General features: G+C 71.6%; 50 protein-coding genes and 1 tRNA gene (1 of these 51 running past the window's edge). 19 read left to right on the forward strand and 32 right to left on the reverse strand.

Features of this window, described 5'->3' with window-relative positions:
- Positions 1-149 precede the first annotated feature (149 nt).
- Positions 150-1,352, reverse strand: coding sequence for an ROK family transcriptional regulator (locus tag ACWEQG_RS35980; protein ID WP_363469732.1), 1,203 nt, complete (start codon positions 1,350-1,352; stop codon positions 150-152).
- Positions 1,353-1,507: 155 nt separating this feature from the next.
- Here ACWEQG_RS35980 and ACWEQG_RS35985 point away from each other — a divergent pair, with 155 nt between their 5' ends.
- Both ACWEQG_RS35985 and ACWEQG_RS35990 read left to right on the forward strand, forming a co-directional pair.
- Positions 1,508-2,251, forward strand: coding sequence for a beta-phosphoglucomutase family hydrolase (locus ACWEQG_RS35985; protein WP_363469734.1), 744 nt, complete (start codon positions 1,508-1,510; stop codon positions 2,249-2,251).
- Positions 2,248-4,653, forward strand: a complete 2,406-nt coding sequence (locus ACWEQG_RS35990) for a glycoside hydrolase family 65 protein (RefSeq protein ID WP_452291756.1) — start codon at positions 2,248-2,250, stop codon at positions 4,651-4,653. The genes ACWEQG_RS35985 and ACWEQG_RS35990 overlap by 4 nt, the downstream gene beginning before the upstream one ends.
- A gap of 2 nt (positions 4,654-4,655) precedes the next feature.
- Here the strand turns inward: ACWEQG_RS35990 and ACWEQG_RS35995 are convergent, their stop codons facing one another.
- Together ACWEQG_RS35995 and ACWEQG_RS36000 are read right to left on the reverse strand one after the other, a co-directional pair.
- The gene (locus ACWEQG_RS35995; RefSeq protein WP_363469738.1) at positions 4,656-5,558 is read right to left on the reverse strand and encodes an SDR family oxidoreductase; all 903 of its coding nucleotides are present in this window, start codon (positions 5,556-5,558) and stop codon (positions 4,656-4,658) included.
- 166 nt (positions 5,559-5,724) lie between these two features.
- Complete coding sequence (locus ACWEQG_RS36000) at positions 5,725-6,204, reverse strand: MarR family winged helix-turn-helix transcriptional regulator (protein WP_452291758.1); 480 nt, start codon at positions 6,202-6,204, stop codon at positions 5,725-5,727.
- A gap of 389 nt (positions 6,205-6,593) precedes the next feature.
- Between ACWEQG_RS36000 and ACWEQG_RS36005 the strand changes: the two genes are divergently transcribed.
- Positions 6,594-8,123 (forward strand): FAD-dependent oxidoreductase, encoded by a 1,530-nt coding sequence (locus tag ACWEQG_RS36005; protein ID WP_452291760.1) that lies wholly within the window; start codon positions 6,594-6,596, stop codon positions 8,121-8,123.
- Between the two features lie 22 nt (positions 8,124-8,145).
- On the opposite strand, the gene ACWEQG_RS36010 is transcribed toward ACWEQG_RS36005, so the two are convergent.
- From ACWEQG_RS36010 to ACWEQG_RS36020, 3 genes are all read right to left on the reverse strand, one after another.
- Positions 8,146-9,210 carry an MBL fold metallo-hydrolase gene (locus tag ACWEQG_RS36010; RefSeq protein ID WP_452291762.1) on the reverse strand — a complete coding sequence of 355 codons (1,065 nt, stop codon included), beginning with the start codon at positions 9,208-9,210 and terminating at the stop codon, positions 8,146-8,148.
- 61 nt (positions 9,211-9,271) lie between these two features.
- Entirely contained in the window at positions 9,272-10,573 is a 1,302-nt protein-coding gene (locus ACWEQG_RS36015; protein ID WP_452291764.1) for an MFS transporter, read from the reverse strand.
- A complete protein-coding gene (locus ACWEQG_RS36020; protein WP_363469748.1) occupies positions 10,566-11,150 on the reverse strand; it encodes an ArsR/SmtB family transcription factor in 585 nt (194 codons plus the stop codon). The genes ACWEQG_RS36015 and ACWEQG_RS36020 overlap by 8 nt, the downstream gene beginning before the upstream one ends.
- Before the next feature lie 196 nt (positions 11,151-11,346).
- Between ACWEQG_RS36020 and ACWEQG_RS36025 the strand changes: the two genes are divergently transcribed.
- Positions 11,347-13,887 carry a glycoside hydrolase family 9 protein gene (locus tag ACWEQG_RS36025; protein WP_452291766.1) on the forward strand — a complete coding sequence of 847 codons (2,541 nt, stop codon included), beginning with the start codon at positions 11,347-11,349 and terminating at the stop codon, positions 13,885-13,887.
- A gap of 200 nt (positions 13,888-14,087) precedes the next feature.
- Here the strand turns inward: ACWEQG_RS36025 and ACWEQG_RS36030 are convergent, their stop codons facing one another.
- The 3 genes from ACWEQG_RS36030 to ACWEQG_RS36040 are packed head-to-tail and all read right to left on the reverse strand — an operon-like array spanning position 14,088 to position 15,755.
- On the reverse strand, positions 14,088-14,390 hold the full coding sequence (locus ACWEQG_RS36030; protein WP_452291768.1) for a DUF2283 domain-containing protein: 303 nt from the start codon (positions 14,388-14,390) through the stop codon (positions 14,088-14,090).
- Between the two features lie 35 nt (positions 14,391-14,425).
- Positions 14,426-15,409 carry a hypothetical protein gene (locus ACWEQG_RS36035; RefSeq protein WP_452291770.1) on the reverse strand — a complete coding sequence of 328 codons (984 nt, stop codon included), beginning with the start codon at positions 15,407-15,409 and terminating at the stop codon, positions 14,426-14,428.
- Between the two features lie 19 nt (positions 15,410-15,428).
- Positions 15,429-15,755 carry a hypothetical protein gene (locus ACWEQG_RS36040; protein ID WP_363469756.1) on the reverse strand — a complete coding sequence of 109 codons (327 nt, stop codon included), beginning with the start codon at positions 15,753-15,755 and terminating at the stop codon, positions 15,429-15,431.
- Between the two features lie 81 nt (positions 15,756-15,836).
- Here ACWEQG_RS36040 and ACWEQG_RS36045 point away from each other — a divergent pair, with 81 nt between their 5' ends.
- A complete protein-coding gene (locus ACWEQG_RS36045) occupies positions 15,837-16,226 on the forward strand; it encodes a YbaB/EbfC family nucleoid-associated protein (protein ID WP_452291772.1) in 390 nt (129 codons plus the stop codon).
- 26 nt (positions 16,227-16,252) lie between these two features.
- Positions 16,253-16,633, forward strand: a complete 381-nt coding sequence (locus tag ACWEQG_RS36050) for a YbaB/EbfC family nucleoid-associated protein (RefSeq protein WP_452291774.1) — start codon at positions 16,253-16,255, stop codon at positions 16,631-16,633.
- A gap of 34 nt (positions 16,634-16,667) precedes the next feature.
- Here ACWEQG_RS36050 and ACWEQG_RS36055 read toward each other — a convergent pair whose 3' ends face one another.
- On the reverse strand, positions 16,668-17,426 hold the full coding sequence (locus ACWEQG_RS36055) for an SDR family oxidoreductase (RefSeq protein WP_452291776.1): 759 nt from the start codon (positions 17,424-17,426) through the stop codon (positions 16,668-16,670).
- Positions 17,427-17,494: 68 nt separating this feature from the next.
- Between ACWEQG_RS36055 and ACWEQG_RS36060 the strand changes: the two genes are divergently transcribed.
- The 6 genes from ACWEQG_RS36060 (at position 17,495) to ACWEQG_RS36085 (ending at position 24,642) form a co-directional block, all read left to right on the forward strand.
- Positions 17,495-18,070 carry a TetR/AcrR family transcriptional regulator gene (locus ACWEQG_RS36060; protein WP_452291778.1) on the forward strand — a complete coding sequence of 192 codons (576 nt, stop codon included), beginning with the start codon at positions 17,495-17,497 and terminating at the stop codon, positions 18,068-18,070.
- Between the two features lie 10 nt (positions 18,071-18,080).
- Complete coding sequence (locus ACWEQG_RS36065; protein ID WP_452291780.1) at positions 18,081-18,722, forward strand: B3/B4 domain-containing protein; 642 nt, start codon at positions 18,081-18,083, stop codon at positions 18,720-18,722.
- Between the two features lie 197 nt (positions 18,723-18,919).
- Positions 18,920-22,621 (forward strand): multifunctional oxoglutarate decarboxylase/oxoglutarate dehydrogenase thiamine pyrophosphate-binding subunit/dihydrolipoyllysine-residue succinyltransferase subunit, encoded by a 3,702-nt coding sequence (locus tag ACWEQG_RS36070; RefSeq protein WP_452291781.1) that lies wholly within the window; start codon positions 18,920-18,922, stop codon positions 22,619-22,621.
- Between the two features lie 84 nt (positions 22,622-22,705).
- Positions 22,706-22,882, forward strand: coding sequence for a DUF6104 family protein (locus tag ACWEQG_RS36075; protein WP_346229599.1), 177 nt, complete (start codon positions 22,706-22,708; stop codon positions 22,880-22,882).
- Between the two features lie 201 nt (positions 22,883-23,083).
- On the forward strand, positions 23,084-23,905 hold the full coding sequence (locus ACWEQG_RS36080; RefSeq protein WP_452291783.1) for a DUF4097 family beta strand repeat-containing protein: 822 nt from the start codon (positions 23,084-23,086) through the stop codon (positions 23,903-23,905).
- Positions 23,902-24,642, forward strand: a complete 741-nt coding sequence (locus ACWEQG_RS36085) for a helix-turn-helix transcriptional regulator (protein WP_452291785.1) — start codon at positions 23,902-23,904, stop codon at positions 24,640-24,642. The genes ACWEQG_RS36080 and ACWEQG_RS36085 overlap by 4 nt, the downstream gene beginning before the upstream one ends.
- Positions 24,643-24,693: 51 nt before the next feature.
- Here the strand turns inward: ACWEQG_RS36085 and ACWEQG_RS36090 are convergent, their stop codons facing one another.
- The 6 genes from ACWEQG_RS36090 to ACWEQG_RS36115 all read right to left on the reverse strand — a co-directional run bounded on the left by ACWEQG_RS36090 (position 24,694) and on the right by ACWEQG_RS36115 (position 29,972).
- Complete coding sequence (locus ACWEQG_RS36090) at positions 24,694-25,656, reverse strand: zinc-binding dehydrogenase (protein ID WP_452291787.1); 963 nt, start codon at positions 25,654-25,656, stop codon at positions 24,694-24,696.
- 119 nt (positions 25,657-25,775) lie between these two features.
- The gene (locus tag ACWEQG_RS36095) at positions 25,776-26,690 is read right to left on the reverse strand and encodes a glycosyltransferase (RefSeq protein WP_452291789.1); all 915 of its coding nucleotides are present in this window, start codon (positions 26,688-26,690) and stop codon (positions 25,776-25,778) included.
- Positions 26,691-26,704: 14 nt separating this feature from the next.
- Positions 26,705-27,454, reverse strand: a complete 750-nt coding sequence (locus tag ACWEQG_RS36100) for a hypothetical protein (protein ID WP_452291791.1) — start codon at positions 27,452-27,454, stop codon at positions 26,705-26,707.
- 13 nt (positions 27,455-27,467) lie between these two features.
- A complete protein-coding gene (locus ACWEQG_RS36105; protein WP_452291793.1) occupies positions 27,468-28,235 on the reverse strand; it encodes a hypothetical protein in 768 nt (255 codons plus the stop codon).
- Between the two features lie 31 nt (positions 28,236-28,266).
- Positions 28,267-28,911: a 2OG-Fe(II) oxygenase gene (locus ACWEQG_RS36110; protein WP_452291795.1), complete on the reverse strand. Its 645-nt coding sequence runs from the start codon at positions 28,909-28,911 to the stop codon at positions 28,267-28,269.
- 281 nt (positions 28,912-29,192) lie between these two features.
- Positions 29,193-29,972, reverse strand: coding sequence for an AfsR/SARP family transcriptional regulator (locus ACWEQG_RS36115; RefSeq protein ID WP_452291797.1), 780 nt, complete (start codon positions 29,970-29,972; stop codon positions 29,193-29,195).
- Positions 29,973-30,404: 432 nt separating this feature from the next.
- Between ACWEQG_RS36115 and ACWEQG_RS36120 the strand changes: the two genes are divergently transcribed.
- The gene (locus tag ACWEQG_RS36120) at positions 30,405-31,076 is read left to right on the forward strand and encodes a TetR/AcrR family transcriptional regulator (protein ID WP_452291798.1); all 672 of its coding nucleotides are present in this window, start codon (positions 30,405-30,407) and stop codon (positions 31,074-31,076) included.
- A gap of 82 nt (positions 31,077-31,158) precedes the next feature.
- Here the strand turns inward: ACWEQG_RS36120 and ACWEQG_RS36125 are convergent, their stop codons facing one another.
- The 3 genes from ACWEQG_RS36125 to ACWEQG_RS36135 all read right to left on the reverse strand — a co-directional run bounded on the left by ACWEQG_RS36125 (position 31,159) and on the right by ACWEQG_RS36135 (position 35,179).
- Positions 31,159-32,613, reverse strand: a complete 1,455-nt coding sequence (locus ACWEQG_RS36125) for an MFS transporter (protein WP_363471929.1) — start codon at positions 32,611-32,613, stop codon at positions 31,159-31,161.
- 214 nt (positions 32,614-32,827) lie between these two features.
- Entirely contained in the window at positions 32,828-33,541 is a 714-nt protein-coding gene (locus ACWEQG_RS36130; RefSeq protein ID WP_452291800.1) for an SGNH/GDSL hydrolase family protein, read from the reverse strand.
- 93 nt (positions 33,542-33,634) lie between these two features.
- Positions 33,635-35,179, reverse strand: coding sequence for a flavin-containing monooxygenase (locus ACWEQG_RS36135; RefSeq protein ID WP_452291802.1), 1,545 nt, complete (start codon positions 35,177-35,179; stop codon positions 33,635-33,637).
- 203 nt (positions 35,180-35,382) lie between these two features.
- On the opposite strand from ACWEQG_RS36135, the gene ACWEQG_RS36140 reads away from it, so the two are divergent.
- The 3 genes from ACWEQG_RS36140 to ACWEQG_RS36150 are packed head-to-tail and all read left to right on the forward strand — an operon-like array spanning position 35,383 to position 38,713.
- Entirely contained in the window at positions 35,383-36,930 is a 1,548-nt protein-coding gene (locus ACWEQG_RS36140) for a flavin-containing monooxygenase (protein WP_452291804.1), read from the forward strand.
- Positions 36,927-37,790: an SDR family NAD(P)-dependent oxidoreductase gene (locus ACWEQG_RS36145; RefSeq protein ID WP_452291806.1), complete on the forward strand. Its 864-nt coding sequence runs from the start codon at positions 36,927-36,929 to the stop codon at positions 37,788-37,790. The genes ACWEQG_RS36140 and ACWEQG_RS36145 overlap by 4 nt, the downstream gene beginning before the upstream one ends.
- A gap of 5 nt (positions 37,791-37,795) precedes the next feature.
- A complete protein-coding gene (locus ACWEQG_RS36150) occupies positions 37,796-38,713 on the forward strand; it encodes an alpha/beta hydrolase fold domain-containing protein (protein ID WP_452291886.1) in 918 nt (305 codons plus the stop codon).
- Between the two features lie 39 nt (positions 38,714-38,752).
- Here ACWEQG_RS36150 and ACWEQG_RS36155 read toward each other — a convergent pair whose 3' ends face one another.
- The 11 genes from ACWEQG_RS36155 to ACWEQG_RS36205 are packed head-to-tail and all read right to left on the reverse strand — an operon-like array spanning position 38,753 to position 50,745.
- Positions 38,753-40,306, reverse strand: a complete 1,554-nt coding sequence (locus ACWEQG_RS36155; RefSeq protein ID WP_452291808.1) for an MmgE/PrpD family protein — start codon at positions 40,304-40,306, stop codon at positions 38,753-38,755.
- Positions 40,303-40,857 carry a flavin reductase family protein gene (locus tag ACWEQG_RS36160; protein ID WP_452291810.1) on the reverse strand — a complete coding sequence of 185 codons (555 nt, stop codon included), beginning with the start codon at positions 40,855-40,857 and terminating at the stop codon, positions 40,303-40,305. Before ACWEQG_RS36160 ends, ACWEQG_RS36155 begins: the two co-directional genes overlap by 4 nt.
- A gap of 4 nt (positions 40,858-40,861) precedes the next feature.
- Positions 40,862-41,806 (reverse strand): diacylglycerol/lipid kinase family protein, encoded by a 945-nt coding sequence (locus tag ACWEQG_RS36165; RefSeq protein WP_363471917.1) that lies wholly within the window; start codon positions 41,804-41,806, stop codon positions 40,862-40,864.
- Positions 41,807-41,833: 27 nt separating this feature from the next.
- On the reverse strand, positions 41,834-43,204 hold the full coding sequence (locus ACWEQG_RS36170; protein ID WP_452291812.1) for a cytochrome P450: 1,371 nt from the start codon (positions 43,202-43,204) through the stop codon (positions 41,834-41,836).
- Between the two features lie 28 nt (positions 43,205-43,232).
- A complete protein-coding gene (locus tag ACWEQG_RS36175; RefSeq protein ID WP_452291814.1) occupies positions 43,233-44,552 on the reverse strand; it encodes an FAD-dependent oxidoreductase in 1,320 nt (439 codons plus the stop codon).
- Positions 44,546-45,715, reverse strand: coding sequence for a flavin-containing monooxygenase (locus tag ACWEQG_RS36180; RefSeq protein WP_363474126.1), 1,170 nt, complete (start codon positions 45,713-45,715; stop codon positions 44,546-44,548). Before ACWEQG_RS36180 ends, ACWEQG_RS36175 begins: the two co-directional genes overlap by 7 nt.
- A gap of 15 nt (positions 45,716-45,730) precedes the next feature.
- Positions 45,731-46,207, reverse strand: coding sequence for a hypothetical protein (locus ACWEQG_RS36185; protein ID WP_363474124.1), 477 nt, complete (start codon positions 46,205-46,207; stop codon positions 45,731-45,733).
- 16 nt (positions 46,208-46,223) lie between these two features.
- Positions 46,224-46,730 carry a type II toxin-antitoxin system RatA family toxin gene (locus tag ACWEQG_RS36190; RefSeq protein WP_452291816.1) on the reverse strand — a complete coding sequence of 169 codons (507 nt, stop codon included), beginning with the start codon at positions 46,728-46,730 and terminating at the stop codon, positions 46,224-46,226.
- Positions 46,723-48,015, reverse strand: coding sequence for an aspartate aminotransferase family protein (locus tag ACWEQG_RS36195; RefSeq protein WP_452291818.1), 1,293 nt, complete (start codon positions 48,013-48,015; stop codon positions 46,723-46,725). The genes ACWEQG_RS36190 and ACWEQG_RS36195 overlap by 8 nt, the downstream gene beginning before the upstream one ends.
- A 10-nt stretch (positions 48,016-48,025) precedes the next feature.
- The gene (locus tag ACWEQG_RS36200; RefSeq protein ID WP_452291820.1) at positions 48,026-49,162 is read right to left on the reverse strand and encodes a hypothetical protein; all 1,137 of its coding nucleotides are present in this window, start codon (positions 49,160-49,162) and stop codon (positions 48,026-48,028) included.
- A gap of 14 nt (positions 49,163-49,176) precedes the next feature.
- Entirely contained in the window at positions 49,177-50,745 is a 1,569-nt protein-coding gene (locus tag ACWEQG_RS36205; protein WP_452291822.1) for an aldehyde dehydrogenase family protein, read from the reverse strand.
- A gap of 238 nt (positions 50,746-50,983) precedes the next feature.
- On the opposite strand from ACWEQG_RS36205, the gene ACWEQG_RS36210 reads away from it, so the two are divergent.
- Together ACWEQG_RS36210 and ACWEQG_RS36215 are read left to right on the forward strand one after the other, a co-directional pair.
- Positions 50,984-51,988, forward strand: coding sequence for a bifunctional lysylphosphatidylglycerol flippase/synthetase MprF (locus tag ACWEQG_RS36210; RefSeq protein ID WP_452291824.1), 1,005 nt, complete (start codon positions 50,984-50,986; stop codon positions 51,986-51,988).
- Between the two features lie 29 nt (positions 51,989-52,017).
- A tRNA-Arg gene (locus ACWEQG_RS36215) sits at positions 52,018-52,102 on the forward strand.
- Between the two features lie 44 nt (positions 52,103-52,146).
- Here the strand turns inward: ACWEQG_RS36215 and ACWEQG_RS36220 are convergent.
- Positions 52,147-53,637, reverse strand: a complete 1,491-nt coding sequence (locus ACWEQG_RS36220) for a helix-turn-helix transcriptional regulator (protein WP_452291826.1) — start codon at positions 53,635-53,637, stop codon at positions 52,147-52,149.
- Positions 53,628-54,635, reverse strand: coding sequence for a ParB/RepB/Spo0J family partition protein (locus ACWEQG_RS36225; protein ID WP_452291828.1), 1,008 nt, complete (start codon positions 54,633-54,635; stop codon positions 53,628-53,630). The genes ACWEQG_RS36220 and ACWEQG_RS36225 overlap by 10 nt, the downstream gene beginning before the upstream one ends.
- A gap of 1,355 nt (positions 54,636-55,990) precedes the next feature.
- Here ACWEQG_RS36225 and ACWEQG_RS36230 point away from each other — a divergent pair.
- Positions 55,991-56,540, forward strand: the 5' end (the start) of a protein-coding gene (locus ACWEQG_RS36230; protein ID WP_452291830.1) for a condensation domain-containing protein. The gene runs 902 nt beyond the window's last position; 550 of the gene's 1,452 nt are visible here — the first part of the coding sequence; it begins with the start codon at positions 55,991-55,993; the stop codon falls past the right edge of the window.

Consider the following 56,540-nt stretch of genomic DNA (forward strand, 5'->3'; position numbering starts at 1 on the left):
GCACCGTTCTGGCCGAGCAGGCAGTGCACTTCCCCGGCCCTGACCTCAAGGTCCACGCCGTCCAGCGCACGCACGCCGGGGAACTGCTTGACGATCCCCCTCATCTGAAGCAGGGGGTGTTCGTCTCCCATGGGGATCTCCCAACGATGTCAGTTGCCGGAATAGACGTGGTCGGAGTAGACGTGATCGCTGATCAGGCGGGTGGCGCCGATGACACCCGCGGTGTCGCCCAGTTCGGACAGCACGATCGGCAGATTTCCGGTGGCGAGCGGCAGCGACCGGCGATAGACGACGCTTCTGATCTCCGCGAGCAGCACGTGGCCGAGCTTGGCCACGCCGCCCGCGATGATCACGAGACCGGGGTTGAAGAAGCTCACCAGGCTCGCCAGGACCTGGCCCACCCGGCGCCCGCCGTCGCGGATCAGCCCGATTGCGCCCGCGTCGCCCTGCGCCGCCGCGGCGGCGACGTCCTCGGCCGTCAGCGTGCCCGCGACCGCGAGCCGCTCGGCCAGGTACGGCGAGCCGCCCGAGCGCGCCACCGCGACGGCCTCCCGCGCCAGCGCGGAACCGCCGAAGTACGCCTCCAGACAGCCGGAGTTGCCGCAGGAGCAGACCGGCCCGAGGTCGTCCACCCGGATGTGGCCGATGTCGCCGGCGCTGCCTGACACACCGCGGTAGATCTTGCCGTCCACCACGATGCCGCAGCCGATACCGGTGCCGATCTTGACGAGCAGGAAGTCCTCGACGTGCCGTGCGAGGCCCGCGTGCAGCTCCCCGAGAGCCATGATGTTGACGTCGTTGTCGACCACCGTGGGGCAGCACAGTGCCTGCCCGACCGTCTCCCTGACCGGGTAGCGGTCCCATCCCGGCATGATCGGCGGCACCACCGGGACGCCTTCGGCGAAGCTCACCGGCCCGGGGACGCCGATGCCGGCGCCGCTGAGGTCGGTGAACAGCCCGTCCCTGCTCAGCTTGCCGAGCAGTTCGATGGCCCGGTCCAGCACGACGCCGGGTCCCTCTTTGATGTCGCAGGGCTCGCTCAGGTGACCGAGCACCTCGAGCTCTCCGTTGGTCACCGCGACGTCGATCGAGGTGGCGCCGATGTCGATCCCGGCGAACCGGATGTCACGCGCGATGCGCACCCGGCCCGAGCGCCTGCCGCCGCGCGAGGCGGCCAGCCCGTCGGGCTCGGCGAGCCCGAGCTCGATCAGCCGGTCCAGCTCGACGTTGAGCTTCGACCGGGACAAGTCCACCACGTCGCCGAGTTCGGCGCGCGAACGCCCGCCGTCCCTCAGCAGTCGCAGGAGCGCGGCCTGGTGCACGTTCTCCGGCCTGATGGTCGTCCTCTTCACCCACGCCTCCGCGTCCCAGTGATTGGCTGGAAACGTACCCCTTTTCTGCTGATCTGGGAAGAGCTTTTATCGATCTGATGCAACCTTTCGTTGGAATCAGCAAAAGTCGCTTCCGACGTACGGGGTAGAAGAGCAGGAGAACGGTTGGAGGGCGCATGCTGGGGTTGCCGGACGAGGTGCGCGGCTGCCTGTTCGACATGGACGGGGTGCTCACGCGCACGGCGCGGGTCCACGCGGCGGCGTGGAAGGAGATGTTCGACGAGTTCCTGCGCGAGCGGGCGGCCGGAAGCGGCACTCCGTTCGTGCCCTTCGACGAGACCGGCGACTACGAGCGGTACGTCGACGGCAGGAAACGCCTGGACGGCACCCGGACCTTCCTGCGGTCCAGGGACATCGACCTGCCCGAGGGCAAGCCGGACGACCCGCCGGGTATGCCCACGGTCAACGGCCTGAGCAACCGCAAGAACGAACTGGTGCAGGCGATCCTCGACCGGCAGGGCGTGGAGGTCTTCGAGGGGTCGGTGCGCTACCTGCGGGCCGTCCGCGACGCCGGGCTGCGCCGCGCGGTCGTCTCCAGCAGCGCCAACACCGCACGCGTGCTCGCCGCGGCCGGGCTGGACGACATGTTCGACGCGCGGGTCGACGGCGAGGTGGCCAGGCGGCGCGGTCTGGCCGGCAAGCCCGCCCCCGACATGTTCCTCGCCGCCGCCGACGCGCTCGGCCTCGCCCCGGCCGAGGCCGCGGTGTTCGAGGACGCGCTGGCCGGGGTCGCCGCCGGACGCGCGGGCGGCTTCGCCGTCGTGGTGGGCGTGGACCGCGGGCATCAGGCCGACGCCCTGCGGGACAACGGCGCCGACGTGGTGGTGTCCGACCTCTCCGACCTGCTGGACGAGAAATGATCAAACATCCCGCCTTCGTGGTCGAGCCGTGGTCGGTGCGGGAGTGCCACCTGCACACCGACGTGCTCGCCCAGACCGAGTCGGTCTTCGCCCTGTCGAACGGGCACATCGGGCTGCGCGGCAACCTCGACGAGGGCGAGCCGTACGGGCTGCCCGGCACCTACCTCAACTCCTTCTACGAGCTGCGCCCACTGCCGTACGCCGAGGCGGGCTACGGCTACCCCGAGTCCGGGCAGACGGTCGTCAACGTCACCAACGGCAAGCTGATCCGGTTGCTGGTGGACGACGAGCCGTTCGACGTCCGGTACGGCACGCTGCACTCACACGAACGGGTCCTCGACCTGCGGGCGGGGACGCTCACCCGGAAGGTGTGCTGGAGCTCCCCGACCGGGGCGGAGGTGCGGATCACCTCGACCCGGCTCGTGTCGTTCACCCACCGGGCCGTGGCCGCGGTCCGCTACGAGGTGGAGCCGGTGGACCAGCCGCTCAGTGTGGTCGTCCAGTCGGAGCTGGTGGCCAACGAGACCGTGCCGTCGCCGACCGCCGACCCTCGCGCCGCCGCCGCGCTGGAGGCGCCGCTCGTCCTGGAGGAGAACGTCACCGCGCGCAACGGCGTGTGCGTCATGGTCCACTCCACCAGGGCCAGCCGGCTGCGGGTCGCGGCGGGGATGCGCCACGAGATCGACGGCCCGGACGGCACCCACGCGGAGTGCGACGGCGGCGGCAACGTCAGCCGGGTGACGGTCGCCACCCGGCTGAGACCCGGCGAGCGGCTGCGGCTGGACAAGTTCTTCGCCTACGGCTGGTCGGCCAAGCGCTCCAGGCCCGCGATGCACGACCAGGTCGTGGCGGCGCTGGCGGCGGCCCGGCTCACCGGATGGGACGGGCTGTGCGACGAGCAGCGCGCCTTCCTCGACGACTTCTGGGCGGGCGCGGACGTCGAGGTGGAGGGCGACGCCGAGGTGCAGCAGGCCGTGCGCTTCGGGCTGTTCCACCTGCTCCAGGCGGGTGCCCGGCTGGAGCGGCGGCCCATTCCCGGCAAGGGTCTGACCGGCTCGGGCTACGACGGCCACGCGTTCTGGGACACCGAGAGCTTCGTGCTGCCGGTGGCTATCTACACCTATCCCCGGGCCGCCGCCGACGCCCTGATGTGGCGGCAGTCGATCCTCCCCCTCGCGCAGGCGCGCGCCGAACAGCTCGGGCTGCGCGGGGCCGCCTTTCCGTGGCGGACGATCAACGGCGAGGAGTGCTCGGGCTACTGGCCCGCGGGCACGGCGGCCTTCCACGTCAGCGCCGACATCGCCGCCGCGGTCACGCGGTACGTCGACGCGACCGAGGACACCGCCTTCGAGCGGGACATCGGCCTGCCGCTGCTCGTCGCGACCGCCCGGCTGTGGTGCGCGCTCGGCCACCACGACGCCGAAGGCCGCTACCGCATCGACGGCGTGACCGGCCCCGACGAGTACAGCGCCGTCGCGGACAACAACGTCTACACGAACCTCATGGCGCAGCGGAACCTGCGCGCCGCCGCCGCCGTGGCCGTACGTCACCTCGACCGCGCGCAGGAGCTCGGGGTCACGCTGGAGGAGACGGCGACGTGGCGCGACGCCGCCGCGGCCATGTACCTGCCGTACAACGAACGGCTGGGGGTCCACGAGCAGAGCGAGGGGTTCACCGGGCACGCGGTGTGGGACTTCGCGGGCACCCGGCCCGAGCAGTATCCGCTGCTGCTCCACTTCCCCTACTTCGACCTGTACCGCAAGCAGGTCGTCAAGCAGGCCGACCTCGTGCTGGCCATGCACCTGTGCGGCGAGGCGTTCACCCCCGAGCAGAAGGCGCGGGACTTCGCCTACTACGAGGCGCTGACCGTCAGGGACTCCTCGCTGTCGGCCGCCACCCAGGCCGTGCTCGCCGCCGAGGTGGGGCAGCTGGACCTCGCCTACGCCTACCTCGGCGAGGCCGCGCTGATGGACCTGCGCGACCTGGAGCACAACACCCGCGACGGGGTCCACATGGCCTCGCTCGCCGGGGCGTGGATCGCGCTGGTGGCGGGGTTCGGCGGCATGCGGGCACGGGAGGGACGCGTCCGCTTCGCCCCCCGCCTGCCCTCGGGCATCACCCGGCTCGCCTTCCGCGTGCGCTACCGGGGCCGGCTGCTGCGGGTCGACGTCACGTCGGACGGCACGACGTACCGGCTGCTGCACGGCACCCCCATCACGCTGACCCACCACGGTGAGGAGCTCACGCTCGGCGCGCAGCCGCAGTCCCGGCGCAACCCGACGCCGCCGTTCCCCGATCTGCGGGTCAGGCAGCCCCCCGGCCGCGCGCCCGTTCCGCGGCGGCCCGGGGACCTTTTCACCGACCTCGCCTGCCCGCCGGAGCAGCCGGGCGAGGAGCCCTGAGGTCAGAGCATGGCCTGCAGGGAGGCGCCGGCCTGCTCGCCCAGCTTGGTCGGCAGATAGGGCTGCTCGGCCATGACGGCCTCCCAGTTGTCGCGGAGCGCCTCGACGGTGAGGTCGTCGGTCCGCCAGCCCGGCCCCTCGGCCACGAACACCCGCGCGACCCGGCCCGCGCCGACCGAGAACACCTCGCCGCTGGTCTCGCAGCTCTCGTGCGCCAGGTAGGCCACCAGCGGGCTGACCCGCTCGGGGGTGAACTTCTCCTCGAACTCCGCGGGCAGCAGCGACTCGGTCATCCGCGTCCACGCCACGGGGGCGATCGCGTTGGCCTTGATGTTCGCCCGCGCCCCCTCGATGCCGAGCGTCTTGGTGAGGCCCACCAGGCCCATCTTGGCCGTGGAGTAGTTGGCCTGGCCGAAGTTGCCGAACAGCCCGGCCGGCGAGGAGGTGTTCACGATCCGCCCGTACGCCTGCTCCTTCATGTGCGGGAACGCCGCCCGGCTGACCAGGAACGACCCGCGCACGTGCACGGCGATCACGGCGTCGAACTCCTCGACCGTCATCTTCCCGAACGACCGGTCGCGCAGGATGCCGGCGTTGTTGACGACGACGTCCACGCGGCCGAACGCGTCGAGCGCCGTCCGCACGATCGCCTCCGCGCCCTCCGGGGTGGCGACGTTGTCGGTGCTGGCCACCGCCTCGCCGCCGTTCTTCACGATGAGCTCGGCGACCTCCGCCGCCGGGCCCGCGGACGCGCCGGAGCCGTCGAGGGCGCCGCCCAGGTCGTTGACGACGACCTTCGCCCCCCGCTGGGCGAGCAGCAGCGCGTGCGACCGGCCGAGCCCGTGCCCGGCTCCGGTGACGATCGCCACTCTCCCGTCGAACCTGAGCTCGGACCCCTCAGACATGGCGCCACCCTTCCCTCGCAGGACCAGAAGAGAACATCGTTCTAGTACTTCCCGAACGATATCCCGAACCGTTCAGCCCGAGGAAGCCGTCCGGTGCCCGTGGGTAGCCCCGGATGGCAAGCCGTAGGCGCGCCTGAAGGCGTGGGCGAAGCCGGTCCGGGCTCTTCTAGTCTCCGTCGGTGGCCTTCGCCGTCGCCGCGAGCATGTCGTCGACGTAGCGGCGCATGAGGCGTTCGAGTTCCATGAGGTCCCGGTCGCTCCACTGCGCGAGAACGGGACCGGCGAGGCGGTGGCGGGCCGCGTCGAGAGCGTCGGTGACGCGGCGGCCCTCGGCGGTGATGATGGCCTCTTTCACCCGGGCGTCGGCAGGGCTGGGGCGCCGCTCGACGAGCCCGAGGGCCGCGAGCTTCGCGACCTGGCGGCTGATGGTGGTGTGGTCGCGTCCGGCTCGCTCGGCCAGCTCGCCCACCCCGATCGGCCCGAACCGCTCGACGCCGACGAGCACGTGGAACAGGGCGCGGTCGAGGGAGACGCCGGCCTCGGCCAGCAGGACGTCGTCGCGGCTGGGCAGGTTCATCAGCACGACCAGGTCGACGATGGCCCCGTGGAGACGGCGCAACGTCGTCTGGCGTCGCCGTGCGGTCAAGGCGGCTGCACCGTCCTTTCCTGGCTCTCCGGCCCTTCCTGGATCTCCGGAGGATCGGTCTCTCCAGAGGATCGGATGCGAAGGGCATTTTAGGACGTCTGCGTGCGGCGCCGCCGACGACCGGGAGGCGGATCTCGCCACGGTGGCGGGCCCGCCGTACGGACGCGGGCCTCGGTGCGCCGGTCTCGCGAGGACTGCGCGAGCCCGCGCGACATCGGGCACACCATCACAGACTCAGTGTATCGAGCACATATATTTTGCTCCCACAACCAGATGACCCCACCTTGAATCCGCTTTTTCTCAGCTGTTTCTCAGGCACGCGATTGACGGACCCTCTCCACCCTTCTTAAGATGCGTGCGTTTTACACGTAATTTCAAGAGGAGCGGACATGACCGAGACCGATGTCGATGTGATCATCTGCGGATCCGGGGCGGCCGGGGAGACCCTCGCGATCGATCTGGCCCGCCGGGGCGTGAGCTTCCTGTTGATCGACAAGGCCGCGCACCCGTTCGTCGGATCACGAGGCAAGGGCATCCAGCCACGCACCCAGGAGGTGTTCGAGGACCTCGGAGTGATCGACAAGATCGTCGCCTCCGGCGGCGAGTATCCGCTCCAGCGCGTCTACACCGACGACGGCCCGGTCGACACCACGATGGCCATGGGCGGCCCGACACCGGCCGAGCCCTACCGGATGGCGCTGCTGGTCCCGCAGTTCCTCACGGAGCGCAGGCTGCGCGAGCGGCTGGCCGAGCTCGGTCACGCCCCGCACTACGACCACGAGCTCGTCGGCTTCGCCCAGGACGAGGACTCGGTGAGCGCGCGCGTTCTCACACCCGACGGTGCGCGCACCGTGCGCGCGCGGTACCTGGTGGGCGCCGACGGAGGGTCCAGTTTCGTGCGCAAGTCCCTGGGAGTGGCCTTCGACGGCGTCACCCTCGGGGTGCGCGCCGTGGTGGCCGACGTGGTCGCCGAGGGGGTCTCATTCGACGCATGGCACCGCTGGGGGCGGGGATCGGACCAGATCATGCTGTGCCCGCTCTACGGCACCGAGATGTTCCAGCTCCAGGCTCCGGTCCCGTTCGACGTGGACGTCGACCTGTCCGCGCGAGGGCTGACCGAGCTGGTGCGCGAGCGCACCGGCCGCGACGACGTGCTGATCCGCTCGGTCTCGTGGGCCTCGGCGTACGAGATGAACGCCCGCCTGGCCGGGACCTACCAGGCCGGACGCGTGTTCCTGACCGGGGACGCGGCGCATGTCCACCCGCCGACCGGCGGGCAGGGACTGAACACCAGCGTGCAGGACGCCTACAACCTCGGCTGGAAGCTCGCCGCCGTGCTCGCCGGTGCCCCGGACCGGCTGCTGGCGTCCTACGAAAGGGAGCGCCGCCCGATCGCGGAGGCGGTGCTCGGCCTGTCGAAGCGGCTGCTGGAGGGGGCCAAGAACGGCGACACCAGGCGTGACCGGGACGTCTCCCAGCTCGACCTCGGCTACCGCGACTCGCCGCTCAGCCACACCGACCCCCGGCGCGCCACGGGCGTGCTCGCCGGCGACCGCGCCCCCGACGCGCCCGTCACCGGTGCCGGCGGCCTGCCCACCCGCCTGTTCTCCCTCTTCACGGGCACCCACTGGACACTGATCGGCTACGACGTGCCCGCCGGCGACGCCCCCGCCGCCCGGCGCGGCGTGCGTGTCCACACCATCGGCGAACGCGGGGACATCGTCGACACCGGCCGGCACGTCCGCGACGGCTACGGGCTCGCCTCCGGACAGTGGGTCCTGGTCCGCCCCGACGGCTACGTCGCCGCCGTGACCGCCGACCTGGACGTCGTCGACGCCTACCTCGAAACCCACCTGAACATCGGCGCTCCCGCGAGCCCGCGGCGGGACACGACCCCCACCGCGGCGATGACCGCCTGACCGCGGCCCGCGCCCGGCGGCTTCAGGCGGACGGCGTGTGCCAGAGGTCGGGCTCGCCGGGCACGCGGGTCACCATGCCCCGCTGCTCCAGCCACACCAGGTGGGCGAGCGTCTCGTTGTTGGCCGCCCGCCGCATGTGCGCGGGGATCTCCTCCCAGCCGCGCGACCAGGTGAGCCGGGTGGCGATGTCCCAGCAGGTGGACCCGTCGCCCTCGGCCACGACGCGGCGCACCTCGTCCAGCCGCTCCTCGTGGTGCGCGATCACGTAGTCCACCCGGTCGGCCAGCTCAAGGAAGCGGTACTCGTGGGCGGGCAGCACCTCCTCGACGTCGAGCTTGCCCACCGTCCGCAGCGCGTCGAGGTAGTCGGCCAGCGGGTTGGCCGCCGACTGCGGGTGCACGGCGACCATCGACGTGATGCGGGCGAGCACGTGGTCGCCGGAGAACAGCAGCCTGCGCTCCGGCTCCGCGAAGCACAGATGACCGGGCGAGTGACCCGGGGTCCACACCGCCCGCAGGTCCCAGCCGGGCAGGTCGAGCCGGTCGCCGTCCTCGATGAGCCGGTCGGGGGTCGCCATCGTGACGAACTGGCGCAGCATGACCGACGCCCCGGCGAGCTCCTCGGCCGTCATGTCCGGCACGCCGCACCTGACCAGCAGGGCCCGTTCCCGCTGCACGAGCGACTCGATCGCCGACTCGTCGTAGCGGTCGTGCACGATGCGGGCGTCGGCCGGGTGCAGCCCGATCCACGCGCCGGAGACCTCGCGGATCCGCCCGGCCAGGCCGTAGTGGTCCGGGTGGATGTGCGTGACCAGCACGGCCTTGACGTCGGTGATCTCGTACCCGGCCGTGGCGAGCCCCGCGACGAGCGCGCCGTACGCCTCCTCGGTGTTCCATCCGGCGTCGATGATCACCACCCCGTCGGGGACCTCCAGGGCGTAGACCAGCACGTAGCGCAGCGGGTTGATCGGGATCGGGACGGGGATCGACCACAGCCCCGGCCGCACCCGCTCGACCTCGGGCAGTCTCCCGCCCAGCCACGCCGCGCGCTGCGCCTCGTTCGCCGCGGTCACACTCACCTTGTTCATCGGCTCCCCGCCCCTCTCGCAGCCCTGCCGAATCGATTGTGCCGCCTTACCGAATATCGTTCTACCGGAGGTGCCCCAGGGCGGGACCGGCGGGGAGGCGTACGTACAGGAGGGCGGAGGCGAGGACGACCACGGCGGTGAGGGCCCAGACCGGACCGGCGCCGGCGACCCCCGCCAGCGGCACCAGGCAGAGCGAGGAGAGCATGCCGCCGAACTGGAGCTGCAGGGAGTCCACCGACATCACGGTCGCCCGGCGGTCCGCGGCCACCCGCCGGTGCACCAGTTCGGCCCTGAGCAGGGAGGCGACCGCGAGCGCGGTGAACAGCACGACGTAGGCGGCCGCCGCGGCGGCGATCGCGGCCCAGCCGCGCAGCGCCACCGAGGCGGCCAGCGCGGCGACCGCCGCCGCCACCACGACCGTCGCGAGCACCGCCGCCCGGACGGAGCCCCGGGCCAGCCGGGCCGCCCCCGGCGCGAGCGAGCTGCCGAGCGCGTTGGCGGCGAACCCGGCGAAGGTCACGAAGGCGTAGGCGGCGCCGCCGGTCTCGGCCCGCCCGGTGATCTCCGCGAGCCGGCCGGGGGTCAGCATCTCGATCGTGTTGAGCAGCACGCCGCCGGCCGCGGCCACCAGCAGCAGCCGGCCGAGACCGCGGTCGGTCAGCCCCATCCGCACTCCGCCCGCGATCGTGACCGGCACGTCGCGGACCGCCGCGGCCAGCCGGGCCGCCCGGCCCGGGCCCCGCGCCGTACGGCCCGGTTCGCGCATCAGCACGAGCACGGCCACGAGGAGGACGACCGCGGCGCCCGCCGCCGCCCAGACCGGCGCGGCCAGCGGGTCCCGGCGTACGGCCAGCGGGAGCAGGCCCCCGGCGAGGGTGCCGATGGCCAGAGCGGCCGAGCCCGCGACGTTGCCCGCCGCCAGCCCAGGCTTGAGGTCGGCGTCCGGGCCGTGCCGCTCGTGCAGCGTGTCGACGTACCAGGCCTGCGCCGGTCCGCTGGACAGCGCGCGGGAGACGCCTTTGAGCACGGACGCGACCAGGAACGCCCATGCGGAGTGCGCCAGCGCCATCACGGTCAGCGCCGCCGCGCCGACGACGGCCGAGGCGGCGAGCACCGACCGCCTGCCGAGCACGTCGGCGAGCCCGCCGGTCGGCAGTTCCAGGACGACGACGGTGACCGAGTAGGCGGCCGTGACGAGGCCGATCTCGGCGATGTCCAGCCCGCGCCCGGCCATCAGCAGCACCATCGGCGCCATCATCAGGCCGGTCGGCAGCCAGGTGAGGAACTCGATCGCGGCGTACCGCCCGTGGTCACGCATGCCCGGCCGCGGGGTCTCGGCGAGCGACCGTCCGCGCTCACTCACGCCCGGCCGCCGGGTCGTCCCGGCGCGGATGGGCCGCCAGCAGCACCGCGACAGTGCGGGCGTCGGGATCGTCCCGGTCCCGCTCGGCGGCCTCCAGGAACATGGCCGACACCCGCTCGTACAGGGCCGCCACCGTCGCCGGCGAAAGCCGTACCACCAGGTCGGACATGCCGGCGGCCTCGACCCACGCCTCGCTCCACAGGTCACGCTCGCGCTCGAAGTTCTCCACGTCGGCGGTGAGCTTCTCGAGCTGGCGCCGCCGCAGGAACGCCGCGGCCTCCCGGCCCTCGGCGGTCGCGGCCATCTCCACGTCGCTCCAGGAGGTGAAGCGGTGGATCGCGCGCCACCGGCGCTCGCGCCGGTCGCGCCGGCCGGGATCGGCCTCCACGAAGCCGAACCTGGCGAGCTGACGCAGGTGATAGCTGGTGGAGCCCGAGCTCTCGTCGAGGCGCCCGGCCAGCTCGGTCGCGGTCGCCGGGCCGTTCGTACGCAGCTCCCCCAGCAGCCGCACCCGCAGCGGGTGGGCGACCGCCTTCAGAGTCCGGGAATCGCGGACGTGGAAGACCTCCTGATCCATGTCTCGGACACTACTTTGCAAAGGAAATTTTGCAAAGATATTTCTGCGGAAATGAAAGTTTCAGTTGCGCGGCTTCACAATGGCCGGTCAACGGCGTCTTCACGCCCGCATCGTTGACGCCCGTTGAAACCCGAAGGAAACATGCCATTCGCTCACCGGCTTGGGAGCGCTCCCACACCACCCCCCGAGGACGACTGTGCTCAGACGAATCGGCATCCTCACCGTGGCGGCACTGGCCACGGCATGCCTGACCGGCACACCTCCCGCCACGGCGGAGGAGGGCCCGGAACAGATCCCCAACGGCACGTTCGACACCACCACGGAACCGTGGTGGCACACCGCGAACCTGAACTTCGAGCTGACCGACGGCCGGCTCTGCACCGACGTCCCGGCGGGGACGACCAACCCCTGGGACGCGATCGTCGGCGTCAACGACATCCCGCTGGTGAAGGACGAGACGTACGCGTTCAGCTTCTTCGCCACCGCGACCCCCGGAAAGGTCGCCAGGGCGTTCGTCCAGCTCCCGACCGACCCCTACACGCAGTACGTGGCGGCGGCCCCCGAGCTCAGCGTCTCGGGCAACACCTACAGCTACACGTTCACCTCGCCGGTCGACCTGCCCAACGCGCAGGTCGTCTTCCAGATCGGCGGCAGCGCGACGGCGTGGCGGTTCTGCGTGGACAACGTCTCGCTCAAGGGCGGCGCGCCGCCGGACGTCTACACGCCCGACACCGGCCCCCGGGTCCGCGTGAACCAGGTGGCCTACCTGCCCAAGGGCCCCAAGAACGCCACCGTGGTCACCGACGCCACCGCGGCGCTGCCGTGGCAGCTCAAGAACTCCGCCGGGACCGTGGTCGCGCACGGCACGACCACCCCGCGCGGCGTCGACGCGAGCTCCGGGCAGAACGTCCACTCCGTCGACTTCGGCTCGTACGTGAAGGCCGGGACCGGCTACACGCTGACCGCCGACGGCGAGACCAGCCGGCCGTTCGACATCAAGCCCGACGCGTACGCCGACCTCAAGCTCGACGCGCTGAAGTTCTACTACACCCAGCGCAGCGGCATCGCGATCGACGACGCCCTGCGTCCCGGGTACGGCCGGCCCGCCGGTCACGTGGGCGTCGCCCCCAACCAGGGCGACAAGAACGTGCCCTGCCAGCCGGGCGTCTGCGACTACACCCTGGACGTGTCCGGCGGCTGGTACGACGCGGGCGACCACGGCAAGTACGTCGTCAACGGCGGCATCTCGGTCGCCCAGCTGATGAGCGAGTTCGAGCGCACCAAGAACGCCGCGACCGCCAAGCCGATCGGGAGCCTGAACATCCCCGAGAGCGGCGACGACGTCCCCGACGTGCTCGACGAGGCCCGCTGGGAGCAGGAGTTCCTGCTGAAGATGCAGCGGCCCGACGGCATGGCCCACCACAAGATCCACGACGAGAACTGGACCGGCCTGCCGCTGCTGCCGCATCTGGACGCGCAGAAGCGCGAGCTGCACCCCGTCACCACGGCCGCGACGCTCAACCTCGCCGCCACGGCCGCCCAGGCGGCCCGGATCTTCGCGCCGTACGACGCGGCGTTCGCGGCGAAGAACCTCGCCGCGGCGAAGAAGGCGTGGGCGGCGGCCAAGGCGAACCCGAACATCCTGGCCTCCACCGCCGACGGAGTCGGCGGCGGCACCTACGACGACGCCAACGTCAGCGACGAGTTCTACTGGGCGGCGGCCGAGCTCTACATCACCACCGGTGACAAGGAGTACAAGGACTACGTCCTCGCCTCGCCGGTCCACACGGCCGACATCTGGAAGACGGGCGCCATGGACTGGGGCAACGTCGCGGCGCTCGGCCGTCTCGACCTGGCGACCGTGCCCAACGCCCTGCCCGGCCGCGACGAGGTGCGCGCCTCGGTGGTGGCCGGCGCGGACAAGTACCTCGCCGCGCTGAAGGCCCACCCGTACGGCCTGCCGTACGACACGACGAACTACGACTGGGGATCGAACAGCATCATCGTCAACAACCTGGTGGTCCTGGCCACGGCCTTCGACCTCACCGGCGACGTGAAGTACCGCGACGGCGTGCTGCAGGGCGTGGACTACATCTTCGGCCGCAACGCGCTCAACCAGTCGTACGTGACCGGCTACGGCGAGGTGGCGTCGAAGAACCAGCACAGCAGGTGGTACGCCCACGCGCTGGACACCTCGCTGCCGAACCCGCCGCGCGGCACGCTCGCGGGCGGCGCCAACTCCAGCATCCAGGACCCGGTGGCCCAGGCGAAGCTGAAGGGCTGCGTGGCGCAGTTCTGCTACATCGACGACATCAACTCGTGGGCGACCAACGAGCTGACGATCAACTGGAACTCGCCGCTGTCGTGGATCTCGGCCTTCATCGCCGACCAGGGCGACGGCACGGTCAAGGCTCCGGCCTCGTGCAAGGTCACCTACACCACGCATGGCTCCTGGCCGACGGGCTTCACCACCCAGATCACCCTCAAGAACACCGGCACGAAGGCGATCGACGGCTGGGCGCTGAAGTGGTCGTTCCTGGGCGGCCAGAAGGTCGACCTCAGCTGGAACGCCAAGTTCTCGCAGCAGGCGGCGACCGTGACCGCCGCGAACGAGTCGTACAACAAGACCATCAGGCCGGGCCAGTCGGTCACCTTCGGCTTCAACGGCCAGGGTGCGCCGGGGGCCAACCCCACGCCCGACCTGTTCACCCTGAACGGCGCCGCCTGCTCCGTCTGACGGGCCGCCGCTTCTGAAGACCCCGGCCGCCGCCTCTGCAGAGGCGGCGGCCGGTTCCATCTCCTCGGGGACTCAGCACAGGGAGAGCCCAGCGCAAGGAGAGCCCAGCGCAAGGAGAGCCCAGCGCAAGGAGAGCCCAGCGCAGGCGGAGCCCAACGCAGGGGAAGCTCAGCGCAAGGAAAGCTCAGCGCAAGGAAAGCTCAGCGCAGATGCGGCTCGTAGGGCGGCAGGCCGACGCCGCCGCCCTGTCCGCCCTCGTCTCCCTCGTCCCCGTCGTCGTCCGCTTCGTCGCCGGCCAGGGCGAGGACCTCCGGCCGCAGGATGCGCGACGCGCCGAGAACCTCGATGCCCAGGAGCCGCCCCTCCCGGTCCAGGTCCAGCACGATCTCCCCGCGCAGTTCGTCGTCCTCGACCTCGATCTGGGTGACCGCCTCTCCCTCGCCGATCTCGTCGACCAGGTAGATGTAGGCGACGTTGTTCTCTCTGTCGTGATCGATGCGCACGTCAGACTCCCACCCTCGCCCGGCGCCCAGGTCGCCTAGTTCCTTCTCTTCTTCTTGCGGATGACCGTGATCACGTTACCGGTCCTGTCGTTCACGACGACCTTCAGCTTGTCCGTCTCGTAGACGGAGGTGCCGGGATCGTGCCCACGGCTCCTCCGGCCGTTCGCCTTGACGTCGTCGATCATGTCGTCGCTGAAGCCACGCTGGCTCTGGCGTTGCTCACTGTGGACGGTCCGGCCGTCCTCGCCGGCACGGGCGCCGCCCCCTCCTCCGCCCCCGCCTCCACCGCCGCCACGGCGCCCGCCCCCGCCGCGGCGCCCGTTGCCGCCGCTCCTGGCGTTCTTGTTGCTGCGCCCCATGAGCGCCAGGCCGTCGTGCGGGAACCGGCCGGCGGCCGCGCGGGGACCCACCGTCCCCCGGGCCGGGATGCGGTGACCGGCGCCGGCGAACGCGGGGACCGGCCCCCCGCCGCCCGGGCGGCGCAGGCCTTCGAGGATCCGGCGGAACTGCTCGGTGACCCGGCGGTCGAGCGCGGGGGCCAGCACCCGTCCGGCGCCCTCGGCGCCCTCCCGCTGGATCTGCCCGATGGCGGCGCGGGAGCGGAACATCTCCGCCGCGGCCAGGGCCGCGCCGAGCGGACCGCCCGCCAGGTACGCCCTGGCCACCCGCACGGTCGTGTAGACGGCGGTCGAGGCCACCGCGACCTTCACGCCGGTCGTCAGCCAGGCCGCGTTGTCGAGCACGGCCGGGGCCATCCGCGCGGCGGCCGCCGCCCGGCTCAGGTGCCCGCCCTCGCCGCCCGTCTCGCTCCAGTAGCCGGCCAGCGCCGTCGCCGACCTGCCGCGGTAGACCTCACCTGTCCCCGCGATCGTGGCGTTCGCCGCCGTACCAGACCTGTCGGTGCCCGCGAGCACGGTCCGCCAGGCGGCGGCGTCCTTGCGGATCTCGTCCTCGTCGACGTTCGGCCAGGGCACGCCGAGCAGGGTCAGCATCATCTCCACCTGCGGGGGAACCGTCACACCCACCGTCGGGCCCCCGTCACGCCCACTGCTCGCCGTACAGGTCGCGGGACCGCGACAGGCTCGCGCCCTCGGCCTCGCCGACGCGGGCGCTCACCCTGCCCAGCCCGTCGCCGGTGTCGCCCATCGCCGCGGACAGGCCGGTCAGCGCCTCCACCCCCAGAAGCGTGCACTCGGCGTACGGCCCGGCCAGCATGCCGAGCAGGCCGTCGTCCTGCCACGCCGCGCCCCCGAGCCCGCGTTCCCTGAGCCGGCGAAGCGCGGCGGCGTAGTCCTCACCGTGCACCTGCATCCGGGAGGCGTCCTGCCTCATCCGGTCGTGGATGATCTCCAGTCCCGACTCCATGCCGCAGACTCAACTCCCCCACTTCCCGTTTCGTACGGATCACAGTAAACACTGATCTACCTTTCGATAACCTTCTTTCTCATGACGACCCCCTCACCGGACGGCGACGCGGAGCTGCTGGAGCGCGTGCTGCTGGAGGGCCGGGCGATGATGCGGCGGCTGCAGGACGCGCGGGCCCTGGTCCGCGACGTGACGGGACGGGCGGAAAGCCCCGGCCGGACGATGAGGGCGGTGGCCGACGGCCGGGGCGAGATCGTGGAGCTGCACTTCGACCCGCGCGTCATGCGGCTCGACCGCGAGGCGCTCGGCCGGCAGGTGACGGCCGTGCTGCGCGCGGCCCAGCGGGACGCCGAGGCCAGGACCAGGCAGATCATGGACGCCGCCCTCGCCGAGACCGCGGACGTCCCCGCGCCCCTGGACGACAGGTTCGTCCGCGATCGCGTGGAGCGCATCGCCCGCGACCTGCTGTGACCCTTCACGACCCGACTGGAGGCGCCGTGTACGGCTCTCGCATGAACCCGGCCGACATCCGCGAGGAGGATCTCGTCCGGGCCGAGGAGCAGGCGGAGCGTGTCCAGGCCTGGGCCGAGCGGGCCCGGGCCGACCTCGAGGAGATCACCGGCACGGGCGAGGCGGCCTCCGGTCAGGTGACGGCCACCGTGTCGGCGGAGGGCCTGGTGCTGGACGTGGCGTTCGGGCCGCGCGCGATGCGCCTGGACAGCCGGACGCTGGCGGAGGAGGTGCGCGCCGCCGTCTCCCGGGCGCGGCTCGACGCGGCGCGCCGGACCCGGGAGCTGATCCGGGACGGCCTTCCCGGGTTCGACCCCGACGAGGCCGCCGCCCAGTTCGAGCGGCTGCTCGACGTCCCCTGGGACTGAGACCTCCCCTGAAACCGGGAGCCCGGGGAGGGCGTCACAGGTCGCTGCCGCCGGTGGCGTCCACGGTGGCGCCGGTGACCCAGCCCGCGTCGTCGGAGGCGAGGAACGCGACCACCCCGGCCACGTCCCGCGGCGTGCCCACCCGGCCCAGCGCCGCGCGGCCGGCCGACGCCGCCCAGGCCGCCTCGTCGCCGCGCAGCCATTCCGCGTTCATGTCGGTGTCGACGATCCCCGGCGCCACGTTGTTGACCGTGATCCCCCTTGGCCCGAGGTGCTTGGCCAGCGCCAGTGTGAAGGTCTCCAGCGCGCCCTTGGTCATCGCGTACGCGATCGCCTCGGGGAACGCGATCCGGGTCACCCCCGAGGTGACGGTCACGATCCGGCCGCCGTCGGGGATGCGCGGCAGCGCCCGGCGCGTGACGAAGAAGGCCGCCCGCGTGTTGACGGCGAACGCCCTGTCGTAATCCTCCGGCGTGACCTCCTCGATCGTGCCCCGCACGGTGATCCCCGTGTTGTTGACCAGGATGTCGATCGGCGCCTCCGGTCCCAGCTCCCGGTCCAGCCCGGCGAACAGCTCGTCCACGGCGCCCGGCACGCCCAGTTCGGCCCGCACCGCGAAGGCCCGGCCGCCCCGGGCCTCGATGGCCGCCACCGTGTCCTTCGCCGCCGCCTCGTCCCTGGCGTAGTTCACCGCCACCAGCGCCCCGTCGGCCGCCAGCCGTTCGGCGATCGCCCGGCCGATCCCCCTGCCCGCGCCCGTCACCAGCGCCGTCTTGCCGTGCAGTGCGGTCATGACCGCTCCTTTCTTTAGCGTTCGCTACAAAATAACACGACTTGTAGCGATCGCTATAAAATCGACGCATGGGAAGGTCCAGGGCGTTCGATCGGGACGTCGCACTGAACCGGGCGCTGGAGGAGTTCTGGCGGCACGGCTACGAGGCGACCTCGGTCGCCGGACTGACGGCCGCGATGGGCATCAACCCGCCCAGCCTCTACGCCGCCTTCGGCGACAAGCGCCGGCTGTTCGGCGAGGCCGTGCGGCGCTACCAGGAGACCCACGGCGCGTTCGCCGCCCGGGCCCTGGCCGGGGAGCCGGCCGCGCGGGCGGCCGTCGAGCGCCTGCTCCGCGAGGCGGCGGAGGTCTACACCGATCCCGCGCACCCGCCCGGGTGCATGGTCATCTCGGCGGGGGTGAACACGAGCGATCCCGGCGTGATCGAGGAGCTGCGGGCGCACCGCGAGGCCGGCAAGGCCGCCATCCGCCGCCGTGTCGAGCGGGACGTCGAGGCCGGCCTCCTCGCGCCCGAGACCGACGCCCCCGGGCTGGCGACCTTCTACGCCGCCGTCATCCAGGGCATGTCCACCCAGGCCAGGGATGGCGCGAGCCGGGAGGACCTGCAGGTGGTGGCGACACTCGCCATGCGGGCGTGGCCGTAGGCTGTCGGGCGTGATCGACGACATCTGGGTGGACGACGCCGTCACGGCGCTGCGTCCGGACTTCGCCGTCCTGGTGATCTGCGCGTACGGCCTGCGCAACGGGCCGTCCGACGACCGCTCGCGGGCCTGGCTCGCCGGTGCCGCCGCGGACGCCGTGCCGCTGGACGATCCCAGGATCGAGTCCTGGCGGACGGCCTACCGCGCCTTCGGCGCCAAGCCCCAGCGCACCCGGCCGTCGGTCGACGCGCTGGTCCGCCGGATGCCGCTCCCCGAGATCAACCTGGTGGTGGACGCCTACAACACCGTGTCCGTACGGCACGGCCTGCCGATCGGCGGCGAGGACCTGCGCCGCTACCAGGGCGCCGCGCGGCTGGTGCGGGCCGCGGGCGACGAGCCGTCGGAGGAGGCGCTGGGCGACCCGGAGATCGGCGAGGTGGTGTGGCGCGACGACGCCGGGGTCACCTGCCGGCGGTGGAACTGGCGGCAGTGCGTCAGGACGAGGATCACCGAGGACACCGTGGACGCGCTCTTCCTCCTGGAGCGTCTCGAACCGCTCTCCCCGGACGCGCTGCGTGCGGCGGGCGACGACCTCACGGGTATGCTGTCCGATATAAGTCCCAATATCCGGATCGAGTCGCGGCTCATCGGCTGACCCAGTCGATGTGACCAGAGGGTAAGGACTACCTCACCACCCAGACGGGCTATCCGCGCGTGACCTGTTTTATCGATCCTGGGAGGATGGGCCGGGGCCTGCGACCCGCCGGGGCGCACCTCGGTGTGCGAGGCGAGTAGCCTTGGACAGGTTCACCAAACATCAACGCCGATCTGCGGAAGAGGGCGATTTCCGCCGTGTCGTCTGAGTCGTCGCGGACAAACCCGCTGGCAAGCTTCGGGCAAAATGAGTGGCTTGTCGACGAGTTGTACCAGAAGTATCTCGAAGATCCCGAGTCTGTTGACCAGGCCTGGTGGCACTTCTTCGCTGACTACAACGGGACGGCCAAGCCCGCTCCGTCCAAGTCCGCAGGCGCCGCGAACGGTGCGACCGCGACTGCCGCACCGGAGGCTCCCGCGCCGGTGACCCCGGCGCCGCAGACGGCCCCGCCGAAGCCCGCCCCGAAGCCCGCGCCGCAGGCCAAGCCCGAGGCGAAGGCGCCCGCGCCCGCCAAGCAGCAGGCCCCGGTGCCGGCCGGCGCGGTCGAGGAGAAGCTGCGCGGCGCCGCCGCGCGCACGGCCGCCAACATGGAGGCCTCGCTGGTCGTCCCCACGGCCACCAGCGTCCGCGCGGTCCCCGCGAAGCTGCTGATCGACAACCGCATCGTCATCAACAACCACCTGTCCCGCGGCCGCGGCGGCAAGATCTCCTTCACCCACCTCATCGGCTACGCGATCGTCCAGGCGCTCAAGTCCATGCCTGAGATGAACCACTCGTACGCCGAGGTGGACGGCAAGCCCGTCCTCGTCAAGCCGGAGCACGTCGGGCTCGGCCTCGCCATCGACGTGCAGAAGAGCGACGGCACCCGCCAGCTGCTGGTGCCCTCGATCAAGCAGGCCGAGACGATGGACTTCCGCCAGTTCTGGACGGCGTACGAGGAGATCGTGCGCAAGGCCCGCGGGGGCAAGCTGGGCGTGGAGGACTTCCAGGGCACCACGATCTCCCTTACGAACCCCGGCACGATCGGCACGGTCCACTCGGTGCCGCGGCTGATGCCCGGCCAGGGCACGATCATCGGCGTCGGCGCGATGGAGTACCCGGCGGAGTACCAGGGCGCCTCCGGGGAGACGCTGTCCCGCCTGGCCATCAGCAAGGTGATGACGCTCACCTCCACCTACGACCACCGGATCATCCAGGGCGCCCAGTCGGGCGACTTCCTGCGCCGCATCCACCAGCTCCTGCTCGGTGCCGAGGGCTTCTACGACGAGATCTTCGAGTCGCTGCGCATCCCGTACGAGCCGGTCCGCTGGGTGCAGGACATCTCGGCCACCCACGACGACGACGTGGCCAAGTCGGCCCGCGTGCTGGAGCTCATCCACGCCTACCGGGTCCGCGGCCACCTCATGGCCGACACCGACCCGCTGGAGTACCGCCAGCGCAAGCACCCCGACCTCGACATCCAGTCGCACGGCCTGACGCTGTGGGACCTGGAGCGCGAGTTCCCGACGGGCGGCTTCGGCGGCAAGCCGCTGATGAAGCTGCGCGACATCCTCGGCGTGCTGCGCGACTCGTACGTCCGCACGGTCGGCATCGAGTACATGCACATCCAGAACCCCGAGGAGCGGGCCTGGATCCAGGCGCGGGTGGAGCGGCCGCACGCCAAGCCCGACCGTGAGGAGCAGCTGCACATCCTGCGCAGGCTCAACACCGCCGAGGCGTTCGAGACGTTCCTGCAGACCAAGTACGTCGGCCAGAAGCGGTTCTCGCTCGAGGGCGGCGAGTCGCTGATCCCGCTGCTCGACTCGGTGATCAGCTCGGCGGCCGAGGAGAACCTCGACGAGGTCGTCATCGGCATGGCCCACCGCGGCCGGCTCAACGTGCTCGCCAACATCGTGGGCAAGTCGTACGCCCAGGTCTTCGGCGAGTTCGAGGGCAACATCGACCCCCGCAGCGCGCACGGCTCCGGCGACGTGAAGTACCACCTCGGCGCGAGCGGCGACTTCGTGGCCCCGTGCGGCAACAAGATCAGCACGTCCGTGGTCGCGAACCCCTCGCACCTGGAGGCCGTCGACCCCGTCCTGGAGGGCGTGGTCCGCGCCAAGCAGGACCTGCTGGAGCGCGGCGAGGAGGGCTTCACCGTCCTGCCCGTGCTCGTCCACGGCGACGCGGCGTTCGCCGGTCAGGGCGTGGTCGCCGAGACCCTGCACCTGTCCCAGCTGCGCGGCTACCGCACCGGCGGCACCGTGCACATCGTGGTGAACAACCAGGTCGGCTTCACCACCTCCCCCGCGTCCTCGCGCTCCAGCGTGTACGCCACCGACGTCGCGCGCATGATCCAGGCGCCGATCTTCCATGTGAACGGCGACGACCCCGAGGCGGTCGTCCGCGTCGGCCGGCTGGCCTACGAGTACCGCCAGACGTTCCGCAAGGACGTCGTCATCGACATGATCTGCTACCGGCGGCGCGGCCACAACGAGGGCGACAACCCGGCCTTCACCCAGCCCCTCATGTACGACCTCATCGACGCCAAGCGCTCGACCCGCAAGCTGTACACCGAGGCCCTCATCGGCCGCGGGGACATCACGGTGGAGGAGGCCGAGCAGGCCCTGCGCGACTACCAGGAGCAGCTGGAGCGGGCCTTCACCGAGACTCGCGAGGCCGCCAAGAGGCCGCTGGAGCCCGGCGCGGTCGTGGTTCCTCAGCCGGACGAGCAGATTCCCTGGTCGCACGAGGACACCAAGACGGCGATCTCGGAGGAGGTCGTCAAGCGGGTCATCGACACCCAGCTCAACCTGCCCGAGGGCTTCACCGTCCACCCGCGCCTCGCCCCGGTGATCCAGCGCCGCGGCACCATGATCTCCGAGGACGCGATCGACTGGGCGACCGGTGAGCTGCTCGCGTTCGGCTCGCTGCTCATCGACGACCACCCGGTCCGCCTGGTGGGCCAGGACTCCCGCCGCGGCACCTTCGGCCAGCGCCACGCCGTGCTGGTCGACCGCGTGACCGGCGAGGAGCACACCCCGCTCAAGACGTTCAACCACGGCACCACGAAGTTCTACGTGTACGACTCGCTGCTCAGCGAGTTCGCCGCGATGGGCTTCGAGTACGGCTACAGCGTGGTCCGCCCGGACGCCCTGGTCGCCTGGGAGGCGCAGTTCGGCGACTTCGCCAACGGCGCCCAGTCGATCATCGACGAGTTCATCTCGTCGGGCGAGCAGAAGTGGGGCCAGCGCTCCTCGGTCGTGCTGCTGCTGCCGCACGGCTACGAGGGCCAGGGCCCGGACCACTCCTCCGGCCGCATCGAGCGCTACCTGCAGCTGTGCGCGCAGGACAACATGACGGTGGCGCAGCCGAGCACCCCGGCGAACTACTTCCACCTGCTGCGCTGGCAGGTGCTCTCGCAGCGGCGCAAGCCCCTGATCGTGTTCACGCCCAAGTCGCTGCTGCGGCTCAAGGCGGCGGCCTCGGCGACGTCGGAGTTCACCACCGGCGCCTTCCGCCCGGTCATCGGCGACTCGACGGTGGACCCGTCGGCGGTCCGGCGGATCGTGGTCTGCTCGGGCAGGATCTACTACGACCTGCTCGCGCGGCGCGAGAAGGACGGCAGGAACGACGTGGCGCTGGTGCGCCTGGAGCGCATCTACCCGTTCCCGGAGAACCCGCTCAAGGCCGAGCTGGGCCGCTATCCCGCCGACGCGGACCTCGTCTGGGCGCAGGACGAGCCCGTCAACATGGGCCCGTGGCCGTACCTGAGCCTGAAGATGGTGGAGAAGCCCGAGCTGCTCGGGGGCCGCACCTTCCGCCGGGTCTCGCGTACGCCGAACTCCTCGCCGGCCGTCGGCTCCCACGCCAAGCACGACGAGGAGCTGCACGGCATCCTGGGCGAGATCTTCGGCTGACCGGAGGTCCCGTACGACCGAGGAGGTCCCCCACGTCCGTGGGGGACCTCTCTCCATGAATCAGGCCGTTTACTGGAGCGAAGTATGTATTTCACCGACAGGGGGATCGAGGAGCTCGTCGAGCGCCGCGGCCAGGAGGAGGTCAGCGTCGGCTGGCTCGCGGAGCGGCTGCGCGAGTTCGTCGACCTCAACCCCGAGTTCGAGGTGCCTGTGGAGCGGCTGGCCACCTGGCTCGCCCGCCTCGACGAGGACGACGACTGAGAACGGCGGCTGAAGGCGGCGATCGAGGACGACGGCCGAGGACGACGGCTGACGAGGCCGCTCCCGCTGCCCGGTCCGGGAGCCCGGCAAGACGCGATACATCTTGACTTTCCATAAACGAGATATATCTTGTTTGTGGATGGTACGTCCGCGCGGTGTCCGCCGCGCGGACGGAGGACTTCGCGTGGAAGGGCCGGAGCGATGCCCCAATACACGATCGACTCTCCCGGACGGCTCACGTTCGGAGAGGTCACCGCGCTCAACGTGCGCGTCGTGGCCGGCCGGCTGGCCGTGCTGGCCAGCGACGGCCCGCCGACGCTCGAAGTGACGGAGGTGGACGGCGCGCCGCTCGTGGTGACCCACGACGACGACGGCCGCCTGACGGTCGCCTACAAGGACCTGACGTGGGACGGCATCCTGGGGTGGTTGCGCCCGGGTCCGCGCAGGACCACGCTGACGCTCACCGTGCCGAGGACGTGTCCCGTCCAGGCCGGGATCGTCTCCGCATCCGCCGTCGTGGCGGGCATGGAGGGGATCACCGGCGTGAAGGCCGTGTCCGGGGACATCGTCCTCGACGGCGTCAGCGGCGAGGTGCAGGCCGAGACGGTCTCGGGCTCGGTGGAGAGCCGGGGGCTGGTCGGCGATCTGTCCTTCTCCAGCGTCTCCGGCGAGCTCACCGTCGCCGCGGCCCGGCCGCGGCGGCTGCGCGTGAACACGGTGTCCGGGCGCGTCACCGCGGACCTGGACCTGCAGCCCACCGGCCACGTCACGCTGCACAGCATGTCGGGCACGATCGTCGTACGGCTCCCGCAGAACGTGGACGCCGACGTGTCCGTCCACTCGACCTCAGGCAGGATCGACTCGGCCTTCCCCGAGCTGCGCGCCTCCGCGATGCCGGGAGCCCGCTCGCTCGACGGCAGGCTGGGCGGCGGCATGGCGTCCCTGTCGGCGACCACGGTGTCCGGTGCGGTCACCCTGCTGAGCGGCCAGCCCGCCGGCAGGCGAACGGAGGAGACGGCATGAGTCCTGTTTTCGGGCATGGCCGGTTGCGGTTGTACCTGCTGAAGTTGCTGGAGGAGAGCCCGCGGCACGGCTACGAGGTCATCCGGCTCCTGCAGGACCGTTTCCTCGGCGTCTACTCCCCCTCTCCCGGCACGATCTATCCCCGGCTGGCCCGGCTGGAGGACGAGGGCCTGGTCACCCACGAGGTCGTGGACGGCAAGAAGGTCTTCACCCTCACCGACAAGGGGCGGGCCGAACTGAACGACCGGATGGACGAGCTGGCCGACCTGGAGCAGGAGATCACCGCCTCCGTGCAGGACATCGCGCGGGAGGTCAAGGAGGACGTGCGGCAGACCGTGCGTTCCCTGCGCGAGGAGCTCACCCAGATGGCCAGGGACATCGGCCACGACAACCGCGACCAGCGGCGTGAGCAGAAGGAGGACTGGCGGCGGCAGCGCGACCACGCCAAGGAGGAGTGGCGCAGGCAGAAGGAGGAGTGGCGCCGCCACAAGCGCCAGTGGCAGGAGGAGAGCGAGCGCCGGCAGCACGAGTGGCGCCGCGTCTGGGAGGAGTCCTGGGGGTTCGGCGGCGGCCGGCAGGGCGGCCACGACGCCGCGCTCAGCCGGATGCTGGCCGACTTCGTCGCCGACGTCCACCGCACCTCGGATGCCGGCGTGCCGGACGAGCGCGCCCTGGCCGAGTGCCGGGCCGCCCTCGACGAGGCCGCCGAGCGCATCCGCCGGGCCCTGCGTCCCTGACCGGCGGTGGGAGGGCGGCGACGAGAGCGCCGCCCGCCCCGCGGGCGGCCGTCAGAGCGTGAAGACCACCTTGCCGAAGACCTCGCCGCGGTGCATGGCGGCGAACCCCTCCTCCGCCTCGGCCAGCGGCAGCACCCGGTCGATCGCCGGCCGGACGCCCGTCTGCTCCAGGAACACCGCGAGCCGCCCGAGCTGCTCGCGCGTGCCCATCGTGGACCCGATGATCGACTTCTGCAGGAAGTAGACCTGCGCGAGCTGCGTCGCGGCGACCATGCCGCTCGTCGCGCCGCAGGTGACGATCCGGCCACCGGGGCGCAGGGAGCTGAGCGAGTGCTTCCAGGTGGCCTCGCCGACCGTCTCCATGACGGCGTCCACCCGCTCGGGCAGCCGCGCTCCCGTCTCGAAGACCCGGTCGGCCCCGAGCGCGAGTGCCCGTTCGCGCTTGTCCTGCGAGCGGCTGGTCGCCCAGACGCGGAAGCCGCCGGCCCGGCCGAGCGCGATCAGCGCGGTCGCCACACCGCCGCCGGCGCCCTGGACCAGGATGGTCGAGCCCGGCTCCAGCCCGGCCTTGTCGAAGAGCATGCGGTAGGCCGTCAGCCAGGCCGTGGGCAGGCAGGCGGCCTCCTCGAAGGTGATCGCCGCGGGCTTGGGCACCAGGTTGCGGCGGGGCACCACGACCTTCTCGGCGAACGTGCCGTCGTACTTCTCCGACAGCAGCGAGCGCGCCGGGTCGAGGGTCTCGTCCCCGTCGACCGGGGTGCCGATCACGGAGTGGACGATGACCTCGTCGCCGTCCTCGTCCACCCCCGCCGCGTCGCAGCCGAGCACGATCGGCAGCCGGTCCTGGCTGATCCCCACACCTTTGAGGGTCCACAGGTCGTGGTGGTTGAGCGCGGCGGCCCGGACCGTGACGGTCGTCCATCCTTCCGGTGCGGCCGGCTCGGGGTGCTCCCCGAGCGTCAGGCCCTTGAGCGGGTCGTCCGGATCGGTCTGAGTGACGGTGGCGGCGAACATGCCAGAACATTACTCCGAACATCACTCCCGGCCACCGCGCCGGGCCCGGTGCGGCCCCGCGCGCCTCGCCGCCGGCGCCTGTGACGTCCGGGAGGCCGCCGAGGCCGCTTCGCGGCCGCTCACCACGCGGTCCATCCGTCGATCGCCGGAGCGTCGTCCGAAGAGGCCTGCGCCGGGAAGGCCGCCGGGGCCCACGTGTCGAGGTAGGAGACGACCTGCCGGACCTCCGCCACGGCGAGCCGCGATGCCGCCTCCGCCCACCGCTCGGTGAGGACGTCCGCGACGGCCCGGTTGAACGACGAGAAACGGGCGCAGGCGAGCACGGTCGCGCGCAGGCGCTCGCCCGTCAGGTGCAGCAGGGCCGTACGCAGGACGTTGCGCAGCCACGACGCCTGGTCGGGGCGGTACGGCGGCGTCGCGCGGAACCGGTGCGCGACCTGCGAGGCCGGGACCCCGAGCAGGGGACGGCCCGCGCGCCACCACCGCAGGCTGATCTCGACGTCCTCCACACCGAAGCCGGTGAAGGGGGCGAACCCACCGGCGTCGGCGAACGCCCTCCGGCTGACCGCCAGGCAGCCTCCGGGGACCACGCCGACGGGCACGAGGGCGCCCGCCGTGTCCGGGACCCGCTGCCACCGGTAGGTGAACAGCGCGTCCACGATCCGGGCGCCGCACCCGACGTAATCCGGCTCCTCCGCGTCCCGTACGGCGGGCCCGGCGACGGCCTCGGGTTCCTCGTCGAGGAGGTCGAGAAGCGGGTCCAGCCAGCCGTCCGCCACATCGCAGTGGGCGTCGAGGAACACCAGCGCCGGCTGCGAGGCGACTCGCGACCCGCGGTTCCTCGCGGCCGCGATGCCGCGGTGCGCCTGGCGCACCAGCGTGACGTGGTCCGGCCAGTCCCGCTCGGCGCTCCCGTCGGTGCTCCCGTCGTCGACCACGACGATCTCGCGCGGCCGCGGGTTCGCGTGCGAGACGGAGCGCACCGTCGCGGCGAGCGCCTCTCCCTCCTGGTAGGTGGAGATGACGACCGACACCGGCGCCGTCCTCGTCACGGGACGCCCGCGAGCGCCTGCTCGGCCAGCGCCGGGGGAAGGCGGTGGGCGGCCGAGGCCGGGGTCTCGGCCCGGCTCCAGAAGGTCAGGCATTCGGGGAGGGGATCCACGTCGCGCACGTCCACCCAGGCGTACCGCTCGGGTTCGAACAGCAGGGCGTGGCCGCGGAGCAACGCGGCCTCGCTGAACCTCCCGGCCCCCGCGCGGCGGGCGTACTCGGCGATGGGGACGCCGTGCGCGTCGAGGCTGTGCTCCCGCACCGCGCCGTAGACGTGACGTGGTACGGCGAGCGGCAACGGCGTCGCCAGGTCGCAGTGCACGGGCCGCCCGAAGAACGCGGCGGGCGATCGCCGCCATCCGTCGCGGGGCGGCCTGCGGTCACCGCTCGAGAACGCCATCCACGGCCTTCCCTCCTTCCAGAGCCGCTCTCGCAGGTCGCACGGCCGGACGAACACCTGATCGGAGTCGAGATGCACGATCAGGGCGGCGTCGGTCAGCAGGTCGGCGTGCAACTTGGTGAGCTGCTGGCCCAGGTAGTCGTCGTCGCCGCCGGGACAGAGACGAAGGCGCACGCCGGGAGCGTCGCGCAGCGGCGCGGTGTCCATCCGGGACGCGCTCGTCTCGGGTATCACCACGACCACGTTCCGATGGCCCGTCACGAACAGTTCGACCGACCGCAGCGCGAGGGCGAGCCAGTGCCTGTCGCGGTGATAGGACCGGATGACGATGTCGATGGAGGCCGCCACGACGGGACGACGCCTACTTCGGAACGACGATCACGGGGTCGACCGGGTCGGCGCCCGGCCCGGCCGTCCCGGTGATGCCGCCGGGGGGAAGTGCCGCCCAGTCGATGAATCCGGGGAACACCTCGGCCCACTGCGGCTTGTCCGCCCAGTAGTTCTTGACCCCTTCGGACAGCGAGAACTGGAACGCGGCGAGCTTGGTGATCAGCGCAGGTTCCAGGTTGAGCGCGAGGACGTCGCCCAACCGGGCGTCGGCCAGCCCCAGGCGCCCGAGGATCTCGGCGGGTCTTCCGGCGTACGCGGTGAACTCGGCCTGGCCGGTGACCACCCGCGCCTCACGCGGCTCGAACCCGACGCTCGCGAGCTCCCCGGCGACGAGCTTGGAGCGCTGGTTGACGAACACCGCGAGCCACTCGATCTCCTGCGCCCCGAGGTCCTCCAGGAGGACCTTGAGCAGTGCGGCGGAGAGCCCGATGTTCGTGCGGTGCTGCGGTGTGAGAGCGACCGGGGTCAGCAGCGCCTGGCCGTCGTCGCTGACCACCCCGAGCGCCAGCCCGCGCAGCGCCCTCGCGCCGACCCCGGCCGGCGGCCAGGGGCGCTCCTCGTACGCCACGGCCGTCCGGGTGCGGCACGAGGCGGCCAGCGGGACGAACACCTCCTCGAGGAGACGTCCCAGCCCGCACGCGCTCAGGAACCCGGCCAGCTCCGGACGGTAGGCACCGAGGAGATCGTCCGTCACCCGGACTTCGAGACACTCGTTGACGTCGTCGTGCAGGTTCCGCATCGCATGACCCTCCTGTCGGTCCGTGTGGACTTCACCCGTCGTGCCCGGCGGGCTCCGTCCCGGCGGGGGCGAAGGTCCAGGCGATGGCCGAGTATCTGGTGCCGGCTCTGACCGGACGCACCTCGTGCAACAGGCCGGCCTCGAAGATCACCAACGACCCGGCCGCCGGCTGGACGGGGCGGGCCTCCATGACGCCGTCGCTCCCCGGCACGTGCAGGATCAACGCGCCGCCGTCGAAGACCGGCAGCCCGCCGTCGGGGTCCGCGTCGTTGAGCGCGCACACCACGGTCAGGCGCCGAGCCCGTACGACGTCCGGGTCACGCGCGTCTCCGGAACGGTCGCGGTGGGCGCGGAAGTACTCGCCCTGCGCGTAGCTGCAGAACTTGGGGCCGTCGAGCCTGATCTCCTCCCCCACACCGGCGTGCGCCTCGCGGGCGGCCCCGACCATGGCCGCCACGACGAGGCGGGCAGCCTCGTCGTCGAGTGTGTGCTCCCGGCAGCGGCGCAGGCGAAGGTCGACCACGTCGGCGCTCCTCCTGAGCACGCTTCCCGGATGACCGGCCGCGTCCGCCATACGGTCGACGATCGCCCGGCACTCCGCTCGGGACAGCGCTCCCTTCAGGACCCGCACGAACGACTCGCCCGTGCCGGCAGGCGTTTCACCGGCATGCCGCATGCACGCCTCCTCCCGGCTCCGTCACGTCCGCGTGTACGGACCCCGGTTGTCCGCCCTCGCCGTGACCGGCGCCGGCAGCGGCTGTTCGGACGGAACGAGCAAGTGGAATCGGACTGTCACCGACGATAACCCCCGGCCGCCGTCGCGGGCCAGGACATCGCACCGCATCGCACCATGGCGGTGACACGGCGGCGATACAACGGTGGCGCGAGGGTGACGTCAGCTCTCGCCGAAATCCCGGCGGCCTGTACGCGGGAAAAGCCGCCGCTTCCCGCCAGGGGTCATCGGCCCGCGCCGAGTGCGGCCCACCGGTCCGCGGGCCGGTCCGGCCGGGCCGGGCCCGTGGGGCGGGGCGCCTTCCTCGTGGCGCGTCCGGCGTGGGACGCCGGATCCCCGTGGCCGGCCGCGCCTCGCCGGCCCTCGGCGGGAAGCGCCAGGCCCGGGCCGAGGGTCGCCAGGTCCTCGGTGGCGAGACGGAGCTCGCTGCCCGGCCCGACGCCCAGTTCGTCGCTCAGCACCTTCTCGGCGTTCTTGTAGGCCTCGATCGCCTCGGCGTACCGGCCCATGCGGCACAGTGCGCGAATGTGCCGGGCGTGCATCATCTCGTTCAGCGGATTCTCGGCGATGAATTTCCTGGCGTTCAGCACGACCTGCTGGTTGCTGCCGAGCGAGAGCCACGCGTCGATCAGCGTCTCCCGCGCGACCGCCCGCCAGTTGTCGAGTTCGTTGGCCGCGGCGGCGCCCAGCCGGCCGTCGAGCGCGTCGAGCATGGCGTCGCCGCGCCACAGGCACAGCGCGTCCTTGAGGATGCTCGCGACCACCGAGGGAGTTCCCGGCGCCAGTTCCAGCGCACGCTCGGTGAGGCTGACGAACCGGTGCGCGTCCACCTTGCCCCGGTCCAGGTTGAGCCGGTAGTCGGAGCCGACCGTCTCGATCAGGTCGCATCCCCGGCCGTAGTGCCGCAGCCAGCGGCGGAGCCGGGCGAGATGCGCGTGCAGGGCGTTGACGGCGTCGTCGGTGGTGTTCATCAGGTCGAGTTCGTCGATGAGCTCGTCGCGCATCACCGTATGCCCGGCCCGGAAGGCGAGAATGGCGAAAAGGCTCCTCAGCTTCGCTCCGGTCGGTGCCGCCTCACAATTGGAGAACCTGACTCGCAGTGGACCGAGAATATCGATGCCAACGATCGCCACAGTTCACTTCCCCCTAGTGGAAAAACAGGGCCGCGCCACATAGTTGCCGCATCACCGGCGGAGGAATGGTCCCCTCGGCGGCAGGTCAAGGCCTTTGGCGACGAGTAACAGGTGGATCTCACCGAATTGTCATCGGCAGGAGTCTAACCAGAGGGAATCCGCAGGGGGGACCCGCACGTTCGAGCAGCTACCCGGTCGATCGAGTAGGTTGCGCGGAGACCGGTAGGGCGAGACGGCGGGTTCGGATCCTCGCGTTCGCCTGCGGCCGATCGGGGTGAGGACTTATGGTGTACGGTCGATCGTATGGGGAGTGCTGTGGATCCCGTCGCGCCACACGATGACACGATCGCACCCGGTCAGGCTCTCCTGGGGGGAAAGACCGGGGTCACGGACAAGCGCCTGCTGCGCGGCGCCAGGACACGCGAGCGCGTCCTGCGGCACGCGGTCGACCTGGCCTCGCTGGAGGGGCTCGAGAACGTCTCCTTCGGACGGCTCGCCACCGAGACCGGGCTCAGCAAGGCCGGTATCCAGACCCTCTTCAAGAGCAAGGAGACGCTCCAGCTCGCCACCATCGAGTACGCGCGCCGCCTGTTCATCGACGCGGTCATCCGGCCGACCCGGTCGGTGCCGCCGGGCGTCGCCCGGCTGCGCGCGCTGCTCGACCGCTGGACCGAGTACGCCACGGCTCCGCTGTTCGCCGGCGGCTGTTTCCGGGCCGCGAACCTGGCGGACTTCGACAGCAGGCCGGGCCCGATCCGCGACGCGCTGTTCCGCGACCAGCAGGAGTGGGTCGCGACCATCGCGCGCGAGCTGGGGCACGCCGTCGCCGAGGGCGAGGTCTCCGGTCTGGACACCCAGCTCGCCGCCTTCCAGATCGACGCCCTGCTGTGCGCCGCCAACACCGCCCTGCGCATGGGAGACGCCGACGTGGTGGACAAGGTCTACCGTGCCGTGAACGGGATGCTGGGCCTCTGACCGGCCCTCCCGAGGAGGGCCGGTCATCCGAGGCCCGGTCATCTGAGGAGGGCCGGTCATCCGAGGAGGGCCGGTCATCGCCTCAGCGGCCCGCCCCGGCCCGCTTGGGCAACAGGAAGATGAGGACGGCGGTCACCGCGGCGACCACGAACGTGCCCAGCGACGCCATCGCGAAGGCGTGCCCCGCGGCCTCCACCGGCCCGTCCGCCTGCGGGTGGAAGGAGTTGAAGAACACCGCGCCGATCACGGCGACGCCGAGCGCGCCGCCGACCTGCTGAGCCGTGGACAGCGACCCGGAGGCCATCCCCACCGACTCCGGCTTGATCCGGCTCAGCACGGTGTTCAGCAGCGGCGTGATGAGCAGTCCGCCGCCGACGCTCTGCAGCATGAGAGTGGGAATCACCAGCGCCGGAGTGAGCCGCGGGCCGAACAGCAGCACGACCGTCGTCGTCAGGTATCCGAGGGCCAGAATGATCGCGCCGACCTCGAGCACGCGCCGGCCGTACTTCGGCACGAGCCGGCCCGCCACCATGCTGAAGATGAAGAAGACGGTCGCGGCGGGCGTGTACACCAGCCCCGCGCCCAGCGCCGACATGCCGAGGCCCTGCTGCATGGCGACCGACAGCGACAGGTAGTACGAGCTGAGCAGCGCGTACACGGCCAGGACCAGCACGATGCCCAGCGAGAACGAGCGCTGGGCGAACAGCGACAGCGTCATCAGCGGATCGCCGCCGCGGCCGGCCACGGCGCGTTCGATCACGACGAAGACCCCGAACGCGATCAGGCTCGCGGCGAAACACGCCCAGATCCACCACGGCCAGCCTTCCTCCCGCCCCTGGATCAGCGGGAAGACCGCCAGCAGCAGCGCGACGCTGAGCGCCAGCATGCCGGGGATGTCGAGCTTGCGGGCCGCGGGAGAGCGCGACTCCGGGACGTACGCCAGGGCGAGCAGGAGCGTGACGACGCCGATCGGCACGTTGACCCAGAACACCGCCCGCCAGTCGGAGCCGAAGATGTCGGCTCCGATCAGCAGGCCGCCGACGAGCTGGCCGCTGATCGTGGCCATGCCGATCACGACGCCCAGGACGCCGAAGACCCGGTGCCTTCCCTTCTCGGGGACCAGCACCGTGACGACGGCGAACACCTGGGGGACCATCAGGGCCGCGCCCACGCCCTGGACGACTCGCGCGGCGATGAGCGTTCCCGGGCTCGGCGCCATGGCGCACGCGATAGACGAGAGCGTGAATATCGCCATGCCCAGGACGTAGATCCGCTTGCGGCCGAACAGGTCCGCCACGCGACCACCCGTGATCATCAGGGTCGCGTAGCTGAGCTGGTATGCGGCCAGAATCCATTGCAGGTCGCCGACGGAGGCGCCCAGATCGGCCGCGATCGACGGGGCCGCCACCACGACGATGAACGAGTCGAGGATCGCCATGAACATGCCGACCATGACGAGCGACATCGCTCCCCAGGGGATCGCCGCCTCCTCCGTCGGCGCCGCGGGGGCGATCACCTGTTGCCGGTCCCTGGTCACATGACCTCCCTGTTCCTGCGCCTGTCGCACTGCGCCTGCCGTACGTGGGACTCCCCGCCGGCCCTCGGCACGACGGGACACGAAGAGAACAGGAAGAGCATACGCCCGTACGTATTTCTTCTTCAACGCTCTCATGGCGACGGGCCGGCGGCGGGAGCCGCCGGCCCGTGCGCGGAGCCGGGACCGGGAGATGTGGCCGGTCGGGCGCGGCCGGTCAGGTGTGCCGGGGAGCGTCTTCGCCGGACCCGGCCCGGTCGCGGCCGAGGACGCCGGCCAGCGCCTTGACCATCTCCGCCGCCATCACCGCCTGCCCGGACGTGGAGAAGTGGATGCGGTCGGCGCTCAGCAGCGTGTCGCGGTCGTTGACCGGGTGGCTCCACATGTCGATGACGACAGCGCCGTACTCGGCGGCCAGGCGGCGGACCATGTCGTTCAGCGTGGTGACCCGGTCGCGCCAGTCGGGGAAGACCGGCACGACGAAGGCCCGGCCCAGGGTGAACGTGGTCAGCCGCGCGCCGGTCCCCGCCGCCAGGTCGTACATGCGCCGCAGCGTCGCCTCGATCTCGCCGAAGTCCGGCTGCCGGCGGATGATGTCGTTGGCGCCGCACGGCACGTGCAGGAGATCGGGAGCGAACTCGAGCATCCGCCCGGCCTGCTTGTCGAGCGTCTCGCCGGTGGTCGCCCCGACCTCCGCCGTGTTCAGGTACTCCAGGTCCGGCTGGACGCGCCGCAGGATGCCGGCGAGCCGGTCGGACCACCCCTGGTCGAGATAGCCCGGACTGGGATCTCCGGTGCCGGCCGACAGGCTGTCCCCGATCACGGCGTATCGGCGCCAGGGGGCTCCGGACAGCATCCTGACGGCGTCCTCCGCCGTGACGCAGTAGGGGTCCGTCTCTTCGGTCAGACCGATGTGCGCGGTGGTATCCATTGGAAAAGAATACGATCGACCGTATTCACCAGCAAGGAGCCTCGACGCCTCGGCCCGCGGGACGTACCGCGCGCCGGCCCCGAGGCGTACGCCTCACTGACCGCCGGCGGAGGACCCGGCCCGCGGGTTCACTTGCGGGGCGCCCTGCGCGGCCCGGCCGGACAGGATGAACGCCCTCGGATCGGGGCGCCGGGTGGCCTTCCAGTAGGACGTGCCGGTCCCCGGCCACGAATGCCGGTTCTGCCCGGTGTGGTCGAGGAACCAGCTGTGGCAGCCGCCGGTGTTCCAGACCGACCGGTTGAGCTTGCCGTGCAGCCAGGCGTTGAACCGGCGCTGGACCTCCGCGCGCACCTCCAACCGGGTGGCCCGGCGCGCCTTCATCATGCGGAGGCACTCGACGATGTAGTGGAGCTGCGACTCGATGACGAACAGGATCGACTGCGCTCCGCCGCCGGAGTTGGGCCCCATGATCATGAACATGTTCGGCATCCCGGCGACGGTCATGCCCAGGTAGGCGGTCATGCCGTCGCGCCAGGCCTCCTGGATCGACAGCCCGTCCCGGCCTTTGATCGGGATGTCGGCGCACCGGTTGTGGGTGCGGAACCCGGTGCCGAGGATCACCACGTCCGCCTCCCGGACCTCGCCGGACGCCGTCCTGATGCCGGTCTTGGTGAACTCGGCGATGCCGTCGGTGACCAGGTCCACGTCCGGGCGCAGCAACGCGGGGTAGTAGTCGTTCGACAACAGGATGCGCTTGCACCCGATCTTGTACCGGGGGGTGAGCTTGGCGCGCAGTTCCGGATCGGGAACCTGCTTGTCCAGCATGCGCCGCGACGCCAGCTCCAGGATCTTGACGAACCGCGGGTTGAGGAAGGCCAGGACGGGGAGTTCGTGCGTCCAGTACGCGACGTTCCGGTAGAGCCACTGCGTGAACGGCAGCGTACGGAAGAGCCGGTGCTCCCACGTCTTGAACGGCCGGTCGGCCTTGGGCAGCATCCAGTGCGCGTTGCGCTGGTAGACGTCGACGTGCGCCGCGACCCCCGCGATCTCCGGGATGAACTGCACGGCGCTCGCCCCGGTGCCGATCACCGCGACCCGCTTGCCCGCCAGTTGCACGGAGTCGTCCCACATGGCCGAGTGGAAGACCGGGCCCTTGAAGCGGGCCATGCCGGGGAAGTCCGGGACGTTCGGCAGGTGCAGCGCCCCGTGCGCCAGCACGACGATCCGCGGCCGGTACTCCTGGCCCGACCGGGTGCGGACCCGCCACCGGTCGTCGGCCTCGTCGAACTCGTACGACACCGCCTCGGTGCCGAACCTGATGAAGGACTCCAGCTCGTGGTCCTTGGCGACGCTCGCGATGTAGTCGAGGATCTCCGGCTGCCGCGCGTACATCCTGGACCATTTGCGGCTGGGGGCGAAGGAGTAGGAGTACATGACGCTCGCCACGTCGCACGCGCAGCCCGGATAGGTGTTCTCGCGCCACGTCCCGCCGACGCCGTCGGCCTTCTCCAGCACGACGAAGTCGGACATGCCGGCGCGGAGCAGTTCGATCGCCATGCCCAGCCCGGCCATTCCGGCCCCGACTATCAGGACGTCCGGTGTCTCGGCCGATTCCGTCTCCGCTGGCGTGAATCCCATGGGACCTCTCCTCACCTGCCCGGTCGTCGACGGCGAAGGTCCGGGGCACCGGACATCGCGGCCGTTGCGGCACCCATGGTCCCCAAGCCCCCTGAAACACCGCTGTCCGTCGGCGGGGCCGGGTTTCAGAGGCACGTCAGGCGGGGTTGCGACAATCGCCGGGCGAATCGCGCAGACGGCGATGACGAGAGATCGGATCGCGCGTGGACTCTACAGACTCGAAGACGCCGCTCGACGTCGTGGCCGCGGTCACCGGGGACCCGGATCCGGCGGAACCGCCGGAGCGGCACGCGCACATCATCGTGATCGGCGGAGGACTGGCCGGCGTCGCCGCCGCGGTCCGCTTCCGCCTCAAGGGATGGGACGACTTCCTGATCCTGGAACGCGGCGACGACGTCGGCGGCACCTGGCGTGACAACACCTATCCCGGGGCGGCGTGCGACGTGCCGTCCCACCTGTACTCGTACTCCTTCGCGCTCAACCCGGACTGGACGAGGTCGTTCTCGGAGCAGACGGAGATCCAGGACTACATCCGCCGGGTGGCGCACCGGTACGACATCCGCCGCAGGCACGTGTTCGGGTGCGAGGTCACCGACGCCCGCTGGAACGACGCGGCCGGGCGGTGGGAGCTGCGCACCTCCAGGGGGCGGTTCACCGCCGCCGTCCTGGTGGGCGCGTGGGGCGCGCTCTGCGAGCCGGCGCTGCCCGACATCCCCGGGCTCGACACGTTCGGCGGGCCGATCTTCCACTCGGCCCGCTGGAGCCACGAGGCGGACCTGACCGGCAAGAGGGTCGCGGTCATCGGCACCGGCGCCTCCGCCGTCCAGATCGTCCCCGCCATCGCGGACCAGGTCGCCGAGCTGCGCGTCTACCAGCGCACCGCCCCCTGGATACTGCCGCGCCTGGAACGCCGCTACACCAAGCCGGAACGGCTGGCCTTCCGCCATCTGCCGTTCTACCGGCGGCTCGTCCGCTCGGTCCTGTACTGGGCGCACGAGGCCCAGGTCGTCGGCCTGGCGAGGCGGCCGATGCTGCTCAAACCCGTGGAGCGCCTCAGCAGGGCCAAGCTGCGGTACGAGGTGCGCGACCCGGAGGTACGCCGGCAGCTGACGCCCGACTACCGCCTGGGCTGCAAACGCATCCTGCTGTCCAACTCCTACTACCCCGCCTTCAACCGTGAGCACGTGCGCCTGGTGACGGCGCGGATCGACAAGGTGGGCGTCGACTCCATCGCCACCGCGGACGGCGGCCTCCACGACACCGACGCCATCATCCTGGCCACCGGGTTCCAGGTGACCGACTCCCCCACCTACCGCAAGATCTTCGGCAGGCACGGCAGGACCCTCGGCGAGGTGTTCGACGACGTCGGCCGCAAGTGTTACAAGGGCACCGCCGTCGCGGGCTTCCCGAACCTGTTCATCCTCGTGGGCCCCAACACCGGCCTCGGCCACAACTCGATGATCTTCATGATCGAGTGCCAGGTGAACTATCTGGTCGAGGCCGTCGAGACCATGCGGCGGCGGCGCATCCGATCGGTGGAGGTGCGCGCGGACGCCCAGGACCGGTTCTCGCGGACGCTGCAGGACAAGCTGGCGCGCAGCGTGTGGAACACCGGGCGCTGCGCCAGCTGGTACATGGACAAACACGGCGCCAACACCACGATGTGGCCGGGCTTCTCCTACGAGTTCCGGCAGGTCACCCGCACGTTCGACCTCGACGCCTATCACACTTCCCACGCGGAGACCCCATGACCAGGAGAACCGGAACAACCCGTTTCACGGGAAAGGTCGCCGTCGTCACGGGCGCGGGCTCGGGGATCGGGCGGGCGCTCGCCCTGCGCCTCGCCGGGTCCGGCGCCGCTCTGGCGATCTCCGACATCGACGCCGCCGGCCTGGCCGAGACCGCCGACCGGTGCAAGGCCGGGGGCGCCGACGTCAAGGCCGACCACCTGGACGTCACCGACCGGGACGCGGTCGCCTCCTACGCCGGTGACGTCCTCACCCAGTTCGGGAGGGTGAACCAGCTGTACAACAACGCCGGCATCGCCTACTACGGCGAGGTCGAACGGGCGCGCCTGGAGGACGTCGAGCACATCTTCAAGGTCAATTTCTGGGGCGCCGTCTACGCCACCACCGCCTTCCTGCCCCACCTGGTGGCGTCCGGAGACGGGCATCTCGTCACCGTCTCCAGCCTGTTCGGGCTCATCACCTTCCCCGGCCAGAGCGCCTACAACGCCTCCAAGTTCGCCGTCCGCGGGTTCACCGAGGCGCTGCGCCAGGAGATGCTGGCCGCCCGGCACCCGGTGCACGTGACCTGCGTCCACCCCGGCGGCATCAGGACGGGGATCACCCGGCGCCTGGCGGTCGCCGACGGCCTGGACGGGGACGCGATCGCGGGCGTCTTCGACCGGCGGCTGGCGTTGCACAGCCCCGAGATGGCCGCCGCCGTCATCCTCGACGGCGTGCGCAGGCGCAGGGCGCGAGTCGTCATCGGCGCCGAGGCCAAGGCCCTCGACTGGCTGGCCCGGATCACGCCCTCCGGTTCACAGCGGACCGGCGTGCTGATGGCCCGGCTGCTCGGGCTCTCCCCCTCGCCCCGGAGCGCGCTGTGACGGCGATGCCGACGCTTCCGCTGCCGCTCGCGTCCGCGCTGCTGGCGCCCTACTACCGCCTGACCTTCCACCACCGGGTGCCGTGGCCGGTCCAGCGCGCTCTGCTGAACGCCGTGGCGCGCCTGCAACCCCTCCCGGCGAACACGACGGTCTCCAGAGCGTGGCTGGGGGGCCGTCCGGCCGAGCGGGTCGTCGTCGGCGCCGCCCCCTCGTCCGAGGCCGTGCTCTACCTCCACGGCGGAGGTTTCACCACGGGGTCGCCCGCCACGCACAGGTCGCTGGCCGCCCACCTCGCCCGGGAGATCCGCCGTCCCGTCTACCTCCTGGACTACCGCCTCGCGCCCGAGCATCCGTGCCCGGCCGCGCTGGACGACACGGTCGCGGCCTTCGACGCGCTGGCCCGTGTCACGAACTCGGTCGCCCTGGCGGGCGACTCCGCGGGCGGCGGCCTCGCCCTCGCAGCCGCCCAGGTGCTGGCCGCCCGGGGAACGGCGCGGCCGGCCGCGCTGGCCCTCGTCTCCCCCTGGGCGAACCCCGGCGTCCAGGCCGACCGGCGCCGGGATCTCGTGGTCAGCCGCACGTGGGCCTTCGCCTGCGCGGCCGCCTACCTCGGCGACGGCGACCCCGCCGACCACCGCTACGCGCCCGCGCTGGGAGCGCTTGCCGGGCTTCCCCCGACCTACCTGCACACCAACACGCGGGAACTGCTCTATTCGCAGTGCCGTACGCTCGCCGACGCGCTGCGCGCGGCGGGGGTCGAGGTGCGCTACGTCGAGCACGCCAGGCTGTGGCACGCCGCCCAGGCGCAGGCGGGCCTGGTCAGGGCGGCCGCCGAGTCGGTGCACGACATCGGCCGTTTCCTGACCGGCGTCTGGTCCGGGCTCCGGCAGAGCGCCGGGCCAGGACACGGCTCGGAGCCCTGACGAGCCGGGCTCCTGCCAGGCCGTAAAGGCTCCAGGCCGTCAGGGCTCCGGCGGAGCCTCCACCGCGCGGGCCAGGACCGCGACGACCTGGTCGGGATCGAGGGCGTCCAGGCGTTCCAGCTCGGCCAGCACGTCAGGCGGTCCGCCGGTGGACAGGAACTTGCGGCCCACGATGGCGCCGTGGTCACGGCGCGTCGCGGGGCCGGCGGAACCGGTGAAGGCGTCGCGGCTCTCCGTGGCGGCCGCGCCGTCGGCCAGTTCGACGGTGACCCTGGCGCCGATCGCCATGGTGGCCTGCTCGAACGTCTCCTCCGGGCCGCCCAGCGCGGCCAGCAGGGCCGGCGCGGCGTCGCCGGTCCAGCGCACGAACTCCGGCCAGTCCAGCGCCCGGTCTCCGGCCCGGCGCAGCGACTCGCCCAGCGGCGAGGTGGCCTGCGCCATCCGGATCGACAGGTCCATGTCGTGCTCGACCACGACCTTCTCCGCCAGGGCCCAGCGCTCGGGGTCGGCCAGGGCCGAGGGAGTGAGGTCCGCGGGCCCGAACGCCCCGGTCAACAGCAGTGTGGCCACGCCGTACCCGACCGACAGGGTCGCGGCCGAGACGTTCGTGCGGGGGCCGTCGAGGTCCCGGGCCACCTTCTGCTCCATCTGCCAGGTCAGCAGCGATCCGTGGACGACCACCCGGCGGACCCGGGAGGCGTCGACGGCGCCGAGCCGCCCCTGCAGCCACTCGTGCAGCCGCTCGGCGCAGTCGAACGCGGCGTGCAGGTAGGCGCTGCCGGGGAAGCGCTTGTAGGTCAGGGTGTCGGTGTGCCACCGGCGGCCGAGACCGGTGGTCACGATCTCCGGCAGCGGGACGGCCGACAGCGCCGTCAGCAGGCCCTCCGGGTGTTCGAGGATCGTGGCCGGCCCGGTCAGGCCGTGCGCCGCGCCGTCGCACCCGTCGAGCGCCATGCGGACGGCCGCCGCCGCCGACAGCGCCTTGACGTCGCTGGTCACGACCGCGTGGTGGAGGGGGACGGGCAGGGTTCCCAGCGCCAGCCCCAGCCCCGCGACCCATTCACCGGGAGCGGCGTCGCGGGCGCGGAGGCGGGCGGCGGCCGCGCCGGCCAGGTGGCAGTGGGTGTTGGTCTGGCCCCGGAAGAACGGGCTGAGGATCGTCGCCGCGGTGATCCTCGCGGCGCACTCGTTGGCGGTGACGATCGTGGCCAGCAGCGTCCGCCCGTCCAGCCGCTCCGGCCCGGCGTGCGCGATCGCGACGTTCACGCCTCCCGTCGAGACGTGCCCCGCGTAGGCGACCTCGTCGAAGTCGAGCGCCGAGGCCAGGGCGGCCAGCACGCAGGCCGACCGGGCGGGGTCGGCCTGCAGCGGCGGCCCGAAGGCCGCGACGATCGCCCGTCCGGCGGGGTGGCGCAGCGACGCGCGCACGGCCGCCAGGTTGGAGATGAGCTGGCTGCGGGCCGCCGCCAGCGTGGCCGCGGGGATGTCCTCGTACGTCACCGCGTGCGCCCAGGCGGCGAGCCGCGCCGTGAGGCTCGCGGGCGGCTCGGCGGGCTCTGCGGAGGTGACGGCGGCGGGCCGGGTGGTCGTCATGACCCGCCTCCCCTCCCGTTCACGGCGTCGGGCGGCGCGACCTCCAGGTGCCGGTAGGAGCGCTCGTGCCAGACCAGCGGACGGCCCTGCCCGACCCGCGTGTTCGTGAGCCGCCCGTACACCACGACGTGGTCGCCGATCTCGTCCAGGGAGTACAGGTCGCACCACCCGACCGCGAGCGCGCCGGCGATCACCGGGCTACCGTCGACGAGTTGCACCTGGCCCTCGATCCCGGCGAAACGCGAGCCCTCGCCGGGCGACCGGCTGAACCGGTCGGCCAGGCCGGCCTGGTCGTCGGTCAGCAGATGGACCGCGAAGCACCCGGCGGCGCGGATCGCGGCCAGGGTCTGGGAGCAGGGGCGCACGCAGCACATCAGGAGCGGAGGGTCCATCGACACGCTGGTCACGGTGCTCACGGTCGTCCCCGACCAGCCGGACGGGCCGCACGAGGTGACCACGGCGACGCCGGCGGCCAGCTTGCGGCAGTAGTCGCGGAACGGCTCGGCGCCCAGGGACGGAGCGCTTCCCCGCACGGAACTCGCACTGACCACGCGATCACCTCTCACTGAACCACGACGGCGCGTCGGCCGCGGTGAGGACGGTCAGTGCGGCCGGGACGACGTGGACGTCGTAGGACGGGGTGGTCCGCGGCATGAGCTCCCCGTCGTGCTCGTACAGCAGGGGCTGTCCGTCCAGGCGCGCGACGGTGATCCGTTCGCCGCGCCCCCACCGCACCCCCGGCACGTCGTAGACACGGCCGTACAGCGCGGCCTGCCCGAACTCGTCCATGTCCACGGCGGCGGTGACGACGGTGATGTCGAGCTTCCCGTCGTCCACGATCGACTCCGGGACCAGGTGCAGCAGGCCTCCCCGGTAGCGGAAGCCGGCCACGATCGTCTCGATGACGTCCCCCTCGTAGACGACCTCGCCGTCGACGGTCACCCGGCCCGGGTACGGCACGTAGCCCTCCATGGCGGCCAGGGCGGCCGCCATGAGCAGCTCCCGCCCCCTCCCCGCCATCCTCCTGGCCGCGAGCAGGGTCTCGGCGAACAGACCGCTGCCCGAGCCCAGCAGCACCAGGTGGTCGTTCTGCTCGATCCTGGCCAGGTCGATCGTCCGGCTGACGGCCTCTCCCCGCAGCGCCGACCCGGCCACGCTCTCCCACGGCTGGTCGTTCCACAGCCCCCGGTAGCTGGAGTTACCGGTTCCGGCCGGCGCGATCAGGAGTGGGGGAAGCGCGGCGACGCCCGTCTCGCGGGCCTGGCAGAGGCCGGCGGCCACCTCTGAGACCGTGCCGTCACCGCCAACGGCGACGAGGATGTCCGGAGGAGTGGCGGCGGCGGCCAGCTTGTAGGCGATGCCGGCCGCGTCGCCCGCCGCCGTGGTCGCGAAGACCTCCACGTCGGCGGTGCCCACCTCCCTCATGGCGTTGACGGCGGCTTCGCCGTCGCCGCCGGCCGCCGGGTTGACGACCGCGGCGACGCGCACCTGCTGATTCATGTTCACACCTTTCGCGACGCTCCGGCGTCAGTCGCGTCTGCGCACGACGCGAAGACGCGCGCCCTGCTTGGGGATCATGGTGATGTGGCGCATCGCGCTGCCCTCGTCACCGGGGTCGACGGTCTCCAGGTCCACCGCGCGCAGCAGCGCGGCCATCACGTTCTCCACTTCCACCTGGGCGAACGTCGCGCCGAGACAACGGCGTACGCCGCCGCCGAAGGGGATCCAGGCGTTCTGCGGCGGGCTGCCCTCCAGCCACCTCTCCGGGCGGAAGCTCCGCGCGTCGGGACCCCACAGCCGGGGATCGATGTGCACGGCGCCGACGGACGGCAGCACGGAGACTCCGGCGGGCAGCCGGTAACCGGCCAGTTCGATGGGCTCGGTGAGGCGCCGCGCGACATTGTGGATCACGGGCCGGACCCGCAGCGCCTCCTTGAAGACGGCGGTGCGGTAGGGGTCCTTCGGCTCGTCCAGCCCGTCGCGCACCCGCGCCAGCACCCGTGGGTGGCGGACCAGGCGTTCGAACAGCCAGGCGAGGGCGACCGCCGTCGTCTCGTGCCCGGCGACCAGGAGCGTCATCACCTCGTCGCGTACGACCACGTCGTCGGGCTCGTCCTCAAGCAGCATGGACAGGGCGTCGGAACGGCTGCCGCGCGACGGATCCCGGCGCCGCCTGGCGATCTCGGCGTGGATCAGCTCGTCGGTGTGGTCGAGACTGCGTACGTAGTCGCGCCACGGCCACACCTTGCCCAGCTCGGGCCGGATCCAGACCAGGATGTCGGACAGGCGGATGTCGGACACGCGGCGCAGCGCGCGGCCGAGCTCGTCGGCGCGCCGCAGGTCGTCCACGCCGAACACGAGCCGCACCATGATCTTGAGGGTGAGCGCGTAGGCCCGCTCCAGGAACCTGAAGGGCCGGTCCACCGGCCAGCTCAGCGCCTCCTCCGTCGCCATCTCGCGCATCGCCTCGGCCATCGTGGCGATCCGCTCGTGATGGAAGGGCGGCATCATCCGCTTGCGGGCCGGCTTGTGCTCCGGCGCGTCCAGCGTCAGCACCGAGTGGCGGCCGACGATCGGCACCAGGAGGGAGTTGCCCTCGCCCGCGTGGAAGACCTCGGGTGCGCCCCGGAAGACCTCCCGGATGTGTTCGGGATCGCGCAGGATGACGAACGGGCCACCGGGCACGACCCGCAGCGTGACGATGTCCCCGAACCGGTCGTGCATCTCCGGCAGGTAGTGCTGGCGGCCGTGCCGGAAGCGGATGGTCTGCCAGAGCACCGGGTGAGACGGACCCGGCGGCATCCCCTCCGTCGAGGCGTCGACCGACACGCGGCCGATCGACGCCGACGACATCAACCGCTCGTTGGCGGTCGCGTTGTCGCTGCCCAGGCTGTCCATCGGTGTTCCTCTCTGCGGGGACGCGACCTCACGACACGTCGGACACGGCGGTGAGATGCGACAGATAGCGGTCCAGCGCGCGGTCCACGAGACGCCCCCGGGGCACCCACGGGCCCTTCGCCCGGATCCAGGGCAGGCGACGCGCGGCGTGCGCGTCGCCGTGCTCGTCGCCGTGCGCGATCCAGGACGCGAGCCGGGCGCCGTGGTAGACCGAGGCCGCGAGCCCGTGCCCGTTGCACCCGCCCGCGTAGTACAGCTCCGGTTCGTGCGGATGGCGGCCGACGACCGGCAGGCCGTCGCGCGTCACGCCGATCGGTCCCGCCCACACCGACTCGAGCTCCACCTCGGCCATGAGCGGGGACAGCTCCCGTACCGCCGCGCGGAGCTTCCCGGGGAACGGCGCGGACGAACCGTACGGCCCGCGCCGGATCGCCCCTCCGCCCACCACGAGCCGCCCGTCGGAGGTGAGCCGGAAGTACGGCGACAGCTCGCCGTGCCCGATCAGCGGCTCGGCCGCGAGCGGCGACAGCGCGGCGAGCACCGCGTCCGGCAGCTTCTCGGTGACCCCGGCCTGCACCCGCACGCCCACGACTCCCGCCGGTGCTCCCGGGCCGCCGTACGCGTTGGTCGCGATGACGACGTGGTCGGCGACGACCTCGCCGTGGTCGGTGACGACGGTGATCAGCAGGCCGGGCCGCACGTCGCGGACCGGGCTGCGTTCGAAGACGGTCAGTCCGCGCTGCTCGCCGATCCGCGCCAGGTGCGCGGTCAGCGCCGCCGGGTCCAGGGTCGCGGCGGGCGCGTACCGCAGCCCGCTGACGTAGGACGCGCCGATCCTGGGCAGCGACTCGCGGGTGACCAGCGGGATGTCCAGGCCGAGGGCGCGGGCGGCCTCGGCCTGGCGCGCCTGCTCCTCGGCGGCCGCGTCGCCGGACGCGACGACGAGCTGACCGCCCGGCGTCAGGTCGCAGGGGATCCGGTGGCGCTCCACCAGGTCGAGGACGTGCCGGACGGCGGCGACCGACCAGTGGTAGGCGGCCCGCGCCACGTCGTCGCCGTAGCGGCGGCGGGCGACCGTCAGAGCCGGGCCGATGCGCGGCCCCAGCAGCCCCGTGCCCCGGCCGCTCGCGCCGGCCGCCACCTGGTCGGCCTCGATCACGACGACCCGGCGGTCCGGGTCGAGTTCCAGCAGTTCCACCGCCGTGGACAGTCCGGTCAGGCCGGCGCCGACGACGGCGACGTCACAGCGGTGCCGGCCGTGCAGGCGGGGGCGCGGGCCGGTGGAGCCGGCGCCGGCCCAGTGCGGTCCGAGACCGTTCGCCGGGCCGTCCGGCCGCCCGCTCACCATGCGATCCCCAGGACCCGGAGGGGGTTGAACCGGCGGGTCCCGGTGATCGCCTCGGCGATCGCGTGTGCGTCCAAGGCCATGTCGGGCAGCTGCCCCGGCGGCAGCCGGAACCCCTGGAAGTACAGTCCCGGCGCGTGCGGGGCGCACCTGCCGCCGTGCACGGCCGGCCGTCCGCCGGGCCTCTCCAGCACGCCGAGGTGCCCGACCAGCCCGTCGATGCCGGGCCGCTGGCCGGTCGCGGCGACGACGACGTCCGGCTTGATGCCGGCGCCTCCCTCGAGCATCACGGCCTTCCCGTCGAACCCGGTGACGCCCGGGACGATCTCGATCGACCCCTCCCGGACGGCGGGGATCAGACCGCGGTCGATCGCGCCGTAGGCGTGCCCGATCCGGGCCGTGCCCGCCAGGGTCCCCTCTGTGGGCGGGGCCAGGCCGTACGGCGTGAGGTCCCCCCAGTGCCACCGGTGCATCAGCAGACTGCCCCGGTTGACCAGCCAGTCCGGCAGCGGCCCGTGTTTGATGGCCTGGCTCAGCAGCGACGTGACCGGACTGAGCTTGAACAGCACCGGGGTGTTCCGGATCGACATGCGCACCCGGGACGCGCCGGCCCGCATCACCGCCACCGCGATGTCGATCCCCGTCGGCCCGCAGCCGACCACCAGGACGTCCTTGCCGACGTAGGGCTCGGGCACCCGGTAGTCCCGGGCGTGCAGGAACTCGCCCTCGAACTCGTCCAGGCCGGGCCAGTCCGGCACGTACGGCGTGCGGTGCAGGCCGGTGGCGACCACGACGTTCGCGGTCGTCAGGTCGCCGCCGGAGGTGCGCACCACCCAATGGCCGTCCTCGCGGTCGATCCGCCGCGCCTCGGTTCCGAACCGGATGTCCGGATCCAGGTCCCGGACGTACGCCTTGATGTAGGCGAGGAAGTCGTCCCGCATCGGCCAGGGGCCGTACTCGGCCGACAGCTTCCTGCCCGGCAGGTGGCTGAGCCGCCGCCAGGAGTTCATCCGCATCGAGGGGTAGTAGCTGTGCCAGGTGGAGCAGGGGACCTCGCCCCGGTCGAGCAGGAGGGGGTCGAGTCCCGCCGCCTTCAGCGTCCAGGCGACCGCGAGACCTCCCGGCCCCGCGCCGATGATGAGAGGGCGTTCCAGACTCTGAGACATCGCGTTCCTCACCGGTCAGATCCGCGTGGGGACGGCGAGCTCCGCGTCGTCCCGCCCGAAGACGCGCCTGTCGAACTCCGCGAACTGCGGGATCACCGCGGGTTCGAACGGCACGCTGAAGGACTTGAGGAAGTTGCCGAAGAGCGCGCGGTCGCCGCACAGGTGGATCGGCACCACCAGCAGGGCCCACTCGAAGCCGGCGACGGCGGCCCACACCCCCACCACCACGGCCTGGGTCACCATGCTGTGCATCGTGTTGTAGAGCACGTAGTAGACCTTGGAGATGGGGCGGCCGCGGGCCCGCCTGAAGGCGATCGCCCCCGGGATGTAGCCGATCACGTCGATGTAGGCGAACAGCGCCACGGCCGGCAGCCATCGCACCTCGCGGATGTGCCAGAGGAACAGCACCGAGCACACGACGAGGGCGACGGCGTACTCCGCGCGGAGCAGCCGGTAGGTGACCAGGCTCTGGAAACGGTTCGCGTGGTCCATGCCATCCTCCCGGGGCCTAGGCCGATTCGACGGCCGCGCGCTGACGTTCGAGCCGGGCGCGTACGGCCACGGCGATCGCGGGCTCGCCGACGACGGTCGCCTCTCCGAGCAGCCGGTGCACGATGGTGGCGATCGCCTCCTTGAGCACCTTGGCGGCGATCGGCTCCAGCACTCCGGCCAGGCTCGGGATGCCGAAGTCGAACGTGGCCTCGAAAGTGATCGCGCAGCCCGTCGCGGCGGGCACGACCTGCCACGTCCCGCGGAACACGTCGAAGTCACCGGCGGTCTGCTCGAAGACGATGCGGCGGGCGCCGCGCTGGATGTAGTCGGCCTCCGACCAGCGCAGCGGGCCGTTGCGGAACAGGATGTCCCACTCGCTGACCAGCGTCTCGCCGTCGTTGTCCCGCACGACGACCGAGCGCACCTCGTCCACGAAGTCGGGATATCGCTCGAACTCGGTGATCCGCTGGAACGCGAAGTCCGCGTCCACCGGCGAGTTCAGGGTGAGTTCGACACTACGCATCCGCATGCACCTCGTACTCGGGGTTCTGCTCGGCGACCAGCGCGACCGCCCGCTCGAACCGTTCCAGAAGGAAGGCGATCTCCGGTTCGCCCAGCGTCGCGGGCGGCGTGAGCCGGACGACGTGGTCGGAGCTAAGTGACACGTTCGCCACGACGTCGTGGGCGACCAGTGCCATGAAGAGTTCGATCGCCGTCGCGGGGTCGGCGAACTCGATCCCGATGAGCAGGCCGACGCCGCGCACCTCGTGCCGCTGGTGGACCAGGCCCGCCGCCGTGATCCGCCGCAGTTCGGGGGTGAGCCGCTCGCCGAGCCGGGCGGCCCGCCCGACCAGGTCGTCCTCGCGGATCGCCCGGATCGCGCCGCACACGGCGGCCATGGCGATCGGAGCCGCGGAGAAGGTGGAGGTGTGCAGGACCGGATCCCGGTCGAGGACCGCGAAGGTCTCCTCGGTGGCGATGGTCGCGGCGACCGGCAGGACGCCGCCGCCGAGCGCCTTGCCCGACAGCAGGATGTCCGGGCGCACCTGTTCCAGGTCGACGCCCCACCACGCCCCCAGGCGGCCGAGGCCGGTCTGCACCTCGTCGGCGACCAGCAGCGCGCCGTACTCGGAGCACACCGCGCGCACGTCGCCGAGGTAGCCCTCCGGCGGGATCACCACGCCGCCCTCACCCTGGACGGGTTCGACGATGACGCAGCACTCGCCCGGGTGCCGCCGCAGGACGGCGGTGAGCGCCTGCACGTCGCCGTACGGCACGTGCGACACATCCGGCAGCAGCGGGCGGAACGGCTCCCTGAAGGCGTCTTTCGCGGTCACCGACAGCGCGCCCAGCGTCTTGCCGTGATAGCCGCCGGTCATCGCCACGAGGTGACGCCGCCCGTTGAGCCTCGCGATCTTGATGGCGGCCTCGACCGCCTCGGCCCCCGAGCCGGAGAAGTGCACCCGGGTCAGGCCGGGAGGGGTCACCGAGGTCAGGAGCTCGGCGGCGCGGGCGGCCACCGGGTCGAGGAAGATCCTCGTCCCGACGGGGTGCCTGTGCAGCTGCCGCTCGACCTCGGCCACCACGATCGGGTGGCGGGCGCCGGTGATGAGCACACCGTATCCGCCGACGTTGAGCAGGCGCCGGCCGTCGCTGGTGGTGAGCCACGCGCCCGACGACTCCACCTCCACCTGCCCGCCCAGCACCTCGGCGAGGCGGGCACGGCCGGAGCTCATCGTGCGCCGGTACACGGCCGACACCTGTTCGTCGCTCATCCCGGCGTCGTACGTCACAAGGTTCTCGAGCATCGGCCGGCCCTCACGAGACGCGCAGGACGTCGCCCTGGAAGTACGCGGCCAGGTGCCGGCGCGTACCGGAGCGCGAGGGCGGGTGGAAGGTGACGCAATGAGCGGCCGCGGCGAGGTAGGCGACCTCCGGCGAGGAGATGAACGCCATCCCGCCCAGCGCCTCGACGGCCCGCTTCTCGGCGTCCAGGATCGCCTCCTGCGCGCCGTACCGGGCGATCATCGCCTTGGCGAGGGCGGCGTTGTCGCTCTCACGCGCCATGAGCTGCCCGGCGATCCGCTCCAGCAGGAGCGTGGCCGTCTCCAGCCGCACGCCGAGTTCAGCGGCAAGGTCGGCGCCGAGCTTCCCGCCCGCCAGCGCCCGCTCGGCCAGCGCGCTGACCATGCCCAGGTAGCAGGAGGTGATGAGCATCTCGAACCACATGAAGCCGATGGTCTGCAGCTCGTCCAGCTCGCCCCGCTCACCGACCTCGGTGGGGACGAGGAGGCGGTTGTCGACGTACACGTCGGTCAGCCGCACCTCGTCGCTCTCCGCGCCGGCCAGCACGTCGCTCCCCCAGAACGGATGCACCGACAGCCCCGGCGTCTCCTTGGGGACGAGCATCAGCATGACCTCCGACCCGCCGTCCTCGCCGGGCACCGCGATGCTCGCCGAGAGCAGGTCCATGGAGCGCGACATGCTGCAGGGCCGCTTGGACCCGTTGACGACGACCCCGTCCTCCTTGCGTACGCCGGTGACGGTGGGCGACAGGATGCCCTGGCCGGGATTGCCTTCGGCGAACGCCGAGGACACCAGCAGGTTCTGGGTGGCGATGCCCTCCAGCAGCGCCCACTCGACGCCGCTGGAGCGCAGGCTCTCGGCGAGGGCGAAGATGGTCGCCACCGAGAAGTGGTGCATCGTCGAGGCCACCGACAGGGAGGGGGCCGCCGCGCCGATCGCGCGGGTGACCTGGATCGCCTCCATCGGCGTGACGCCGCGCCCCTCGTACGCCTTGGGGATCACCAGCCCCGGTCCGCCGCTCGCCTTGAACAGCTCGAGCGCGGGGTTGCCCGGTTTCTCCAACTCGAGCAGCGGAACGGCCGCCAGCTTGGCATGCAGGCCCGGCAGGTGCCGCTCGCAGACCTCGCGTGCTTCGTCCATCGTTCGCATGGAGCCGCCCCTTCTCAGGCCGCCGACCCGGACTCGCCGGTGACGATCGAAATGCCCTGCAGGTGCGTGGCCCGGAGGGCGGGATAGTTGGCCTCGCCGAAGGCGCCGCCGGTCAGCCCGGTGCCGCCGTGCGACGGCAGGGGCGCGGTGAACGCGATGTGCGAGTCGTTGACCTTGAGCAGCCCGCCCCCGGCGACCTCCGCCACGTACCTGCCGATCACGGATTCGTCCCTGGCCCACAGCGAGTTGCGCAGGCCGTACCGGTTGGAGTTGACGAACCCGATGAAGGTGTCCAGCAGGATCTCGTCGTCCGCGGGCTCGGGCACGACGACGGGCAGCAGCGGGAAGAACGTCTCCTCCCGCACGGCCTTGAGATCGCGGGCACCGCCCAGGCCGTCGATCCGGAGCACCGTCGGCTGCAGGAAGAACCCGGAGGCGTCCGGGGTGCCGTCGATCTGCATGCCCTGCCCGCCGGTGACCACGGTGGCCCCGGCCTCGACCGCCTCCGCGAGGAACTCGTCGAACCGGTCGTGGCGCAGCACCGGCGACAGCAGCACGCCGTCCTCTTCGGGGTAGCCGGGCCGCAGCGCCTCCGCCCTGGCCGCCAGCCGGCCGATCAGCTCGTCGGCCACCTCCGGGTGGACCAGCGCCTGGTTAGGGACCATGCACAGCTGCCCGGACCCGTAGAAGCTCTCCGTCAGCGCGGCCGCGGCCGCGTCCAGGTCGGCGTCCTTCCAGATCAGCACGACGTCGTTGCCGGCCAGTTCGAGGATCGGCTTCTTGCCCGTCTCGACGCAGCGGCGCTCGATCTTCAGCCCGCTGGGGGTGTCGCCGAAGTACATGATGTCGTTGACGTGCGGGCTGGCGATCCAGGTGTCGAGCATGCGCCCCGGGCTGCCGCAGACGATGTTGAGCGTGCCTGGCGGGGCGCCGAGCTCCTCCAGGGTCGGGGCGATCATGGTACGCAGGACGTGGGAGACGGCGAACGGCGCCGCCCGGGGCGCGCGGACGACGACGGCGTTGCCCCCCGCGATGCTCACGGCGCCGAGCAGCGCGCTGACCAGCGGCGCGTTCGCGGGCGGGCTGACGCACACCACGCCGTCGGCCTGGCGCCTGACGATGTTGCGGCGGCCGTCGACCGTGAACTCCTGCCACATCTGGCCGCGCAGGAACTCGACGGTCTCCGCCCTGGTCAGCTCCAGCATCCCGGACAGCTCCCAGCGCGCCAGCTCGACCGGGTGGCCCTCCAGGGTCAGCATGTGGATGAGCTCGTCGCGCCTGTCCAGCAGGACGCGCCGGATCAGCCCGGTCCAGGCGTCGAGGCGCGTGGACAACGGCGCCGATCGCCAGATCTTCGTGGCCTCCGCCGCCGCGGCCAGCGCGTCCTCGATGGTCTCGTCCTCCGCCAGCGCGACGCGGCCGGCGATCACGCCGGGCGGCGCCTCGTCGAGGGACATCACGCCGGATTCCAGCCTGCGTTTCAGCGTCAGGCTGGCGAACGAGTCGTCCAGAACCGCGCGCGGCCGGAGGCTGTACACCCATTTGCCGCTCTCGACGTCCTTACCTCGAACAAAGCTGCCCAACGAAGGCACTCGTTGGGTTTCGGTGATGTTCGCCGCCACCACGACCCCGCAATCCGCGTTCCAGGCGTTTCTGACAGCCGGTGGCGCGTTTTCGAAGCGCACCGCCGAGGACATGCTTCGCAAGTATTGGAGCCGGCCCTGACACAGCCCTGACATCACCGGAGGCGCGGCGTCGACCCGGCGTCAGAGGAGGTCCCTATGGTCGGGACCGACGAACTCCGAATCGTTGGGAGCAGGCATGAAGGCGCCCGACTCGCCCCGGTTGCAGAGCCGGGACGACATCCTGTCCGGCCTCGAACGGCACGCGGACAATCCGAGCGCGTTCCTCGCCCTCAACCGCGGCAACGAGTACTTCGCCTGGCCCGGTATCGACGGTTTCGTGTGCTACCGGCCGCACGGACGCCGGTGGCTGCAGTTCGGCGGGCCGTTCACGGACGCCGCGACCAGGAAGGAGCTGGAGACCAGGTTCATCGAGCACGCCCACGCCGCCGGCCGCCGTGTCATCGGCGTGCAGCTGCAGCGCGCGGACGCGGATCTGTTCGCCGAGCTGGGATTCACCGTGAATCAGGTCGGCGCGTCCTATGCCGTGGAGCTGGCGGATTTCAACCTGCGCGGGAAACGGTTCCTCAAGCTGCGCAACAAGATTTCCCGCGCGCTGCGCGCAGGCCTCGAGATAGCGGAGGTGGACGCCACCCGATACGCCGAGGACGTCGCCGGGATCGACGCACGCTGGCTGCGCGACAAGGGCCGCCACACCAAGGAGCTGACCTTCCTGATCGGCGAGATCGGCGGGGAGTGGCAGCCGCTGCGCAAGCTGTTCCTCGGGACGATCGGCGGCACGCCCGTCGCGTACGTCTCCTTCGCTCCCGTGTACGGCTCGCGCCCGGGCTGGCTGCACGACCTGAGCAGGCGCCTGCCCGACTGCCCGCCCGGCGTCATGGAGGCCATCAACTTCCATGCCGTCGAACACTTCCGCGCCCTGGGCACGCCCTGGCTGCACTTCGGCTTCACGCCCTTCACCGGCCTGGACGTGGAGCACGAGCTGCCGACGGCCAGCGGGGCGGGCGCGCGGATCATCCGGCTCGTCGCGGACCACGGCGATCGTGTCTACCCGGCGAAGAGCCAGCTGGAGTACAAGCTCAAGTGGGGTCCGTCGGCGATCCTGCCCGAGTATTTCGCCTTCGACGGCGGACTGTCGCCACGGTCCCTGTGGGCCTTGGTGCGAGCGACGAACATCCTGTGACCGGGAGGGATCCCGGCGACGCAGGACAGGGAAGGGTACTCGAAGCGGCCCAACGAGGACCGGGGCGACCCGGTCGGGTGCAAGCCCACGCAGGTTCGAATCCTGCCCCTTCCGCTTTCGACGACGTGAGTCCGGGCGTGGGAACCGTCCCGCCCGTCCTACCGCGGCTCGGCGTCCCGCCGGGGCCCGGGCGCGAGCACCGGGCCCGGCTGCGCGAGGAGCCGGCAGAGCTGGGTGCGGCTGGACACCGAGAACTTCCGGAAGATCCGCCGTAAGTGGAAGTTCACGGTGTGCGGTGAGAGCCCGAGCTCGTTGGCGACCTGCCGGTTGGTCATGCCGCGCGACACGAGAGTCGCGACCTCGCTCTCCCGGGCGGTGAGCGCCGGCGAGCAGGCCGGCCCGGCCTCGGGCGCGGCCGGCCGGGCCGGGCGGACCCCGGGCGGCGCCGGCGACCTCTCCGGCTCCTGCGACGGGACGAAAGCGGGGCGGGCGTCGTCGGCGAGGTCCAGCGGCAGCGACAGCGACCGGCCGTCGCCCCGGTACACGGCCCGCGCGTGCTCTTCGGCCACGGCGAGCAGCTGGACCTCGCGGTTGTCGCCGGCCAGCCGTTCGATCGCGCGCAGCGCCCGCTCGGCCAGCGCGGCGTCCCCCGCCCGGAGCGCGACGGCCACCAGCCAGGCCGGCCGGGTGACGTCCTCGGCGAAACACGCCGACTCGGTCGCGAGGAGATGCCACCGGTCCCGGATCTCCTCGGCGCCCGCGCGCGGACCCTCCTCCGCGGCCACCAGGGCGATCTCGGCGAAGGCCGCCCGCGCCCTGGTGTCGGCCGGAGTGTGCCGCCCGGTCCGGCCGTGGAACAGCTTGAGGCACGCGGCCGCCTCGTCACGGTCCTCGAGACGGAGATGGGTCACGGCCGCCACCGAGAGCGCGAGCTCGACCCCCATGATCGATCCCCGGCGCTGGGCGACCTCCAGCGTCTCGGCGGCGGACGCCAGCGCCTCCTCGAACGCGCCGGCCTGCAGGTGCAGGGACGACCGCAGGGCTTCCACCATGGGCTCGAAGGCCAGCAGCCCGCAGTCGTGGACACATGCGTCGATCTTGCCGACCAGCCGGTGCGCCTGGCCGCGCAGGTGCAGGTCGGTGAGCTTCCTGGCCAGGAGGACGAGAGCGTACAGGTGCCATTGGCCGCAATCGTGCCGGGACTGCTGGAGCGCGTACTGGTTCAGCCTGAGCCCCTGGAAGAGCCGGCCCGAGTGCCAGAGCCGGTCCGACTCGACACAGAGGTGAACGACTCTCGGGGGGCCGGGAACGGCGAGGAGTCTCTCGTCGACGTCCGCCTTCCAGCGGTCGGGATCGGGACCGACCACGGACTGCAGGAGCATCCTGAACGCCACGATGCTCATGTAGGCGGGCTGTGACCTGTCCAGATCGGCCAGGACCGCCTCGGTCAGGCCGAGCGCGTTGACGAAGTCGCCCCGGACGAAGCTGATGTTCGCCTGGTTGAGCCGCTCGACGGCCTCGCAGTCGACCAGGTCCTCGTACCCGGAGGCGATCAGATACAGGACGTCGCTGATGCACGAGGGGGCGGCCGCGGCGATGCCCGGCACGTTCGCGCCCGTGCCCGCCGTCTGCTTCTCCTTCATATCCATCGTCCCCTCGTCGGTCGCTTGTCCGATGCGGACCCGCCCACATCGCGCAGACGGCACGCGAGATCCCGCCATTCGGCGGCGCACCTGTCGGCCACGGCGGCCAGGACGAAGGCGGTGTGCGGGGGCAGTCCGTCGACGACGCCGGCCCATTCGCGGGGCCGTAGGACCCGCGAGAAGAACCACCGGATGGCGCTGCGGCCCGATTCCGTGAGCCGCAGCGAGGGATCCCTGCTCAACCGCCGCAGCACCCCGTCGACGGACGACTCCGTCACCAGGGCGTTCGTCACCAGGGCATCCGTCACCAGGGCGTCTGTCAGCTGGGCGTCTGTCAGCTGGGCGGCGACCTCACCGGGGTCGGCCTGATCCTCCTGCCCGGCCGCCTTCCCGGCGCCCGGTGCGGTGTCCTTGTCCTGCAGCATCCGTCTGCGCACTTCGCGGACGGTGTTGGGAGAGACGCCGGCCGCCCGGGCGAGTTGCCGGAGCGAGGCGCCGGGATTCCTCTCCACCAGTTCTCGCACGTGTTTGCGCCCGGCGCTGCCGTTCACCGGCCGCATACGGCCGTCCCTGCCCATGCGTTTCCCGGGCTCCTGACCCGGAGGTATGGTCCGGTCACGGATGTTCTTGACCGTCGCCGCGCTCAGTCCCGTGGTCACCGCCACCCAGCGGTCCGATCGGCCCGGGAAGTAACGCAGGATCTCGACCGCCGCGGCCACTCTGTCGGCGTACGAGAGCGGCAGGCCGTGGGCGGTGTTGGCCCGCACTGCGAGAGCGAACGCCTCACGCTCGTCTCCCGTGAACAGCACGGCGTGGATCGTCGTCTCGCCACGCCGCCTCGCGGCCGCGACGCGGTGCATCCCGTCGATGATCCGCATGGACGGGTGATGGACGATGATCGGTGGGAGGGCGACCCGTAACTCCGCCAGCACGCGGGTGTGCTCGACGTTCTCGCCCTCGAGACGCGGCGACCTCGGCGGCAGCAACGAGCCGATCGACAGCACCCGCGTCCTCGCGGCTGAGGGCAGGACCGGAAAATCGCTCCCCTGGCCCCCGCCACCACAATAATGATCCGGATCCGAACTGTTCCCACGATTTTCTTCCATGCGTCATCACCCATATGCAGAATGTGAGTCCAGCCCTCCCCGGCCTTTATCCGGCGACGGACGAGTGCGACATGGCCGGCCGGGCGCACACACCGTCCGGTGACCCGGCGGACACCGGGCGTATTCCATTTGCTCCCGACCGTTTCAGGAAAACCCCCGGATCGACGCACACCTTGTGCGATCTCGGCACCCGCCGGCAGCGCACAACGAACCTCCCGATGGTTTCATTGACCGATTTCATTCCTCGACCGACGCATGCTAAGCACGCCCCGGCGGCGGAGGCAATGTTTAAGCAGACGGATCGGCGCCGACCGGATCAGCGTTTCGCTGTGGACCGATCCGAATTCGGGCTCGTGCGCAATCCGAGTGGTGATTGTGCGGCGGATGCGACTTCTGCGACACAATCCGGCGCGTCCACGGAAGGAGCGGCGCGTCATGACACCGCGTGCACGAGGACGGGCCGGAGGTCCGGGGGGCGGCCACCGCTCACCTGGCTGCGGACACAGGTTGCCTGTTCATGCGCTTCGAGGAGTCGCCCGATCCGCGCCGCCCCGCCCAGTTCGATGATCGATACGGCGAGAGCTTCACTCGATGAGCGCGCCGAATAAAACGAGTCGACGACGCCGCGCAGGGCCGGTCGGAATTGACGCCGGACGCGCCTGCCACAGAAATGTATTTCGAGATTAACCCGGATGCACGCAAATCGTCAAGCCTACTGTCAACGGCACGTGGCACCGACGGGTCCCGGACTGCTACCGACCGCAGTCCGGCTTTCACGCCCTGCAATTTGAATATTCGACGACATCCGCCTGGCACGTTCCAATATCGCCATGCGGAAAAAGTGTGCGAGTGCACAGTCGTTCAGTTGCACACCCGGCGAGCGGTCTGAGCACGTACGGAACGGCAGTACCGGCCTGGGACGGTACGGCCGGCCTTGACGGCGCGCCGGGGTCGCGAATACGTTGACGATATTGCTTAGAGCGATCAGCCATTAGCGCCTGCTTCGTCAAGCCACGCTCATCCTCGCCGTTCACCGCCCGAGTCTTCCGGGACCTCTCACCCTTCGTGCGCGCACAGCGTTCGCACACAGCGTTCGCGCACAGGAAAGAGACGGGCAGGGTACGCGAAAGACCGCACAAGCGTTCACTTTCCCGTGCTTCCGAGAAAGCATCCACCGCTGAGATCGCCGAAGGCATCGGCTCGATCGCCGACGCCCCTCCGGGACCCGCACTCGACGACGGGGGAACCGAAACATGAGCAGATCGCGGGACGGCTCCGTGAGAACCGACTTCGGAACGGGCATCCGGAAGGGCAGGCCGCCGGGCGTCCTCCCCCGGCCGGCGAGTGGGACTCGTCCCAGCCGGGCCGGCGTGGAGCCCCCGGAGAAGGCGCCCACGACGCCGTCGTGGACCTATCCCATGACGCTGGAGCAGGAGTCGATATGGCTCGACGACCAGCACGGCGACGGGCCGTCCCACCACCTGGAATCGTTCGCCCTGGAGCTACGCGGGCACGTCGACCGGCAGGCCGCCGCCTTGGCGGTCGCCCGGATCGTGGCCCGGCACGAGGCACTGCGAAGCCGGTTCGTCCTGGACGGGGGCCAACTCTTCCAGGTCGTCCTGCCCGCGCGGAATGTGCCCGAGATGGCCCACCACACGTGCTCCCCCGAGCAGGCCGAGGCGAAGCTGCGCGAACTCGCCCGGCGGCCGATCGACCTGGCCGCGAGCCCCATGCGCGCCACCCTCCTGGAGATGTCGCCCGAGGCGATGATCCTCTGCGTCCAGTTCCACCGCATCGTGGCCG

Source organism: Microbispora sp. NPDC004025, assembly GCF_053604425.1.

What these genes read in the sequence shown, in the direction of transcription:
- ACWEQG_RS35985 (WP_363469734.1), top strand. Translation starts at nt 1,508, where the DNA reads ATGCTGGGGTTGCCGGACGAGGTGCGCGGCTGCCTGTTCGACATGGAC.
- ACWEQG_RS35990 (WP_452291756.1), top strand. Translation starts at nt 2,248, where the DNA reads ATGATCAAACATCCCGCCTTCGTGGTCGAGCCGTGGTCGGTGCGGGAG.
- ACWEQG_RS35995 (WP_363469738.1), bottom strand. Translation starts at nt 5,558, where the DNA reads ATGTCTGAGGGGTCCGAGCTCAGGTTCGACGGGAGAGTGGCGATCGTC.
- ACWEQG_RS36005 (WP_452291760.1), top strand. Translation starts at nt 6,594, where the DNA reads ATGACCGAGACCGATGTCGATGTGATCATCTGCGGATCCGGGGCGGCC.
- ACWEQG_RS36010 (WP_452291762.1), bottom strand. Translation starts at nt 9,210, where the DNA reads ATGAACAAGGTGAGTGTGACCGCGGCGAACGAGGCGCAGCGCGCGGCG.
- ACWEQG_RS36020 (WP_363469748.1), bottom strand. Translation starts at nt 11,150, where the DNA reads ATGGATCAGGAGGTCTTCCACGTCCGCGATTCCCGGACTCTGAAGGCG.
- ACWEQG_RS36040 (WP_363469756.1), bottom strand. Translation starts at nt 15,755, where the DNA reads ATGGAGTCGGGACTGGAGATCATCCACGACCGGATGAGGCAGGACGCC.
- ACWEQG_RS36045 (WP_452291772.1), top strand. Translation starts at nt 15,837, where the DNA reads ATGACGACCCCCTCACCGGACGGCGACGCGGAGCTGCTGGAGCGCGTG.
- ACWEQG_RS36055 (WP_452291776.1), bottom strand. Translation starts at nt 17,426, where the DNA reads ATGACCGCACTGCACGGCAAGACGGCGCTGGTGACGGGCGCGGGCAGG.
- ACWEQG_RS36060 (WP_452291778.1), top strand. Translation starts at nt 17,495, where the DNA reads ATGGGAAGGTCCAGGGCGTTCGATCGGGACGTCGCACTGAACCGGGCG.
- ACWEQG_RS36075 (WP_346229599.1), top strand. Translation starts at nt 22,706, where the DNA reads ATGTATTTCACCGACAGGGGGATCGAGGAGCTCGTCGAGCGCCGCGGC.
- ACWEQG_RS36080 (WP_452291783.1), top strand. Translation starts at nt 23,084, where the DNA reads ATGCCCCAATACACGATCGACTCTCCCGGACGGCTCACGTTCGGAGAG.
- ACWEQG_RS36085 (WP_452291785.1), top strand. Translation starts at nt 23,902, where the DNA reads ATGAGTCCTGTTTTCGGGCATGGCCGGTTGCGGTTGTACCTGCTGAAG.
- ACWEQG_RS36090 (WP_452291787.1), bottom strand. Translation starts at nt 25,656, where the DNA reads ATGTTCGCCGCCACCGTCACTCAGACCGATCCGGACGACCCGCTCAAG.
- ACWEQG_RS36105 (WP_452291793.1), bottom strand. Translation starts at nt 28,235, where the DNA reads ATGCGGAACCTGCACGACGACGTCAACGAGTGTCTCGAAGTCCGGGTG.
- ACWEQG_RS36110 (WP_452291795.1), bottom strand. Translation starts at nt 28,911, where the DNA reads ATGCGGCATGCCGGTGAAACGCCTGCCGGCACGGGCGAGTCGTTCGTG.
- ACWEQG_RS36115 (WP_452291797.1), bottom strand. Translation starts at nt 29,972, where the DNA reads ATGCGCGACGAGCTCATCGACGAACTCGACCTGATGAACACCACCGAC.
- ACWEQG_RS36120 (WP_452291798.1), top strand. Translation starts at nt 30,405, where the DNA reads ATGGGGAGTGCTGTGGATCCCGTCGCGCCACACGATGACACGATCGCA.
- ACWEQG_RS36130 (WP_452291800.1), bottom strand. Translation starts at nt 33,541, where the DNA reads ATGGATACCACCGCGCACATCGGTCTGACCGAAGAGACGGACCCCTAC.
- ACWEQG_RS36135 (WP_452291802.1), bottom strand. Translation starts at nt 35,179, where the DNA reads ATGGGATTCACGCCAGCGGAGACGGAATCGGCCGAGACACCGGACGTC.
- ACWEQG_RS36145 (WP_452291806.1), top strand. Translation starts at nt 36,927, where the DNA reads ATGACCAGGAGAACCGGAACAACCCGTTTCACGGGAAAGGTCGCCGTC.
- ACWEQG_RS36150 (WP_452291886.1), top strand. Translation starts at nt 37,796, where the DNA reads ATGCCGACGCTTCCGCTGCCGCTCGCGTCCGCGCTGCTGGCGCCCTAC.
- ACWEQG_RS36155 (WP_452291808.1), bottom strand. Translation starts at nt 40,306, where the DNA reads ATGACGACCACCCGGCCCGCCGCCGTCACCTCCGCAGAGCCCGCCGAG.
- ACWEQG_RS36165 (WP_363471917.1), bottom strand. Translation starts at nt 41,806, where the DNA reads ATGAATCAGCAGGTGCGCGTCGCCGCGGTCGTCAACCCGGCGGCCGGC.
- ACWEQG_RS36170 (WP_452291812.1), bottom strand. Translation starts at nt 43,204, where the DNA reads ATGGACAGCCTGGGCAGCGACAACGCGACCGCCAACGAGCGGTTGATG.
- ACWEQG_RS36175 (WP_452291814.1), bottom strand. Translation starts at nt 44,552, where the DNA reads ATGGTGAGCGGGCGGCCGGACGGCCCGGCGAACGGTCTCGGACCGCAC.
- ACWEQG_RS36180 (WP_363474126.1), bottom strand. Translation starts at nt 45,715, where the DNA reads ATGTCTCAGAGTCTGGAACGCCCTCTCATCATCGGCGCGGGGCCGGGA.
- ACWEQG_RS36185 (WP_363474124.1), bottom strand. Translation starts at nt 46,207, where the DNA reads ATGGACCACGCGAACCGTTTCCAGAGCCTGGTCACCTACCGGCTGCTC.
- ACWEQG_RS36190 (WP_452291816.1), bottom strand. Translation starts at nt 46,730, where the DNA reads ATGCGTAGTGTCGAACTCACCCTGAACTCGCCGGTGGACGCGGACTTC.
- ACWEQG_RS36195 (WP_452291818.1), bottom strand. Translation starts at nt 48,015, where the DNA reads ATGCTCGAGAACCTTGTGACGTACGACGCCGGGATGAGCGACGAACAG.
- ACWEQG_RS36200 (WP_452291820.1), bottom strand. Translation starts at nt 49,162, where the DNA reads ATGCGAACGATGGACGAAGCACGCGAGGTCTGCGAGCGGCACCTGCCG.
- ACWEQG_RS36210 (WP_452291824.1), top strand. Translation starts at nt 50,984, where the DNA reads ATGAAGGCGCCCGACTCGCCCCGGTTGCAGAGCCGGGACGACATCCTG.
- ACWEQG_RS36220 (WP_452291826.1), bottom strand. Translation starts at nt 53,637, where the DNA reads ATGGATATGAAGGAGAAGCAGACGGCGGGCACGGGCGCGAACGTGCCG.